Source organism: Chitinophagales bacterium, from assembly GCA_020635995.1.
Classification (GTDB): Bacteria; Bacteroidota; Bacteroidia; order Chitinophagales; family UBA8649; genus JAFMKE01.
On the sequence record JACJYS010000007.1, the window covers coordinates 115,344 to 173,014 of the forward strand.

The 57,671-nt window shown below is 32.3% G+C and carries 59 protein-coding genes, 1 tRNA gene and 1 riboswitch (2 of these 61 cut by a window edge); of the genes, 29 read left to right on the forward strand and 31 right to left on the reverse strand.

The window, feature by feature from the left end; translation table 11 throughout:
- The 6 genes from H6578_10645 to H6578_10670 form a co-directional block, all read left to right on the forward strand.
- Positions 1-496 carry the 3' portion of a dCTP deaminase gene (locus tag H6578_10645; GenBank protein ID MCB9227610.1) on the forward strand. It extends 26 nt beyond the left edge of the window, so only the last 496 of its 522 coding nucleotides appear in the window; the start codon falls outside the window, past its left edge; it ends in the stop codon at positions 494-496.
- The gene (locus H6578_10650; protein ID MCB9227611.1) at positions 496-918 is read left to right on the forward strand and encodes a hotdog fold thioesterase; all 423 of its coding nucleotides are present in this window, start codon (positions 496-498) and stop codon (positions 916-918) included. The genes H6578_10645 and H6578_10650 overlap by 1 nt, the downstream gene beginning before the upstream one ends.
- A gap of 12 nt (positions 919-930) precedes the next feature.
- The gene (locus H6578_10655; GenBank protein ID MCB9227612.1) at positions 931-3,513 is read left to right on the forward strand and encodes a T9SS type A sorting domain-containing protein; all 2,583 of its coding nucleotides are present in this window, start codon (positions 931-933) and stop codon (positions 3,511-3,513) included.
- A gap of 17 nt (positions 3,514-3,530) precedes the next feature.
- Positions 3,531-4,169, forward strand: a complete 639-nt coding sequence (locus H6578_10660) for a class I SAM-dependent methyltransferase (GenBank protein ID MCB9227613.1) — start codon at positions 3,531-3,533, stop codon at positions 4,167-4,169.
- Between the two features lie 117 nt (positions 4,170-4,286).
- Positions 4,287-4,940 (forward strand): ABC transporter ATP-binding protein, encoded by a 654-nt coding sequence (locus tag H6578_10665; protein ID MCB9227614.1) that lies wholly within the window; start codon positions 4,287-4,289, stop codon positions 4,938-4,940.
- 5 nt (positions 4,941-4,945) lie between these two features.
- Positions 4,946-5,908 carry a fatty acid desaturase gene (locus tag H6578_10670; GenBank protein ID MCB9227615.1) on the forward strand — a complete coding sequence of 321 codons (963 nt, stop codon included), beginning with the start codon at positions 4,946-4,948 and terminating at the stop codon, positions 5,906-5,908.
- A gap of 543 nt (positions 5,909-6,451) precedes the next feature.
- Here H6578_10670 and H6578_10675 read toward each other — a convergent pair.
- From H6578_10675 to pdhA, 4 genes are all read right to left on the reverse strand, one after another.
- Entirely contained in the window at positions 6,452-7,549 is a 1,098-nt protein-coding gene (locus tag H6578_10675) for a hypothetical protein (protein ID MCB9227616.1), read from the reverse strand.
- Positions 7,542-8,282: a glycosyltransferase family 2 protein gene (locus H6578_10680; GenBank protein MCB9227617.1), complete on the reverse strand. Its 741-nt coding sequence runs from the start codon at positions 8,280-8,282 to the stop codon at positions 7,542-7,544. Before H6578_10680 ends, H6578_10675 begins: the two co-directional genes overlap by 8 nt.
- 70 nt (positions 8,283-8,352) lie before the next feature.
- The gene (locus H6578_10685; GenBank protein ID MCB9227618.1) at positions 8,353-9,024 is read right to left on the reverse strand and encodes a tetratricopeptide repeat protein; all 672 of its coding nucleotides are present in this window, start codon (positions 9,022-9,024) and stop codon (positions 8,353-8,355) included.
- A gap of 20 nt (positions 9,025-9,044) precedes the next feature.
- A complete protein-coding gene (gene pdhA, locus H6578_10690; protein ID MCB9227619.1) occupies positions 9,045-10,040 on the reverse strand; it encodes a pyruvate dehydrogenase (acetyl-transferring) E1 component subunit alpha in 996 nt (331 codons plus the stop codon).
- 34 nt (positions 10,041-10,074) lie between these two features.
- On the opposite strand from pdhA, the gene H6578_10695 reads away from it, so the two are divergent.
- From H6578_10695 to H6578_10730, 8 genes are all read left to right on the forward strand, one after another.
- Positions 10,075-11,148 (forward strand): DNA replication/repair protein RecF, encoded by a 1,074-nt coding sequence (locus tag H6578_10695; GenBank protein MCB9227620.1) that lies wholly within the window; start codon positions 10,075-10,077, stop codon positions 11,146-11,148.
- Positions 11,148-11,438: a DUF721 domain-containing protein gene (locus H6578_10700; protein ID MCB9227621.1), complete on the forward strand. Its 291-nt coding sequence runs from the start codon at positions 11,148-11,150 to the stop codon at positions 11,436-11,438. The genes H6578_10695 and H6578_10700 overlap by 1 nt, the downstream gene beginning before the upstream one ends.
- Position 11,439: 1 nt before the next feature.
- A complete protein-coding gene (locus H6578_10705; protein MCB9227622.1) occupies positions 11,440-12,969 on the forward strand; it encodes a tetratricopeptide repeat protein in 1,530 nt (509 codons plus the stop codon).
- The gene (gene rfbD, locus H6578_10710; protein MCB9227623.1) at positions 12,970-13,827 is read left to right on the forward strand and encodes a dTDP-4-dehydrorhamnose reductase; all 858 of its coding nucleotides are present in this window, start codon (positions 12,970-12,972) and stop codon (positions 13,825-13,827) included.
- Positions 13,817-14,593: a 3'(2'),5'-bisphosphate nucleotidase CysQ gene (cysQ, locus tag H6578_10715; protein ID MCB9227624.1), complete on the forward strand. Its 777-nt coding sequence runs from the start codon at positions 13,817-13,819 to the stop codon at positions 14,591-14,593. Before rfbD ends, cysQ begins: the two co-directional genes overlap by 11 nt.
- A 35-nt stretch (positions 14,594-14,628) precedes the next feature.
- On the forward strand, positions 14,629-15,417 hold the full coding sequence (locus H6578_10720; GenBank protein MCB9227625.1) for an SDR family oxidoreductase: 789 nt from the start codon (positions 14,629-14,631) through the stop codon (positions 15,415-15,417).
- 68 nt (positions 15,418-15,485) lie between these two features.
- Complete coding sequence (locus tag H6578_10725; GenBank protein MCB9227626.1) at positions 15,486-16,034, forward strand: hypothetical protein; 549 nt, start codon at positions 15,486-15,488, stop codon at positions 16,032-16,034.
- Between the two features lie 224 nt (positions 16,035-16,258).
- Entirely contained in the window at positions 16,259-18,658 is a 2,400-nt protein-coding gene (locus H6578_10730) for a TonB-dependent receptor (protein MCB9227627.1), read from the forward strand.
- A gap of 295 nt (positions 18,659-18,953) precedes the next feature.
- Here H6578_10730 and clpX read toward each other — a convergent pair whose 3' ends face one another.
- From clpX to H6578_10750, 4 genes are all read right to left on the reverse strand, one after another.
- Positions 18,954-20,195, reverse strand: a complete 1,242-nt coding sequence (gene clpX / locus H6578_10735; GenBank protein ID MCB9227628.1) for an ATP-dependent Clp protease ATP-binding subunit ClpX — start codon at positions 20,193-20,195, stop codon at positions 18,954-18,956.
- Between the two features lie 2 nt (positions 20,196-20,197).
- Positions 20,198-20,872, reverse strand: coding sequence for an ATP-dependent Clp protease proteolytic subunit (locus tag H6578_10740; GenBank protein MCB9227629.1), 675 nt, complete (start codon positions 20,870-20,872; stop codon positions 20,198-20,200).
- 2 nt (positions 20,873-20,874) lie between these two features.
- Positions 20,875-22,239, reverse strand: a complete 1,365-nt coding sequence (gene tig, locus H6578_10745; GenBank protein MCB9227630.1) for a trigger factor — start codon at positions 22,237-22,239, stop codon at positions 20,875-20,877.
- A 39-nt stretch (positions 22,240-22,278) separates the two neighbouring features.
- A tRNA-Leu gene (locus H6578_10750) sits at positions 22,279-22,360 on the reverse strand.
- 188 nt (positions 22,361-22,548) lie between these two features.
- Between H6578_10750 and H6578_10755 the strand changes: the two genes are divergently transcribed.
- Positions 22,549-23,055: a tail fiber domain-containing protein gene (locus H6578_10755; protein ID MCB9227631.1), complete on the forward strand. Its 507-nt coding sequence runs from the start codon at positions 22,549-22,551 to the stop codon at positions 23,053-23,055.
- A gap of 3 nt (positions 23,056-23,058) precedes the next feature.
- Here the strand turns inward: H6578_10755 and H6578_10760 are convergent, their stop codons facing one another.
- Positions 23,059-24,483 (reverse strand): T9SS type A sorting domain-containing protein, encoded by a 1,425-nt coding sequence (locus H6578_10760; protein ID MCB9227632.1) that lies wholly within the window; start codon positions 24,481-24,483, stop codon positions 23,059-23,061.
- Between the two features lie 233 nt (positions 24,484-24,716).
- On the opposite strand from H6578_10760, the gene H6578_10765 reads away from it, so the two are divergent.
- The 6 genes from H6578_10765 (at position 24,717) to H6578_10790 (ending at position 31,331) form a co-directional block, all read left to right on the forward strand.
- Positions 24,717-26,948, forward strand: coding sequence for a bifunctional (p)ppGpp synthetase/guanosine-3',5'-bis(diphosphate) 3'-pyrophosphohydrolase (locus tag H6578_10765; protein MCB9227633.1), 2,232 nt, complete (start codon positions 24,717-24,719; stop codon positions 26,946-26,948).
- A 4-nt stretch (positions 26,949-26,952) separates the two neighbouring features.
- A complete protein-coding gene (locus tag H6578_10770; GenBank protein ID MCB9227634.1) occupies positions 26,953-27,810 on the forward strand; it encodes an alpha/beta hydrolase in 858 nt (285 codons plus the stop codon).
- Between the two features lie 90 nt (positions 27,811-27,900).
- Positions 27,901-28,377, forward strand: a complete 477-nt coding sequence (locus H6578_10775) for a transcriptional repressor (protein ID MCB9227635.1) — start codon at positions 27,901-27,903, stop codon at positions 28,375-28,377.
- Between the two features lie 2 nt (positions 28,378-28,379).
- Positions 28,380-28,721, forward strand: a complete 342-nt coding sequence (locus H6578_10780; protein MCB9227636.1) for an STAS domain-containing protein — start codon at positions 28,380-28,382, stop codon at positions 28,719-28,721.
- A gap of 3 nt (positions 28,722-28,724) precedes the next feature.
- Entirely contained in the window at positions 28,725-30,002 is a 1,278-nt protein-coding gene (locus H6578_10785) for an adenylosuccinate synthase (GenBank protein MCB9227637.1), read from the forward strand.
- Positions 30,003-30,053: 51 nt separating this feature from the next.
- Positions 30,054-31,331 (forward strand): anthranilate synthase component I family protein, encoded by a 1,278-nt coding sequence (locus H6578_10790; protein MCB9227638.1) that lies wholly within the window; start codon positions 30,054-30,056, stop codon positions 31,329-31,331.
- A gap of 62 nt (positions 31,332-31,393) precedes the next feature.
- On the opposite strand, the gene H6578_10795 is transcribed toward H6578_10790, so the two are convergent.
- Complete coding sequence (locus tag H6578_10795) at positions 31,394-31,957, reverse strand: DUF308 domain-containing protein (protein MCB9227639.1); 564 nt, start codon at positions 31,955-31,957, stop codon at positions 31,394-31,396.
- A gap of 140 nt (positions 31,958-32,097) precedes the next feature.
- Between H6578_10795 and H6578_10800 the strand changes: the two genes are divergently transcribed.
- Positions 32,098-32,481 (forward strand): SRPBCC domain-containing protein, encoded by a 384-nt coding sequence (locus H6578_10800; protein MCB9227640.1) that lies wholly within the window; start codon positions 32,098-32,100, stop codon positions 32,479-32,481.
- 28 nt (positions 32,482-32,509) lie between these two features.
- Here the strand turns inward: H6578_10800 and H6578_10805 are convergent, their stop codons facing one another.
- The 4 genes from H6578_10805 to fahA are packed head-to-tail and all read right to left on the reverse strand — an operon-like array spanning position 32,510 to position 36,170.
- Positions 32,510-33,526, reverse strand: a complete 1,017-nt coding sequence (locus H6578_10805) for a nitronate monooxygenase (protein ID MCB9227641.1) — start codon at positions 33,524-33,526, stop codon at positions 32,510-32,512.
- A gap of 22 nt (positions 33,527-33,548) precedes the next feature.
- A complete protein-coding gene (locus H6578_10810) occupies positions 33,549-34,394 on the reverse strand; it encodes a flavin reductase family protein (protein ID MCB9227642.1) in 846 nt (281 codons plus the stop codon).
- Complete coding sequence (locus tag H6578_10815; GenBank protein ID MCB9227643.1) at positions 34,381-34,920, reverse strand: metal-dependent hydrolase; 540 nt, start codon at positions 34,918-34,920, stop codon at positions 34,381-34,383. The genes H6578_10810 and H6578_10815 overlap by 14 nt, the downstream gene beginning before the upstream one ends.
- Positions 34,920-36,170 (reverse strand): fumarylacetoacetase, encoded by a 1,251-nt coding sequence (gene fahA, locus H6578_10820; protein ID MCB9227644.1) that lies wholly within the window; start codon positions 36,168-36,170, stop codon positions 34,920-34,922. Before fahA ends, H6578_10815 begins: the two co-directional genes overlap by 1 nt.
- Positions 36,171-36,253: 83 nt before the next feature.
- On the opposite strand from fahA, the gene H6578_10825 reads away from it, so the two are divergent.
- Entirely contained in the window at positions 36,254-36,640 is a 387-nt protein-coding gene (locus H6578_10825) for a YccF domain-containing protein (GenBank protein MCB9227645.1), read from the forward strand.
- A 4-nt stretch (positions 36,641-36,644) separates the two neighbouring features.
- Here H6578_10825 and H6578_10830 read toward each other — a convergent pair whose 3' ends face one another.
- Positions 36,645-37,223, reverse strand: a complete 579-nt coding sequence (locus tag H6578_10830; GenBank protein MCB9227646.1) for a pentapeptide repeat-containing protein — start codon at positions 37,221-37,223, stop codon at positions 36,645-36,647.
- A 10-nt stretch (positions 37,224-37,233) separates the two neighbouring features.
- Positions 37,234-39,855 carry an alanine--tRNA ligase gene (alaS, locus tag H6578_10835; protein MCB9227647.1) on the reverse strand — a complete coding sequence of 874 codons (2,622 nt, stop codon included), beginning with the start codon at positions 39,853-39,855 and terminating at the stop codon, positions 37,234-37,236.
- Between the two features lie 98 nt (positions 39,856-39,953).
- Here alaS and H6578_10840 point away from each other — a divergent pair, with 98 nt between their 5' ends.
- Entirely contained in the window at positions 39,954-40,925 is a 972-nt protein-coding gene (locus tag H6578_10840) for a M23 family metallopeptidase (GenBank protein ID MCB9227648.1), read from the forward strand.
- An 865-nt stretch (positions 40,926-41,790) separates the two neighbouring features.
- Here the strand turns inward: H6578_10840 and H6578_10845 are convergent.
- From H6578_10845 to H6578_10885, 9 genes are all read right to left on the reverse strand, one after another.
- On the reverse strand, positions 41,791-42,156 hold the full coding sequence (locus H6578_10845) for a glyoxalase (protein MCB9227649.1): 366 nt from the start codon (positions 42,154-42,156) through the stop codon (positions 41,791-41,793).
- A 254-nt stretch (positions 42,157-42,410) separates the two neighbouring features.
- Positions 42,411-43,646: a hypothetical protein gene (locus H6578_10850; GenBank protein ID MCB9227650.1), complete on the reverse strand. Its 1,236-nt coding sequence runs from the start codon at positions 43,644-43,646 to the stop codon at positions 42,411-42,413.
- Positions 43,647-43,913: 267 nt separating this feature from the next.
- Positions 43,914-44,918 (reverse strand): YXWGXW repeat-containing protein, encoded by a 1,005-nt coding sequence (locus H6578_10855; protein ID MCB9227651.1) that lies wholly within the window; start codon positions 44,916-44,918, stop codon positions 43,914-43,916.
- A 4-nt stretch (positions 44,919-44,922) separates the two neighbouring features.
- A complete protein-coding gene (locus tag H6578_10860; protein ID MCB9227652.1) occupies positions 44,923-45,372 on the reverse strand; it encodes a T9SS type A sorting domain-containing protein in 450 nt (149 codons plus the stop codon).
- Positions 45,373-45,504: 132 nt separating this feature from the next.
- On the reverse strand, positions 45,505-45,714 hold the full coding sequence (locus tag H6578_10865) for a hypothetical protein (GenBank protein MCB9227653.1): 210 nt from the start codon (positions 45,712-45,714) through the stop codon (positions 45,505-45,507).
- A gap of 161 nt (positions 45,715-45,875) precedes the next feature.
- Positions 45,876-46,421: a hypothetical protein gene (locus H6578_10870; protein ID MCB9227654.1), complete on the reverse strand. Its 546-nt coding sequence runs from the start codon at positions 46,419-46,421 to the stop codon at positions 45,876-45,878.
- 154 nt (positions 46,422-46,575) lie between these two features.
- Positions 46,576-47,310 (reverse strand): hypothetical protein, encoded by a 735-nt coding sequence (locus H6578_10875; protein ID MCB9227655.1) that lies wholly within the window; start codon positions 47,308-47,310, stop codon positions 46,576-46,578.
- Positions 47,303-47,701, reverse strand: a complete 399-nt coding sequence (locus H6578_10880; protein MCB9227656.1) for a hypothetical protein — start codon at positions 47,699-47,701, stop codon at positions 47,303-47,305. Before H6578_10880 ends, H6578_10875 begins: the two co-directional genes overlap by 8 nt.
- Before the next feature lie 219 nt (positions 47,702-47,920).
- Positions 47,921-49,591 carry a leucine-rich repeat domain-containing protein gene (locus tag H6578_10885; GenBank protein MCB9227657.1) on the reverse strand — a complete coding sequence of 557 codons (1,671 nt, stop codon included), beginning with the start codon at positions 49,589-49,591 and terminating at the stop codon, positions 47,921-47,923.
- 110 nt (positions 49,592-49,701) lie between these two features.
- Positions 49,702-49,797: riboswitch (TPP riboswitch) on the forward strand.
- 43 nt (positions 49,798-49,840) lie between these two features.
- Here H6578_10885 and H6578_10890 point away from each other — a divergent pair.
- The 4 genes from H6578_10890 to H6578_10905 all read left to right on the forward strand — a co-directional run bounded on the left by H6578_10890 (position 49,841) and on the right by H6578_10905 (position 54,816).
- Positions 49,841-52,213, forward strand: coding sequence for a TonB-dependent receptor (locus H6578_10890; protein ID MCB9227658.1), 2,373 nt, complete (start codon positions 49,841-49,843; stop codon positions 52,211-52,213).
- A 93-nt stretch (positions 52,214-52,306) separates the two neighbouring features.
- On the forward strand, positions 52,307-52,564 hold the full coding sequence (locus tag H6578_10895; protein ID MCB9227659.1) for an acyl carrier protein: 258 nt from the start codon (positions 52,307-52,309) through the stop codon (positions 52,562-52,564).
- Positions 52,565-52,567: 3 nt separating this feature from the next.
- Complete coding sequence (locus H6578_10900; GenBank protein MCB9227660.1) at positions 52,568-53,764, forward strand: beta-ketoacyl-[acyl-carrier-protein] synthase family protein; 1,197 nt, start codon at positions 52,568-52,570, stop codon at positions 53,762-53,764.
- Entirely contained in the window at positions 53,761-54,816 is a 1,056-nt protein-coding gene (locus H6578_10905) for a beta-ketoacyl synthase chain length factor (GenBank protein ID MCB9227661.1), read from the forward strand. The genes H6578_10900 and H6578_10905 overlap by 4 nt, the downstream gene beginning before the upstream one ends.
- A gap of 177 nt (positions 54,817-54,993) precedes the next feature.
- On the opposite strand, the gene H6578_10910 is transcribed toward H6578_10905, so the two are convergent.
- The 4 genes from H6578_10910 to H6578_10925 are packed head-to-tail and all read right to left on the reverse strand — an operon-like array spanning position 54,994 to position 56,763.
- Positions 54,994-55,572 (reverse strand): YdeI/OmpD-associated family protein, encoded by a 579-nt coding sequence (locus tag H6578_10910; GenBank protein MCB9227662.1) that lies wholly within the window; start codon positions 55,570-55,572, stop codon positions 54,994-54,996.
- Between the two features lie 2 nt (positions 55,573-55,574).
- Positions 55,575-55,964: a DoxX family protein gene (locus H6578_10915; GenBank protein MCB9227663.1), complete on the reverse strand. Its 390-nt coding sequence runs from the start codon at positions 55,962-55,964 to the stop codon at positions 55,575-55,577.
- 7 nt (positions 55,965-55,971) lie between these two features.
- Entirely contained in the window at positions 55,972-56,436 is a 465-nt protein-coding gene (locus H6578_10920; protein ID MCB9227664.1) for an SRPBCC domain-containing protein, read from the reverse strand.
- Positions 56,437-56,439: 3 nt separating this feature from the next.
- Positions 56,440-56,763, reverse strand: a complete 324-nt coding sequence (locus H6578_10925) for a winged helix-turn-helix transcriptional regulator (protein ID MCB9227665.1) — start codon at positions 56,761-56,763, stop codon at positions 56,440-56,442.
- A gap of 121 nt (positions 56,764-56,884) precedes the next feature.
- On the opposite strand from H6578_10925, the gene H6578_10930 reads away from it, so the two are divergent.
- Positions 56,885-57,022 (forward strand): hypothetical protein, encoded by a 138-nt coding sequence (locus tag H6578_10930; protein MCB9227666.1) that lies wholly within the window; start codon positions 56,885-56,887, stop codon positions 57,020-57,022.
- A gap of 3 nt (positions 57,023-57,025) precedes the next feature.
- Here the strand turns inward: H6578_10930 and H6578_10935 are convergent, their stop codons facing one another.
- Positions 57,026-57,457, reverse strand: coding sequence for a nuclear transport factor 2 family protein (locus tag H6578_10935; protein MCB9227667.1), 432 nt, complete (start codon positions 57,455-57,457; stop codon positions 57,026-57,028).
- 1 nt (position 57,458) lies between these two features.
- On the reverse strand, positions 57,459-57,671 hold the end of the coding sequence (locus H6578_10940; GenBank protein ID MCB9227668.1) for an SDR family oxidoreductase. 660 nt of this gene lie beyond the right edge of the window; the window shows 213 of its 873 coding nt (coding positions 661-873); the start codon falls outside the window, past its right edge; the stop codon is at positions 57,459-57,461.

The following is a 57,671-nucleotide window of genomic DNA, read 5'->3' on the forward strand; positions in this document are numbered from 1 at the left end:
AGAAGAGCTAAATGAAAATATTTTTATTACTCCTTTTAGTGAAAAACAGTTAAACCCCAATAGCTACAACTTGCGTTTATTTAATGAACTTTTGGTTTATGACAAAGAAGTTTTAGACATGAAAACGCCCAATACCGCTCATAAAATAATTATTCCGGAAGAAGGTTTATTGTTGGAAACCAATAAGTTATACTTAGGTAGAACCGTAGAGCATACTAAAACAAAATCTTACGTTCCTATGCTTGAAGGGCGTAGCTCCATAGGGCGTTTAGGCTTGTTTATTCACGTTACGGCAGGTTTTGGCGATGTGGGATTTGATGGATATTGGACTTTAGAAATTTTTTGTGTGCAGCCTATAAAAATATATCCAAATGTTGAAATTTGTCAAATATATTACCACAGTATAGATGGCGATTATGACGAATATTCAAGTGGAAAATATCAGCATAATAATGAAATACAACCCAGTTTATTATATAAAGATTTTGAAAAGTAATGGATAAAATTTGGAAAAAAGAATTTACCATAGCCGCACTAAATGCTACAGAAAAAAATATGGTAAAATACTTAGATATAGAGTTTACTGATTTTGGCAATAATTTTTTAGAAGCCACTATGCCTGTAAATGAAAAAACACATCAACCTTTTGGCTTGTTGCATGGTGGAGCTTCGGTAGTTTTGGCGGAGAGTTTAGGCAGTTTAGCCGGCTATCTTTGTTTAGAAGATAAAAACAAAGCCGTGGTAGGGCAAGAAATAAATGCCAATCATATAGGCAGTGTAAGAAATGGAAAAGTAACGGGTAGGGCAGAGCCAATACATTTAGGGCGAACAAGCCAAGTGTGGCAAGTTACCATTAAAGATGAAAAAAATAAGTTAATTTGTGTGTCAAGAATGACGCTTGCTGTGATTAACGTTTAAAAATTAAAGAAAATGTGCAACAACAATACACCATTTAATGAAGACGAAAAAATACCTTTTGGTATTACAAACCTAAAAGTTAGAAGTGTGTATAAAACACTTAATAAAGTAAAATCTTTTTTGTGTGCATATAAATTGGTTTTATTACTCATTTTTTTAATTGCACAGATTTATGTTTTTGCACAAAAGCCAACAGAACCGTTTTCTTGCTATGCTCAAAAAAGTATGTTTTCACATAAAAGTGCTCAGAGTTTAAACGATTTAAGAAGCGATACCATAGATATAAAACACACAAGTATTCACTTAGATTTAAGCGATTGGTCGGGAAGACAAATTAAAGGCTTTTCTATTTTGCAAGTGCAAGCCAAACAAAATAATGTAAACTATATAGCTTTAGATTTATTGAAACTTACTATAGATTCTATAAAAATTAATGGCGTTTTAACCAACAATTATACTTATAACGACACTTTGCTGAGAATTAATTTTTCTTCAGTTTTATCTAATGGGCAAAACGCTACGGTTTCGGTTTTTTATCATGGAAATCCCGTACAAAATGCAGGAGATTGGGGCGGTTTTTATTGGAACGGGACTTATGCGTATAATGTTGGCGTTAGTTTTCAAGAAGACCCACACAATTATGGTAGAGTTTGGTTTCCTTGCTACGATAATTTTGTAGAACGTAGCACTTTTGATTTTGCTATAACTACTAATAGCAATAGAAAAGCTTTTTGCAATGGACTGTTAACCAATGAAATAGATAATGGAAATAGCACAAAAACGTGGTATTGGCAAATGAACCAAGAAATACCAAGTTACTTGGCTTCCGTAGCTGTATCGGATTATGCTACTGTAGAAATGAGTTATAATGGATTGCAAGGAAATGCTATTCCTATACAAATGGCAGCAAGAGCCGCAGATACTACCAATTTAAAAAATTCATTTTTGCATTTGCCCGATGCGTTAGAATGTTACGAAAACAGTTATTTGCCTTATGCATTTGATAGAGTAGGGTATTGCCTTACCAGTTTTACTGCCGGAGCTATGGAACACGCTACAAATATTACCTATATGCGTGCTGCCGTTAATGGAACAACAACCTATGAAACTTTAATGGCTCATGAGCTTTCGCATCATTGGTGGGGCGATTTAATAACCTGCCGTACTGCCGAAGATATGTGGTTGAATGAAGGCTGGGCATCTTATTCAGAAGCTTTATTTACAGAGTATGTTTATGGAACAAATGCCTATAAAATCTACAATAGAGAAAGGCACGATGGCGTATTGAGAACAATGCACATAGACGATGGTGGTTATTATGCCGTTTCGGGTGTGCCTACCGACTTAACTTATAGCAATACCGTTTATCAAAAAGGAGCAGATATGGCTCAAACATTGAGAGGAATATTGGGCGACAACTTATTTTTTAGTTGTATTAGCTCATTTTTAGATAGCCATAAGTTTACAGATGTTTCCAGCCACGATTTTGAGCAGTATTTAAGCACTTGTTCGGGTAGAGATTTGAGTAGCTTTTTTAATACTTGGATTTTTGAGAAAGGTTTTCATCATTATAGTATTTCAGATATTAATGTAACTCAAAATGGAGCAAACTATGAAGTGCAAGGAAGCATAAAACAGAAACTGTGGGAGAACACAAGTTTTACTCAAAATTTGCCTATAGAAGTTTATTATTTTAAAAATGATGGTTCTTACCAAATGCAAACGGTTAACACTATTGGCGATTGTACCAGTTTTAGCATTACACTAAATTTTGAACCCGTTTATATTGCTTTAGATTTAGAAGAAAAAATACAAGATGCTACGGTAGATAATTATTTAATGGTAGGTCAAACAGGTACAGTAGATTTTGGTTTAGCAAGGGTTGTTTTAAATGTTTACCAATTAAATGATTCTAATTTTGTACATGCTACACACCATTTTATAAAACCAGATGCTTTTAAAACCGTACATGAAGGTTTGCATTTGTCGCCAAACAGATATTGGAGTATAGGCGGTGTGTGGGAAAATAATTTTGAGGCAGATGCTATTTTTAAATATAATGGTTCAACCAATCAAACTAATGGCTATTTAGATAATGATTTTATAACGAATTCGGAAGATAGTTTAGTTATTTTATATAAAGCAAAGCCTCAAGATGAGTGGACAATAGTTGATTCTTTCGCAATAGAAACACAGGGAAGTGCATTAAACAAAGTGGGACAAATTAGAGTATATAATTTAAAGCAAGGCGATTATGTGCTGGCTATTTACGATAAAAATGTAGCAGACGAAGCTACAGAAGTGAACACTTGTGTATATACTAATATTAGAGAGATAGAAACTACTTCATCAAGTGTGCTTAAAGTATATCCTGTGCCGGCAAACAACCATATAGTTGTAGAAAAAAATATGGATATTGAAATTAAAGAATTAGCCGTATATGATTCTACGGGAAAGCAAGTTTATAAGTTAGATAAGGATTTTGGCAAATCAATAAATATTGATATTAAAAACTGGGCAATAGGCATTTATTATATCTCTACTTACGATAAAAATAATAGTAAAATAGATACGGTATCTTTTTCAAAAAAATAGATATAAAATGATTTCTAATGAATAATCTCCGTTGGAAAATAGCACAGTTTTTTGAAAAAAAATGGTGGCAATCTTATCTAAAAAATAAAGATGCCGATACTTATTTAAAATGGAAAAAAAATTATTGGAGTACTTTTTTAAGAGAACTCCATTTAAAAAATAACATAAAAACACCAATATTAGATGTAGGCTGTGGCCCGGCAGGCGTTTTTATAGTTTTAAAAGGAGAAATAACGGCATTAGATCCTTTGGTAAAAGAATACGAAAAACTTACTGTTTTTAGTACAGAAAATTATCCCAATGTTGAGTTTGTAGCACAAGATTTTGAATCATTTGCAACTGAGAAAAAATTTCAAACTATATTTTGTTTAAATGCCATTAATCATTTTAAAAATATTGATGAGAGTTTTAAAAAACTGAAAGATTTGTTAGAAAACAATGGGCAACTCATACTTTCTGTAGATGCCCACAATTATACTTTTTTTAGAAAGTTATTTACTTTATTTCCTTTTGATATTCTGCATCCACATCAATGTAATTTAGCAGAGTACGAGCAGTTTTTAATTAAAAACGGATTTAAAGTACAATTCAAATTTTTAAAGAAAAAAGAGTTTTTCTTTAGTTATTGGGTATTGGTAATAGAGAGGGAGTGTTAAAATTGCTATGTGAAACAGAAAAAGTACTATTAACCTAAGTTCTATTAATCTTTTTGAAAGTTTAGTATAGTATCGTAAAATCCTTCGGATAATCATAAATTCTTGTAATTTTGTGCTATGCTCAACGCTAAAAACATTTATAAAAGCTACGAATCTGTTGAAGTACTCAAAGGTGTTTCCTTATTTGTAGAAAAAGGCGAAGTGGTTTCTATAGTAGGTAGTTCCGGAGCAGGCAAAAGCACATTATTGCATATTTTGGGTACTTTAGATACTGCTGATAAAGGAGAATATAGCATAAATGGACAGCAAATTTTATCATTAACAGATAAGGAATTATCCGATTTTAGAAACAAGCACATAGGTTTTATCTTTCAGTTTCATCATTTATTGCCGGAGTTTACCGCTTTAGAAAATGTTTGTATTCCTGCTTTTATTCAAAAAAAAGGAGTGAAAGAAAGTGAAGAAAGAGCTAAAGAATTGCTTAATTTTTTGGGTTTAAGTCATAGGTTTAATCATAAACCTTCTGAAATGAGCGGGGGAGAGCAGCAGCGAGTGGCTGTGGCAAGGGCATTAATGAATAATCCGGATATAATAATGGCAGATGAACCTTCAGGAAATTTAGATACGGCAACTTCTAAAGAGTTGCACGAACTATTTTTTAATTTACGAGATAAATACAATCAAACTTTTATAATAGTAACACACAATCAAGATTTAGCAAATATGGCTGACAGAAAGCTTGAAATGAAAGATGGTGTGTTTATAAATTAATCATTATGGAAAACAAAAAAGATTTTTATTGGGTAGAATATAGAGAGCCACATTTAGAAAGGCGTAGAGAAATTTTAAAAAACCACCCGGAAGTAAAACAGCTTTTTGGTAAAAACCCTTATTTGCCTTGGTCAACAATTATTATGGTAATAGTGCAAGTGGCAGTGGCATTAAATATACATTATGTAATGGATTACAAATTTGGGTGGTTATATTTTATATTAATTAGCTATTTTGTAGGAGCTACCATTGCTCATGCTTTGTTTTTAGCCATACACGAAATAACCCACGATTTGGCTTTTAAAAAAACATGGGCAAATAATATTTTGGCATTTTTTGCTAATATTCCTATTGTTTTGCCTTATGCTATGTCTTTTAAAGAGTATCATGCACTGCACCATTGGGAGCAGGGAGTAGATGGTGTAGATGCCGATATACCTTTAGTAAGTGAAGCCAATTTTTTTAGTGGTTTTATAGGCAAAGTATTGTGGTTTATCCATCAAATATTTTTTTATGCTGTACGTCCTACTTTTGTGAGACCGCTTAAAATAGACAAATGGTTTATTGCTAATTTTATTTTTCAGTTAACAGCTATGGCTATTATTTTGCCATTAGCAGGGTGGTGGGGCGTGCTTTATTTTCTTTTATCTTTGGTTTTTGCAGGAGGTTTGCATCCTACATCGGGGCATTTTATTTCTGAGCATTATGTTTTTAAAGAAGGGCAAGAAACCTACTCTTATTATGGACCGTTAAATTTACTGACTTTTAATGTAGGCTACCACAATGAACATCACGACTTTCCTACTGTGCCGGGCAATAAATTGCCTGAATTGCGAAAAATGGCTCCAGAGTTTTATGATAATTTGCATTATTATAATTCTTGGACGGGAGTAATACGTCAATTCCTGTTTGATAAAAATATTACTTTATTTTCAAGAATGAAAAGGAAGAATACGAAAGAAATATAGTGTTTTTTATGACTATCTGGAAAGATACTCATGAAGTATTCTATATTAACTTTTCTTTAGAAGAAAAGTTACAAAAGAATCGCACTAAGTTTTCTGCGACCCATTATAACCTCAACTCCTAAAAATTAAAAACTCATCACTCCGTTCTTCAAACAGTTTAATTTTTTACGGAGTTTTCGGTTAATGGGTTCCCACTTGCAAACTTAAGGTGCACTTTTTATCTGACCTTAATCAAAAATACGTTAAGAAATGATGTAAAACAGACATCCACAATGAATAAAATTATAAAACAGTAAACAGACAAATTAGTATGCTCCCACGAGTGAAAATACTTTAGGAAAACTAAAATTGAGCATACATTAATTTGTCCTCGTCTGTTTTATAGCATTTTAGTATTTTTGATTACAGTCTTGATTTTTTGTTACTTTTGTATCAAGACAAAAGTAAAAGACCACAAGCTGTAATTCAAATTACTTAAACGTCCCAAGGTGCTACCTTGAAGCATAGATTATTAGTATAATAACGGATAATCATAGTATTTTTTTAAGGCAAAACGGGAATGCTACCACATCTTTGATATAAAACCATACCGTAGTAATATCCTGCACCAAAGCCTAATATTACCCCTTTATCAAAAGGGCTTCTGTGTTTGTAAGAATTAAACAATTTTTCTAATACTAATAAGCAACTTGCAGAGCTTACATTTCCATATTCGTTAAAACTTTTAAGAGAGGGTAAAAGTTGTTCGGCAGTAAGGGATAAACATTCTTCATCGGCAAACTTTTTTAAAAGCTCTGCACCACCTTGATGTATAGACCATTCCTTTATATCATTTGTGGTTAAAAAGTTTTTTTCTAAAAATGGTTTTACCAAATCATGAGAAATAAACTGAGGCATAAAATCTTTTAAATCGGAATCAATTAAAAATGTGCCTTCTTCCATGTGTATTTTATTGCCCGGCTTATATTTTGTTTTAATGTCTAATATTTTAAGTTTTGTATTGGGGAATTTATACTTGTAATTTTCGGGAACGATAAGCATAGCCACTCCGCCATCATTAAAAAGCAAACACGTAATTATAGATTTTCTAAAATTGGGATTGTTTTTATCTATTAATCTGCTATCGTAAGTGCATTGGTCGTAGCTAAAGATAATAGCCGGTTTTCCATATTCTTTGCAGTAATCTACGGCTTCTTCTATTAAAAAAACTGGCGAAGCACAGCCATAATAAGGCAATTCACTACAAACTTCTACATTACTTAAATTTGTTTCTCTAACTATTTGAGTAGCTAAATTAGGTAGCACATCTCTATGCGAAGAAATATTATAGCTCAGTCCAAAATATCCAATTTCTTCTTCGCTTATATGGTATTTATTGCACAGTTTATTAACTAATTTCTTGCCCCAAATTACGGGAGCATCATCTTCATTTTTAACGGCTATTTCGGGGTAAACATCATAATCTAAAACACTTGTTCTGTTTTCTATATTAATTCTTTTGCTAAGCATTTTTACCATTCTATTGGTACCTGCATCATAATAATTGGTAGGGAACATAATGTCTGCCACATATTCAGGATTGTATTTTTCGGGTATTATTTTTTCTACCCCTACAATGTATGCGTTATTACTTTTAAGCATAAAATATTTTAGATTTTAATAATCCCATTTTGTTTAATCTAAATAGTAAGGAATATTTTAAACAGCCAATGCCATATATGGCACTTCGTTTAAGATTTATAGAGCTTGCTTCTTCAAAATATTTTGTAGGGCAGGTTACTTCGCCTATGGCTATATCTTTATATATCAGTTGCGATAACATTTCATTATCAAAAATGAAATCATCAGAATTTGAATTATAGTTAATAGCATTTAAAGCTTCTTTGCTAAAGGCTCTGTATCCTGTGTGGTATTCACTTAATTTTTGCCCTGTAAATAGGTTTTGTGTAAAAGTCAATATTCTATTAGCTACATATTTGTACCAAGGCATGCCACCTTTTAATGCTCCGTTTCCTAATATTCTGCTTCCTAAGGCTACAGGAAATAAATCTTCGGCTATAAGATTAACTAAGCTGGGTATTAATTTTGGCGTATATTGATAGTCGGGGTGGAGCATAATTACTATATCTCCATTTAATTCTAATGCTTTATTGTAGCATGTTTTTTGGTTGCCACCGTAGCCTTTATTCTTATCGTGAATGAGTATGTTTTTAATGCCTATTTTTTTAGCCACTTCTACCGTATTGTCTTTGCTGGCATCATCTGTTAGTATTACTTCATCTACCCATTCCGGTATCTCGGCAACTGTTTTTTCAAGCGTAAGAGCAGCATTATAGGCTGGCATTACTACAATTATCCTTTTATTTTTATACATCAATGCTAAAATAAGAAAAGCCTTTCTGCTACAGAAAGGCTTTTCTTAATAATTATAAACACACAAAATGTTAGCTTGTGGCTTGTAACTTACCTATGTATTTAGTTGCTTCAGTAGCTTCAGTTGAATTTGGGAAATTATTTTTTAGTGTTTCAAAAAAATGAAGGGCTTCTTTGCTTTTGCCCGCATAGTCATGAGCCATTCCTGCTTTTAATAGTAAAAATGGACTGCTGGCTTTGTTTTCGTTTAAATCTACTGCTTTTTTATAGTTCTTAAGTGCCGCATCTTGTTTGCCATTTTCCATTTGAGTATCGGCAAGAGTAGCTAAGGCTAAACCGCCCGTAATGGCATCATGGTTAGGGTTAAATTTATTCAAATACTTTTCTGCATTGGCAAAATCGCTTAATTGGTAGTAGCATAATCCTGCATAAAATTTAGCTAAGTTTCCTGCTTTTGTACTTCCATAGTCGTCTGCTACGGTTAAAAATCCATTCATTGGGTCATTTAAAGCTTTGCTTATGGAGTCGTTTTCAAACCAAAATTGAGCTTTGTAAATGGCATTTTGAGCAGCTAATTCTCTTTTTGGTTTGTAGTAATTAGTGTAAGCTAATCCTAAAAGTACAATAGCTAATACAGCAATAACAGCTATATTAAATATTTTTCCATTTTTTTCGTACCAATTTTGTAACTTATCTAAAGTTGAAAGTTCTACTGTATGGTGTTCTTTTCTTTTTGTTGACATTTTAAATTCTATCTAATTTTTTAATCTTTTAAAAAAGGATAATCTTTTTCTACATAAATATCTTCATACACGGCATTATCATCCGGATAGTCAGAATTTTCCGCAAAGGTAACACAATCATCTATTTCTTGCTTCACTTTGTCATTAATTTCTTCAATTTCTGCTTCTGTAGCCCAATTATTTTCTTGTATTATATGCAAAACATGAGTTATGGGGTCTTTTTCTTTGTATGATTTTACTTCTTCTTTGGTTCTATATTTTTGTGGATCACTCATAGAATGTCCTTTATATCTGTATGTTTTTATTTCTAAAAACACCGGACCATGACCTTCTCTGCATAAATCGGCAGCATCTTTAACGGCATTATATACTTTTTCCGGTTCCATGCCGTCCACCTGCAAGCTTGGGATGTCAAAAGCTTCGCCTATTTTGTATAAATCTTGAGCTGCGGCAGCTCTTAAAGTGGAAGTGCCCATTGCATAACCGTTGTTTTCTACAATGTATATTACAGGCAAGTTCCATAGTTTTGCCATGTTAAAACTTTCGTGCAGTACGCCTTGCCATGCAGCACCATCGCCAAATAGGGTTACACACACATTATCTGTGCCTTTATATTGCTCTGCAAAAGCTATGCCTGTACCCAAACCTATTTGTGCTCCTACAATTCCGTGTCCTCCAAAAAAATATTTTTCTTTACTAAAAAAGTGCATAGAGCCACCTTTTCCTTTGCTACAGCCGGTTACTTTTCCCATTAGTTCAGCCATACATTCTCTACTTGTCATGCCTTTAGCTAAAGCTAATCCATGGTCTCGGTATGCGGTTATTATAGGGTCTTCTTGTCTTATAGCACTGGCTATTCCTGCCGCCACGGCTTCTTGCCCTATGTATAAATGTAAAAATCCTCTTATTTTCTGTTGCCCGTAAAGCATTCCTGCACGCTCTTCAAATTTTCGCATTTTCAACATTATTTCATACCAGTGCAAGTATGTTTCTTTAGATATGTTTACCTTTGACATCGTTTTTATTTTGGTTTGATATACTGCAAAAATAATGTTTATTCGCAAACTTCAGCTTACAAATTTTAAGAATCATGCAAAACTTTCTTTTTCTTTTAATAAGAATATAGTTGCTTTTGTAGGTCTTAATGGTATAGGGAAAACCAATATTTTAGATGCTTTGTACTTCTTGTGTGTAGGCAAAAGCTATTTTAGCACCTTAGATAAAAACTGTATAAAAGAAGATGAATCTTTTTTTAGAATAGAACAAAAAATAACTTTAAATAACAATGAAGAAAATGATGTAGTGGTTGTTTTGGAGCAAAATAAGCGGAAAAAAATTGTTTTAAACGATAATCCAATAGATAAATTGACCGAATTGGTAGGTAAATTTCCGGTAGTAATAGTGACTCCTAACGATAATATGATAATTTTGGGCGGTTCAGCAGAAAGAAGAAAATTTTTAGACTATACTTTGTCTATGACGGATAGAGATTATTTAGAAAATATTGTTCAGTATAATCATTATTTAAAACAAAGAAATGCTCTTTTAAAAATAGATGAAGGGCAGCATATAAATGAAAGTTTGTTAGAAATATACAACCAGCATTTAATTAGTCTTGGAGCTTATATTTATGAAAAACGTAGTCATTTTATTGACGATTTACAAGCTTTTTTTACAGAAAGTTTTAAATATTTAACCGCTAAAAACGAAAATTATAAATTGACGTATAGTAGCCATTTGCAAAAAGAAACCCTTGATAATTTATTAAGTAAATCATTAAAAAGTGATATTTATTTGCAACGTACTACTAAAGGAATACACAAAGATGATTTGCAGTTTAAAATAGAAGATAAAGATTTGAAAGAATATGGTTCGCAGGGGCAACAAAAAACATTTATTTTGGCTTTAAAATTGGCACAATATAATTTTATTAAAAGCAAGTTAAATAAAACGCCTATCTTTATCATTGATGATATTTTTGATAAATTGGATATAGAAAGAAGTCAGAATTTAATTAAATATTTAATAGCTCAAGATAGTCAAGTGTTTATAAGCAATACATCTAAAGTAGGTTTAAATATTATGGAGAATGATGAAAAACTTCAAATTATAGAGGTAGTATAATGAATAAAGATAATTTAAAGAGTTTAAAAGAAGTACTTGATGAGTTTGCTCAGCAAAAAAACATAAAAAAACCTTTGCTTGAAGCCAAAGTAGTAAATATGTGGAAACCGCTAATGGGGGATTTAGTAGATAGATATACCGAAACTATATATGTAAACAACAAAACTTTATTTGTAAAAGTAAAAGTTTCGTCTTTAAAAAATGAGTTAGTTTATTTGCAAGAAGACATTATAAACAAAATTAATAAAGAAATAGGTGAAGATTTTATTAAAAAGTTGGTTATTTTGTAAAATGAAAAAAGAATTACTTTTCTCTTTATTGTTTTTAATGCCTTTATTGTTATTCTCTCAAAATAATAAATACATTGTAGTACAGTCTGAAGCTGTAGAAAATGTACAAGAGTTAGCTAAAATATATGAAGTAGAGCCCGATTCTATAAGAAACTGGAATGATCTTTATGGAGATATTATTCCTGCCGGAACTAAAATAGGAATTTTTAATTACAACAATATTTCTAATGAAAAAATACGGTTAAATCAAATAGATTTAATTGTAGAAAGCTTGAATAAAGAACTAAATAAAATTGAAGAGGATTATCAAGTAGCGTTTAATAAATTAGAAAAACAGAAAATGGAAGTTGACGCTAATAGTCCTTATGCTATGCAGGAGTATTTAGACATTAGTAAAGCTAAATTTGATTTGAAGAACAAAAGGAATGAAGTTTCAGAAAAAATAATTCAAGGAATTGAAAAACTTAAGAAGGAAAAAGAGCAGTTATTACTTAAAATAGAAGAAAACAAGTTATTGACAGATGTAGATAATGAAACTGAAATAGAAGTAGCTACAAGTGAACAAGAAAACGATATAAAAAAAGAAACTTCAAAAAAAGAAAAGAAAAATAAGAAAGAAACTGTAGAAAAACAAGAGGAAAAGGGAATAGACAATAATACGGGCTATGATTTAGAGTATTTAGATTTTAGTAATGAAGTAGCACCCGACACATCATCAAATAAATACAAAAAAGAACAAGCTAAACTTTCAAAAAAACTAAAACTGGAAGAAAGTAATGAAGAATTTGATAAAACAGTGATGATAGAAGAAGTAGCGGTAAGCTACAAAAAGAAAAAAACTAAATATAAAATAGGTGATGAAGTAGATGAAATAAGACAAGATAAAGCTAAGTTTTTTCTATCAAGAGCCATGTTAGAAATAGATAAAGGCAATTTAAAGAAAGCCAACTCATACATAGGTAAAAGTATAGATTTAAACCCCAGCTACACAGAAGCATATATGCTTAATGGAGATTTATGGGCAAGTTTAGGCTATTATGATAAAGCACTAAAGGAGTACGAAAGAGCCAGTATAACCAACGGTAGAATACCGCAAGTGTACTACAATATGGGCAACTGCTATATTTTCTTAAAGAAAAAAGAAAAAGCTATAGAAATGATGTCTTTAGCTATAGATGTAGATTCAACTTATGTGTTGGCATATTCAGGTAGGTCGGCACTTTATATAGATAAAAAAGAATACCAAAATGCTTTAAACGATTATGAAAGTTTGCTGGCAATAAATAAATATTTTTATCCGGCATTGAAAGGCAAAGGGATAGCTAATTTTGAGTTGGGCAATTATGAAGAAGCCATTATTGATTTTAACAAATTAATAGAATACGAAGATAAAGACCCAAGTATATATTACCACAGAGGAATGGCAAAAGTACACAAAGGAGATGTTTATGCTGCGTGTATGGATTTTTTAAAATCATCGGAAAGAGGATATAGCGAAGCCGATAAAGCCATAAAAAAATATTGCGATTAAATGAAAGTAATAGGTATTTTAGGAGCAGGAGGGCAGCTGGGCAATGAGTTGCAAATAGCATTTAATGCAGATGCTGAAAACTACAAATTAGTTTGTCCTACTTTAGAAGAATTAGATATAACAGACACTCAAAGTCTTGCCCATTTTTTTGCCAATAACAAAATGGACGTACTTATAAATTGTGCTGCTTATACCGCTGTAGATTTGGCTGAAATGGAGAAAGAATTAAATAATTATATCAACAATATCGCTGTAAAAAATATAGCCGATTTGTGTAAAAAAAACCAAGTGTTTTTCATTCATATTTCTACAGATTTTGTTTTTGATGGCACTAAATGTTTACCTTATAAAGAAACCGAATCAACGAATCCACTGCAAGAATATGGGAAAGCTAAATTGGCAGGAGAGCAATGGGTAAAAGAAGGAATAGTGGTAAGAACATCTTGGTTGTACTCCGGTTTTGGACATAATTTTGTGAAAACAATGTTGAAATTAGGTAAAACAAAAGAAAGTATAAACGTAGTTGATAATCAAATAGGTACACCAACTTATGCTGCCGATTTAGCCCAATTTTTATTTACTATTATCAACGAAGATTTATATAAAAACAATGCTGGAATTTATCATTATAGCAATGAAGGAGTAGCTTCTTGGTACGATTTTGCACAAAGTATAATGGAAATAAGTGAAAGCGATTGTAAGGTTTTTCCTATTCCCGATACAGAATATAAAACACCGGCTAAAAGACCGAACTACAGCGTAATGGATAAAACAAAAGTTAAAGAAACTTTTAACATAGAAATACCTTATTGGAGAACAAGTTTACAAGACTGTATAAAATTATTAAATGAAGAATAAAGTAGAAATAAAGACTATTATAAATATAGCCAAAGAAGCTGGCGATGCTATTATGGAAATTTATAATCATGATTTTGAAGTTTATACAAAACAAGATGAATCGCCATTAACAGAGGCAGATAAAGCGTCAAATGAAATAATTATAAAAGGATTATTAAATCACTATAAAGATATTCCCTTTATTTCTGAGGAGATGAAATTAACTCCATACAAAGAGAGGAAAAATTGGGAATATTGCTGGTTGATAGACCCTTTAGACGGCACAAAAGAGTTTGTAAAAAAAAATGGGGAGTTTACGGTAAATATAGCTTTGCTACATTATGGCAAGCCGGTTTTAGGAGTGGTGCATGTGCCGGCTATAAACAAAACTTATTATGCTTGCGAAAATCAAGGTGCATTTTATATAGAAGATAATCAGGCTCCGGTGCAAATTAAAAACTTAAAATCGTATAAAGAATTAGAAACGGTTAGGGTAGTAGCCAGCCGTTCGCATTTAAGTCAAGAAGTTTTAGATTTTGTAGAAGATTTAAAAAAGCAAGGCAAAGAAGTAGATTTTCTTTCTTCTGGAAGCTCGTTAAAATTTTGTTTAGTGGCAGAAGGCAAAGCAGATGTTTATCCACGCTTAGCACCTACTATGGAGTGGGATACTGCGGCTGCTCATGCGGTATGTTTAGAGGCAGGCAAAGATGTATTGGTATATGACACAAAAGAACCTTTGACATACAATAGAGAAAATTTATTGAATCCTTGGTTTATTGTTGAATAAAGAAATACTATTAAACCAATAACTGAAAAACAAAGATGAATATAAACTTAACAAATAAGAATGCCTATGTGGGAGGTGGAAGCAAGGGAATAGGGCTGGCAAGTGCTGTAGAATTGGCTAATTTAGGAGCAAATGTTACTTTGGTTTCAAGAGGAGAGCAAGGTTTGCAAGAAGCAGTTAAACATTTAGATATTTCAAAAGGACAAAAGCACCACATTTTAGCTGTAGATTATAGCAATTTAGATAATTTAGAACAGAAACTAAAAGAGGCAATTAGCAAAGTAGGTGTATTTCATATAATTGTTAATAATACAGGCGGTCCTGCTGGTGGATTAATACAAAATGCTAAGTTAGAGGAATTTAAAAATGCATTTAACAACCATTTATTGGCAAACCATTTAATAGTACAAACTTTTTCACCTAAAATGAAAGAAGCTAATTATGGTAGAATTATTAATATAATTTCTACTTCAGTAAAAATTCCTTTAGCTAATTTGGGTGTAAGCAATACTATAAGAGGAGCTGTGGCAAGCTGGTCAAAAACTATGGCAAATGAGCTGGGAGAATATGGCATAACAGTAAATAATGTACTACCCGGGGCAACAGCTACAGAAAGATTAGAAAGTATAATACAAACTAAAGCAGATAAAACAGGTGCTGAAATAGAAGCTGTTGAAAGTAGTATGAAATCAATAATTCCTATGAAAAGATTTGCTGAGCCTAATGAAGTGGGAGCTGTAGTTGCTTTTTTGGCATCTCCGGCTGCATCTTATGTAAATGGTGTAAGCATACCTGTAGATGGCGGGCGTACGGGAAGTATTTGAAGTTTAGTTATTAAGTAAATTGTATTATTTGGATAATTTTATAACTTTGTAAACCTCAAGTTGCTATAGTGAAAAACAGATTTCTTGCTTTTCTTATGCTTTTTAGCATTTATGCACCTATGGTGTTTTCAATAGTGGGTATTTATACATACAAAATAAATACTAAGAATTTTATAAAATATGTTCTTGATAATGAAATTTCAGACACTAAAGACTTTAATTTTCAGATTTTAGTATTTACACAAGAAGAATTGGGTAAAGATGTTCATTGGGAAAACGAAAAGGAATTTTCGTATAAAAATGAAATGTACGATGTTGTAAAAGTTGAAACTATTGAAAATCTTTACTATTACACTTGTTACAGAGATTACAAAGAAACACATCTTAAGCATGGATTACTTGCTTTTTTTAAGAAATTAAGTTCAAAAAAGAGAAGTTCCAGAGGAATACAAAAGGTGAATTTCAACAAATTATATACATTTAATAAAAAAAATGGTTTATCGGCTGATTTTTATAGTGAGCTAAACAGAAAAATTAATTCCTATTATTTTTTCAGACCTTTCCTTTTAAACAACCCACCTCCAAGTCCGCCTCCGGAGCACACATTTTTTTCTTAACAATTAGTAGCCTCTACACATATTTATCTATTTGTATTAAATGAATAGGTATAAACTTGTGCTACTACAATTATTCAATTTTACAGGGAGGTTTTCAATCTAAATTAAGGAAAAGCAGGTCATGCTCTTTAAACAGTTGTGCTTTATTCCGAAAGTTTAATTTGTAAATGTTTTACAAAAAAAGCAGATGAAAAATCCACCTTAAATTAATTAAAATAAATTTTATGAAAAAAATCATTATAAATATAATATTATTATTTGTGTTGAGTATTGCATCTGCTCAATCAAACCAAATTAAAATAACCTTATTAGATGCAATAAAACAAACGCCCCTACAAGGTGCGGATGTAACATTAGAAAACGGAACAGGAAAAGTAGCGGACGCAAATGGTGTGGTAGCATTAAACTGTAATGGCTTGGTTAATGTAAAAATTAGTTTTGTAGGCTACCAAACCTTGTCAAAAACACTTTCTTGTTCAGAAAAAGCACTTACAATTTCACTTTCGCCCTCGGTAGAAAGTATTGATGAAATTGAAATTACGGCTCGTTCCAATCCCGAAAAATCGCAATTAATTCAACCGGAATCAATAGTGAAAATGGGTACAAATGAAATACAACGCGGGCAAGGTTTATTTTTAACAGATGCTATTAATACCAATGTGCCGGGTGTATCTATGATGAACAGAACCGTTTCTGCCGGACAACAAATAAATATTAGAGGCTATGGAAACGGCATGGGATTTAGGGGCGTTAGTAGCAATTTTGATATGCAGGGTATTAAAGCCTATTTAAACGGCATTCCCTTAACCGATGCGGAAGGTGTAACCATACTGGACGATATAGATTTCAATTCATTAGGTAATGTAGAAGTGCTGAAAGGTCCTTCGGGTACTTTATACGGTTTAGCCATAGCAGGTGTGTTAAATATGGAAACACAAAAAGCGGCTAAAGAAGGTACTACCATAAGCCAAGATGTAATGGGTGGAAGCTATGGTTTGTTTCGTACCACTACTAAAGTGGCATACAGCAAAAACAAAGCAAATATTTTTGTTAATTATGGACATCAAAACTATAATGGTTTTATGGAACATACCAAATCTAAGAAAGATTTTGTAAATGCTTTAGGTACATTTACTGTAAATGATAGAGAAAAATTTACGGCTTATATGGGATATACTAATAGCAACGATCAAAGAAATGGCGAACTTACTATTGCTCAATACGATAGTTTAGATTATTCCGGAAATCCTGCTTATATTAAAAATGATGCACATTCTGCTGTAAAGACTTTTAGAGCGGGTTTAAGCAATACTTACAAGTTTAAAAAGTATGTTTCTAATACTACTTCATTGTTTGGTTCGGCTCAAGCTATGGATAATAGTTCGGCAGGAGGTTGGACAGATAAAACGCCTTTGAATTTTGGAATGCGTACAACTTTTGATGTAGATGCAAAAATAAACGATAAAATAACACTTACGGGGGTTACAGGGTTAGAATTGCAAAAATTGAATGCACAAACTATTGGCTATAAAATGGGAGCCGATAGTACAAATTTAAATGGTTATAATATTATAACTTCACTAAAAAGCAATCAGATTACAAACAGTTTTACTTATTCTTATTTTACAGAATGGACAGCTCATTTACCCTACGGATTTAGTGTAAAAGCAGGAGTAGGAATAAGCAATATGCAAATAAAACTAAGCGACCGTTTATGGGGGTTGAGTAATAATACAAGTGGAAGCACCACACCTAAATTATATGAAGCAAATTATAGAAATTTAGCTGCGTTTAATGCGGCTATTAATAAAGAATTTGGTAAAAAAGCATCGGTATATGTAGCTTATTCCGATGGATATAAAGCACCTGTGGGTTCTAATATTATTATTGCAACAACTGGTACTGTTAATACAGGTTTAAAACCCGAAAAGGGACAGCAAATTGAAGTGGGAACTAAAGGTAATTTTTTGAATGGAAGATTGTTTTATACCGCTGCGGGTTTTCATACCGTATTTAAAGATAAGTTTACTACACAAACAGTACAAAACCCAAGCAATACAGCTACTTTATATTCATACATTGTTAATGGCGGCAAATTAAATAACAATGGATTGGAGCTATTGGTTAAATACGAAATACTAAAAACACAAGATAAGTTTTTTACTTCCGTAAGACCATTTGCCAATTTAACGTATTCGCATTTCAGATATAAAGATTATGCCTTTAAAACTATAGGGAAAGATGCAAATAATATGGATTCTACCATGGTGCAAGATTATACAGGAAACAAAGTGGCAGGTGTTTCGCCTGTGGTATTTAATGCCGGGATAGATGCTTATACCAAAGTGGGATTATACGGAAATATTACCTACAACTATAGAAGTAAAATGCCTTTCACTTCAGATGGATTAAATGAAGCGGATGCCTACCATTTGCTCAATGCGAAATTAGGTTTTAGAAAAACAATAAAACAGTTTACGTTTGATGCGTATGTGGGTGCCAATAATATAACAGGTACACAATATTATGCTATGGTTTTTGTAAACCAATTACCCGATGCGTATATACCTGCACCAAGAAAAATAAATTTCTTTGGTGGGGCACATCTTAGTTATAATTTTTAAACAAAAAAGAGCTGTTGATTGACCAATCAGTAGCTCTTTATATATAAGACCAATTGTTAACACAAAATAGTCTAATCTGTTTTGTGCTTTACAATACTATATACCGATAGAGGGATATCCGTAATAGACCAATGATTGCTCTAAACGGCTATCAAAACGGTATAAATTCTAAAAAATAATTCCACACTTCATAATACTTCCACCTAAAGAGGAGGAGGAAAGTTTACCTACCGGAGGCAGGGAATAATTTTATAAATATATGTGAAATTATTTTTAGATGCAATTTAATAAAGGATTACGCTACCTTTATCAACTTATTCAACTTAGATTTGTTAAGTTTTTCTTTTGCGTAAGATAGGTTTACTGTAAATTCTACGGCTTCTTCGCTTGGAAGTTCAAACATGGCGTCTGTCATAATAGCTTCGCAAATAGAACGCAAGCCTCTGGCTCCTAATTTAAACTCATAGGCTTTGTGAGCTATAAATTGTAAAGTATCTTTTGGGAAAGTTAAATCTATTCCTTCTAATTCAAATAATTTTTTATACTGTTTTACCAAAGCATTTTTTGGCTCGGTTAGTATATTATATAAAGCTACTTCATCTAAAGGATCTAAATGAGAAAGCACCGGAATACGCCCAATTAGCTCTGGTATTAAACCAAAAGATTTTAAATCTTGCGGTGCAATGTATTGCAGTAAGTTTTCTTTATCTATAGCACCACTTTTATGTTCAGCCGAGCGGAAACCTAATACAGAAGTATTTAATCTGCCTGCTATGCTTTTTTCTATACCATCAAAAGCACCACCACAAATGAATAAAATATTGTTGGTATTTATCTTTACCATTTTTTGCTCGGGGTGTTTTCTGCCTCCTTCCGGTGGAACTAAAGCTTCTGTACCTTCTAATAGTTTTAGCATGGCTTGCTGCACGCCTTCGCCACTTACATCTCTTGTTATAGAAGGGTTGTCAGATTTTCGGGCTATTTTGTCTATCTCATCTATATAAATAATGCCTCTTTCTGCTGCTTTTACATCATAATCGCAGGCTTGCAATAAACGCGATAAAATACTTTCTACATCCTCGCCTACATATCCTGCTTCGGTAAAAACAGTAGCATCTACTATGGTAAATGGTACATGTAAAAAACGGGCTATTGACTTAGCTAAAAGTGTTTTCCCTGTACCTGTTCGTCCAACTAACATAATGTTAGATTTTTCAATCTCTACATCATCACTTTTATTTTGGTTTAAACGCTTGTAATGATTGTAAACAGCTACGGCTATAACTTTTTTTGCTTCATCTTGACCTATTACATATTGGTCTAAAAATTCAGCTATTTTCTTTGGTTTTAAATCTTTTGATAGATTAAAATTGTACGAAACCGGGTTTGTTTTACTTAAACTTTCGTTTAAAATTAAGTCTGCCTGTTTTATGCACGAATCACAAATATTGGCATTTAATCCGGATACCAATAATAGAGTATCTTTCTTTTGTTTACCACAAAATGAACAACTATTTGTATTGACGTGCTTTGACATAATTATTTTCTAATTAAAACTTCATCTATTAAACCATATTCTTTAGCTTCTTCGGCACGCATCCAATAATCTCTGTCTGAGTCTTTCTCTATTTTTTCATACGGTTGTCCGCTGTGTTCGCTTAAAATATCGTAAAGTTCTTTCTTAATTTTTCTTATTTCATTTATGGTTATTTGTACATCACTTGCTTTTCCTCCTGCACCACCTAAAGGTTGATGTATCATAACTCGGCTGTGTTTTAGTGCTGTTCTTTTGCCTTTGGTACCGGCAGTTAAAAGCACCGCTCCCATAGAAGCTGCCATGCCTGTGCATATAGTGGCTACATCGGGATTTATATACTGCATAGTATCGTAAATGCCTAAACCGGCATACACACCGCCACCGGGGCTGTTAATGTATATTTGCACATCACTTTTGCTGTCTAACGATTCTAAAAATAACAACTGTGCTGTTATAATATTAGCTACATCATCATTAATAGGCACGCCTAAAAAGATTATTCTGTCCATCATTAAACGAGAAAAAACGTCCATTGCCACGGCATTCATCTTACGCTCTTCTATAATGTTAGGCGTTATCATATAGTTGTGTACAGATGTATAATCATCATAAAATGAACTGCTTACACCACGATGCTTAACCGTATAATCTCTTAGTTCTTTTTCAAAATTTTTCATACTTATTTGTTTCCTTGTTGTTGAAACTCCTCTAAGGTAACTTTTTTATCCTTAGTTTTTATTTGTTTCTTAAAGTAATCAAACAATTTTTCTTCAAGTAAAGTTTCTCTTGTTTGCGAAGCATGGTCTTTTCTTGACATCATATTATCCACAAAGTTTTTCATTTCAGCATCCGGAAGGTCTGTTAAACCGTATTGCATCATTTGTTGGCGTATTTGGTCGGCAGTTCTTTGGCGAACTTCTTCCATGCTAACATCTACATTATTTTCTTTGCTAACTTTTTTAACTATTAAACTCCATTTTAAGTTTTTAGCAAAACCCGGATATTCTTCTTCTAATTGTTCATCAGAAATTGGTTTTTCGTTTGTTAATTTTATCCAACGCTTTAAAAAAGTATCGGGAAAATCCATTTTTGTTTTTTCTATCAACTCTTCTGCCAATTTATTGTAAAGTTTGCTGTCGCTTTGGCTGTCAAAATATTTAGCTATATCTTCTTCTATATGTTTTCTAAGATCTTCTTCTGTTTTTATTTCAGTATTCTTGCCATAAACATTTTGTAAAAACTCTTCATTAATTTCGGCAGGAATAACTCGTTTAACTTGCTGTAGCGTAGCTTTAACTTTTGGTAAATTTTCGGGTGTTAATTCTAAGCCTAAAAGTTGCTTAGCCGTTTGGTCTTTTGGCTTGTCAAAAGCGGTAGCTAAATCGTCAATTTCTATGCTTTCATCTTTCTTTAGCTTTTTTACTGCTTTTTGAATTTTAGCATCTTTTATCATATCTAAAGCAATAGGAGCGGAGTGTTTAATTCCTTCTTCTTTTACATTACCTTCTTCATCAAGTTCTTCAAAAAGAACAGTAAGCATATCGTCATCTTCCATTTTGCCTACTACAGGCTCTACTTTTCCGTAGCGTTTTTGCAAGCGTTCTACTTCTTCATCTAATAGTTTTTTATCTATTTTTATTACTTCTCTTTCAAGCGTAGGTGTTTTTTCTAAATAATCTAATTTAAAGTCTGGAGCTAAACCTATTTCGTATTCAAAGTCAAAGTCTTTTGTTGTATCTATGGTAATATCAAACTGTTGCCCGTCTTTAGGTAGTGGATTTCCTAATATATCCAATTTGTTATCTACTATATAATCGTTAACAGCGTGGTGCAAAACATCATTTACGGTATCGGCTAAAACTTGGTTGCCATACATTTTGCGAACCATTCCCATAGGTACATTTCCTTTTCTAAAACCTTTAATATCTACTTTTTTACGGTAGCTTTTAAGGGCTTCATCTATTTTGGGTAAGTAATCGGATTGTTTAACTTCTAATTTGATAATAGCATTTAAGCTGTCTAAGTTTTCTTGCGTGATTTTCACTATAAATATTCGTTTATGAAAGTTAAAATATAAAAAGAGTGCGGGTAAAGGGAGTCGAACCCCCACGCCTCTCGGCATCAGATCCTAAATCTGACGTGTCTACCAATTCCACCATACCCGCATTTTATAAGAACACCGCTTTTTTAAGCGACTGCAAAGGTAAACATTTTTTTTGAAGTGCAAAGTGTTTTTTTCATTCAGTCAACAAGTTAATCTGAAAGCTTGAAAATGAAAATAACCTACTATTTGTGTTTTTGATAATTTTCATTATATTTAACTTATAATTTATAACCTTTAAAACTATTTACTATGAAAATCAAAAAAATATTTATTTGGATACCCGTGTTATTCGGTATTCTCATTGTCAATTCTTGCAAAGATGGTGATGACAATAATGTTAAAACCGAAATATGTAATAATGGGTTAGACGATGATGGAGATGGACAAATTGATTGCGATGACAGTGATTGTGCAAATTATAGTGGCTGTTTAGCAGTTTCAGACTTTAGATTAAAGAATAATATTGCTACTTTAAATTATGGTTTAGATGAAATATTGCAGTTAGATGCAAAAATATACACCTATAAAACGGACAATAATATAAAACGAATGGGGTTTATAGCACAAGACGTGCAAAAAATTATGCCAGAATTGGTAAGTAAAAACAAAACAGATGATTATCTCAATTTTAAATATATGGATTTAATAGCCGTATTGGTAAATGCTGTTCAAGAACAACAAGAAATAATAGAAGCCAATCAACAGCAAATAGAAGTACTTACAGCACAAATTGAGAATCAGAAAGTAGTAAATTAGAATTTATTCAATCAGCACTTTATCAGAACCACAAATGCCTTGCTCTGTACACACTCTTAAAATATAAATGCCTTTACTGAAAGATTGAGTGTTAATGGTGGTGCTTTCATTTATTGTAGAGCTATACACTTCTTGTCCAAAAGCATTAATTAGGCTTATGTTTAGTGTTTTGTTTTCTTTGTTTTTTATACTTAATTGGTTTTGGGTAGGGTTGGGGTAGAAAGAAATGGCCATATTTTCAAGTGCTACATTTTTTATACTTGTATAAAAATCATCATTATAAATTGTGCCTACAGTATCTATACCTTTGTAGTAGCCTATTAGTTCTTTTGTGAAACCCGATTCAAAAAAAGCCCCTTTATTTAACACCATTCCTATGTTTAGTCCATATTCTATTCGTCTTTCAAAATCTTGTAGAACACATTGGTTTTGGTTTATAGGGATTAAAAAACCATTATATGGGTGAAAATTACCTAAAGATGGAGGAATATCTATTATTTTCTTTAATGTTCCCGATTCATCTAAATCATAAAAAGATGCTATCAAAATAGAATTTGGATAATAGTTGAAATCAATGTTAAACCAACTTCCTGTAGGTTTATTTAATAAAGAATCATTTTCTATATAATAAAATATAGTATCTTCATATTCATTGTAGATAGTCTCAGTGTGATGATAACCTTGATAAAAAGTTTCATGCTCAGTTTTTAATTTTATATTAACAATGTATCTATATCCATTAATTAATATGGTTTTATCTATAATGTGTATTCTCTTGAAATAATTATAGTTACTAATGTAGTCAGCATCTCCTTGTGATTCATAGTATTGAAAAATATCTCCAATGTTAAAGTCAAACACGTTCCAAAATGTTATGTTTTGGATTCCATATAAATTATCAATACCAACTTGAATGTATGTTTTGTTTTTGTATAAATAGGGATATTTGATTATTCCATAGGACTTTGATAGTAAAAGGGTATCATAATTACTCAAAACTATTATTTTTATTGAGTCTTGTTGTGTACCTATCAATTGCAGATCTTTATCATAAACTGTGGCAGTAATATTAGAGGTATATGACCAACTTTCTCCGATATCCTTATGTGGTTTAATAGTAATAGTATCATAGCCATAAAATATAAAAGAAGTATCAAACTGATTAAACATGAAATATCCAAAGAAATCAGGTCTTTTTAATAAAAAAGTGTCGGACTGACTAATATTAGCACAGTAATAACATGAATCCACAATAGTTTCAAAAAAAGTAGTATCGCCATTTTGAGTAGCAGCTATAGATCTTGTTATATAATCACTACTGTCAGATATGTAGTTATAAACTTTAGCAGTATCTATAGGCAACCAATTTTGTGCAAAGACAAAATTTATGTTTGAAAACACAATCAGAAACTTAAAAATCCATTTCATTGTTTAAATATAGGAAAAATAAATTTATAAATTATTAAAGTAAGTATATAGTTTTCAATTTATTTTTATAGCTTAGCACTAATTAATACCAATTGTTAATCCAAAATAGCCTAAACTATTTTGGGTTTTACAATGGTAAATGCCGATAGATAAATATATTTAGTACAGTGAGGCGAAGCCGAGATTGGACTATTATATATTCCTAATCGGTATAAGTTCATTATTAATACTTTATGCCGGAAACCAGAGACATAACATTAACCGAAGCAGAGAAAAAAGAAATTCTTAAAGAGTACAGATTGCTGATTAAGAACGCTTCTCCACACCTAAAAAAAGGCGATAAAGAACGCGTAAGGCGTGCTTTTGAAATGGCTATAGAAGCTCATGCCGGTATGCGTAGAAAATCTGGCGAGCCTTACATTTATCACCCCATAGCCGTAGCTCGCATTGTTAGTGAAGAAATAGGATTGGCAGCCACTTCTATTATTTGTGCTTTGCTACACGATACTGTAGAAGATACCGAACTGACTCTTGAAGATATAGAACAAGCTTTTGATAAAGACACTGCCAAAATTGTTGATGGGTTAACCAAAATATCCGGTGTTTTTGATGTAAATACCTCTGGGCAAGCAGAAAATTTTAGAAAATTACTCCTTACCCTTACCGATGATATAAGAGTAGTAATGGTAAAGCTGGCAGACAGGCTACATAATATGCGTACATTGGGTAGCATGCCTAAAGAAAAGCAACTTAAAATAGCTTCAGAAACGGAATATTTGTATGCTCCCATAGCACACCGTATGGGTTTGTATGCAGTAAAAACCGAGCTAGAAGATTTGGCAATGAAATACAGAGTGCCCGATGTGTATAAAATGATAGCCACCAAGCTAAATGAAACCAAGCGGTCAAGAGCAAGGTATATCAATAATTTTATTGGGCCACTTAAAGATTTATTAGATAAAACAGGGCTTAAATTAGAAATTTACGGTCGCCCAAAGTCTATACATTCTATATGGCGAAAAATGGAAAAGCAAAAAGTGAATTTTGAGCAAGTTTACGATTTGTTTGCTATTAGAATAATAATAGATAGTGATGAAAAACATGAAAAAAGCGATTGTTGGAATGTATATTCCATTATAACAGATTTGTACCGACCTAATCCCAATAGATTGCGAGATTGGATTTCTAACCCAAAATCAAATGGGTATGAAGCTTTGCATACCACCGTTATAGGACCCAATGGAAAGTGGGTAGAAGTGCAAATACGTTCTAAGCGTATGCACGAAATAGCCGAAAAAGGAGTGGCGGCACACTGGAAATATAAAGAAGGAGGCGTACAAGTAGATGACGGTATAGACCAATGGCTGGCAAGCATACAAAGTTTGCTAAACGACAAAGAGCAAAATGCACTTGAAATGGTTAACAATGTAAAAATGAATCTTTTCAGTGCCGAAATATTTGTTTTTACTCCTAAAGGCGATTTAAAACGATTAAAAAGAGGTTCTACCGCTTTAGATTTTGCTTACGATGTCCATTCTGCCATAGGCAATGCTTGTATAGGAGCTAAAGTAAACCAACGCTTAGTGCCATTAAGTTACGAGCTTAAAACAGGCGACCAAATAGAAATATTAACTTCTAAAAAGCAAAAGCCAAGTGAGGATTGGTTGAGTTTTGTGGCTACAGGAAAAGCAAAAAATGCCATACGCAAAGCAGTTAATGAAGAAATTAGAAGAGTAGCCGAAGACGGCAAGCAAATACTGGAAAGAAAGCTTAAACAACTTAAAATAAATAATACAGAAGATAATTATTGGACTTTAACTAATTATTTTAAATACAATTCGCCTATAGATTTTTTTGTAGCCGTATCCAGAAACAAAATACGTATAGGCGATTTTAAAAATTTAGAAGTAGCACATGGCGTAGTAAAATTGCCTAAACCCAAAATTGAGCCTAAAAAAGAAAAATTTGAGGAAGCTGTTACCCGAACACTTTCTAAAAATGCGGAGCTAACCATAATGGGACAAAGTTCTGACGATTTGGAATATTCTTTTGCTAAATGTTGTAGTCCTATACCTGGCGATGAAGTTTTTGGATTTATAACCATAAATGACGGTATAAAAATTCACCGTACCAATTGCCCAAATGCTGTGCAGCTAATGAGTAAGTATAGCTACAGAATAGTAAAAACAAAATGGAATACAGAAAGGGAAGTAGCTTACCTTACGGGCTTAAAACTGCATGGAATAGACAGCATGGGTATTATAAGTCAAGTTTCTAAAATTATTACTAACAATATGCATATCAATATGAAATCTATTTCTTTTGAAAGCAAAGATGGAATTTATGAAGGAACAATAATGCTATATGTTACAGATAGCGAACAACTTGATAATGTTATAGCTCAAATGAAAGCCATAGAAGGATTAGTATCTGTTTCTCGGTTTGAGATAGAAGAGGATATGTAGGATTATGAAAATTGAAAATATTAAAATAACATGCCATGATGGTTTTGTATTGGCAGCCACACTATATATACCGCAAAAATTAAAAGCAGCTGTTATAATAGGAACAGCTACGGGAATAAAACGTGGGTTTTATCATTCCTTTGCAAGTTACTTAGCAGAAAATGGATACGGAGTTATTTCGTACGATAATAGATGTATTGGAGATTCAATACAAAATAATATTAATAATGGAAATGCTTCTTTAATTACTTGGGGAAGTTTAGATATGCCGGCAGTAATGGAAAAACTTAAAATGTCTTTTCCCAATACAAAGTATCACATATTGGGGCATAGTGCCGGAGGGCAACTTATAGGATTAATGCCAAACTATAAGGATATAGCTTCTGTATTTAATATTGCCTGTTCATCAGGAAGTGTAAGAAATATGAAAATGCCATATCGTTTAAAAGCTATTTTCTTTATGCGTGTTTTTATTCCGTTAAATGTTCTGTTTTTTAATAAATCAAATTCACAATGGCTGGGTATGGGAGAGCCACTTCCTAAACACGTTGCAAAACAATGGGCTAAATGGTGCAATGGAGTAGGCTATATAGCTACCGATTTTGGCAAAGCCGTTAAAACACATTATTACAATGAAATAAATATTCCTGCACAATGGATATATGCTACAGATGATGATATAGCCAATGAAAATAATGTAAAAGATATGATACGCGTTTTCCCTAACATGAAAGCAGAAATAATTGCCTTAAACCCTAAAGATTATAATTTAAGCGAAATAGGACACATGAAATTTTTTAGTACAAAAAGTAAGCAACTTTGGTCTTTAGCTATAGAGTGGTTTGAAAAAAATACAAAATAGGTATCTCTTTAATATTGAGAAGAAATGCATTTATCCACAAGCTATTAACTATACTAAGTGTTTCAATAAAAAATAGTTAAATTTGCCAGCGTGTTAGCCAATACAGAAGTAATAGAACAAGTAAAAGATATTTTTGCCACTTATTTGGAGAAAAATGGATTGCGTAAAACATCTGAGCGTTTTGCCATACTGGAAGAAATATACTCAAGAGAAGACCATTTTGAAGCTGAAACTTTATACATTGATTTAAAAAACAATAATTTTAATGTAAGCAGAGCTACGGTTTATAATACTTTAGATTTATTAAACTCTTGCGATTTAATAAAAAAACATCAGTTTGGAAAAAATTTAGCTCAATACGAAAAATCTTATGGCTACAAACAGCACGACCATATTATATGCGTAAAATGCAGCAAAGTAGTAGAGTTTTGCGACCCACGTGTACAGCAAATAAAAAACTTAATGGGCGGACTGTTAGATTTTGAAATAACACACCATTCTCTAAATTTGTTTGGATATTGCAGTTCTTGCCAAAAAAATAAAAACACTAAAAATAATAGCAATTAACAATGGAAATAAGCAGAATAATTGAAGATAAAATCAGTTATATTTCACTAAGTGGAAATTTACTTGGAGAAAAAGATTCTAACCCTATAATTGAATCTATATCAAAAAGCATAGAAAATGACAGCAACCTTTTTGTGGTTGATGTTAAAGAGCTTCAATATGTAAATAGTACAGGAATATCTGCTTTAATTAGCATATTAACCAAAAGTAGAAATGCAGGCGGAGAAATGATATTAATCAATTTACCAAGTCAGCTAAAAAAAATATTAGAACTTACAAAATTAGACAAAGTATTTCCTTTAGCCGAAGATAAAGAAACAGCAGTAAAACTTTTAAACAGATAAAATATGGGAAATGTAGATGTATTAGTAGGTTTACAATGGGGCGATGAAGGAAAAGGAAAAATAGTAGATTATTTAGCACCCAAATACGATATAATAGCTCGTTTTCAAGGTGGACCAAATGCAGGACACACCTTAGTGGTTAATAACGAAAAAATAGTTTTACACACCATTCCATCGGGCATTTTGCACGAAAATACTTACAATTTAATAGGCAATGGAGTAGTAATTAATCCTATAACGCTTTGCCAAGAAATAGCCAAAGTAAAAACGTGGGGCGTAGATTTAAAAAAGTACTTAATTATTTCTGAAAAAGCACATTTAATATTACCTACACACAAAGTGTTAGACGCTGCCAGCGAAGCCGCCAAAGGAAAAGAAAAAATAGGTTCAACACTTAGAGGAATAGGGCCTACTTATATGGATAAAACAGGCAGAAATGGCTTGCGTATAGGCGATATATTGACAGCCGATTTTAAAGCAAAATATCAAAAATTAAAGGAAAAACACCTACAAATGCTTAAAATGTACGATTTTGAGTTTGATATTACAGCCGAAGAAAAAGAATGGTTTGCCAGTATTGAAGAATTAAAAGCCTACAAAATTGTTTCGGGTGAATATTATGTAAATAATGCTTTAAGTGCAGGTAAAAATATTTTAGCAGAAGGAGCACAAGGAAGCATGTTAGATATAGATTTTGGTACTTATCCTTTTGTTACCTCTTCAAATACTATTTCTTCCGGTGCTTGCAATGGCTTAGGTGTAGCTCCCAATAAAATAAAAGAAGTAATAGGTATATCAAAAGCATATTGCACCAGAGTGGGAAGTGGGCCTTTTCCATCGGAACTCAACGATGCAGTAGGCGAAAGAATAAGACAAGCAGGCTTTGAATTTGGTGCCACCACCGGCAGACCAAGACGCTGTGGGTGGATAGATTTAGTGGCACTTCGTTATGCTTGTATCTTAAATGGCGTTACTCAAATAGCACTTACTAAAGCAGATGTTTTAAATGATTTTGACACTATAAAAGCTTGCACAAGTTATACCATAAATGGAAAACCCACCAATGAATTGCCTTTTGAATTAACAGATGACATTCAATGCAATTATACGGACTACCCAGGTTGGAAAGATAATTTAGATGCTTTAAATTATGAAAATGTACCTAATGCTTTAAAATCTTATGTTTTAGAACTTGAAAAGTATTTAGATACGCCTGTTTCTATGGTTTCTACAGGGCCAGAGAGAGAGAAACTACTGATAAAAGACGTAGTTAATGTTTAATTATTAGTGTTTAATGTAAAACATTAGCCATAAAATATTTTACATTTTGTTATGCAAGAAAGTACCAAACTAAAATTAGCAGATGCTACTTTATTTAAAAAGCAATGTATAGTTTGGGCATCGCAGTTTTCTACTTTTTTATGTTTAGATAATAACTATTCTAAAGATAAATATCATCAAGAGGAGTTTGTTATTGCTGTAGATGCAGTTAATAAAATAGAGCTACAAAATACCAATAATGCTTTTGAAAAATTAAAAACATATCATGCTGAAAATGAGCAAACTATATACGGTTATTTAAGTTATGATTTGAAGAATGATGTAGAGAATTTATCCTCAAAAAATAAGGACAATTTAAACTTTCCGGAGCTATATTTCTTTTCGCCAAGATATGAAATTAAGATAAAAGATAACACTTGTATTATCAATAGAAATTATATTGAATCTATCTACATAAAAGATGCAATTGAAGCGGTAGATGTTAGTACGGAAATTTCTTTAAATAAAATAGAATGGAAAAAAAGAGTAAGTAAAACTACTTATATAGAAACCGTTGAAAAAATAAGAAAAGATATAGAAGAAGGTACAGTTTATGAGCTGAATTATTGCTATGAAAATTATACTGAGAATATAAATGTAAATCCGCTTTCAATTTTTTTGCGTATTAATGAGCAAGTAAAAGCTCCGTTTTCGTCATTAATAAAGTTAAATGATAAGTATGTATTGTCTTTTTCGCCAGAGCGGTTTATGCAAATGCAAGAAGGTAAAATGATAAGCCAGCCTATAAAAGGTACACGAAAAAAGGGTAGTGGAGCAAAGGAGAATAAGGCATTAAAGCAAGATTTGCTACAAGATGAAAAAGAGCGTGCAGAAAATGTAATGATAGTAGATTTGGTGCGTAATGATTTTGCCCGAAGTGCCATAACGGGGACTATAAAAGTAGATGAGCTATTTGGTATTTATGAGTTTGAAAACATTATACAGATGATTTCTACCGTAAGTGCACAGAAAAGAGAAAATATAAATGCCATTGATGCTTTAAAGCTTTGTTTTCCTATGGGAAGTATGACGGGAGCACCCAAAATTAAAGCCATGCAACTAATAGAACAGTACGAAAACACGAAACGGGGTGTTTATTCTGGAGCAATAGGCTACATAAAACCCAATGGCGATTTTGATTTTAATGTAGTTATCCGAACGCTTTTGTATAATGCAACCCGACAATATTTATCGTATCAAGTAGGCGGAGCTATTACTTATGATAGTAAGGCAGAAAAAGAATGGGAAGAAACTATCGCTAAGTTTCAGTCGGTTTTGGGGTATTTGTAAAATGAAAAAAGGCATGAAAAATCAATTTCACACCTTTTTTATTTTGAAACTTACTTTAATATTTAATCTCTTTTTAGCTTTTTAAGTTTAAGAGAAATATAGATGTTAAATACACCCGAAGCTATAAATGCAAGACCTGTCCAAACAACAATAGTAATGCCTGCAAAAATTGGATTCCAAAGTAGCATTATAGAGAAAAGTAATCCTAAAATGCCTAATGCCATTAATGTACCCCATTCCATTACACGGTAGTTTTTTAAGTCTAATGAAAAACCTATAGCACCAAATGAACGGAACATAATTAAAAAACCAACATAAAGCGGTAAAGTAATCATTGACACTAAAGGATTGTTAATCAGCATAATACCAACTACTAAACTTAGTATTCCAAATACCAAGTTCCAGCCCCAATGGTCGTATTCATTTCTATTGCTTAAAGCAAAAGCTATTTCTAAAATTCCCGAAATAATAAAGGAAATAGTAAAAACTATAGATAGAGCTTCATACGATTCAAGCGGAGAAGCTAAAGTCCAAATACCTGTGGCAATAAATACAAGCCCAAGTATTAATAATAAGTACCAGTGTTTAATTGAATTTTGAATTCTTTTTAGAAAGTTATTTTCCATGATTTTAATTTTTTGTGGGTTAATTAATTTGTTTTATGATACAAAGTTACTGCTATTAGTGTTCTCTATGTCAACTCAAAAAGTTTAAACCATACTCTTAAACGGTAAAAGTTAATATCTTTACCCAACATTTTAAGTGAATGAAGGATTATAAAAATTATTTTATTGTAAAAGAGCAACCCGAAATAGTATATAGAGCTTTGGTTAATCCCCAAATTATAAAGCTATGGACGGGTTTTGAAGCTATAATGACAGAAACCGTAGGAGAGGAGTTTAATTTGTATGACGATAGTGTGGTAGGTCAAAACATTGCATTTGAACCCAACAAATTAATAGAGCAAGAGTGGTATTTTGGCGAGCAAGAAGAACCTTCTATTGTTACTATGAAACTCCATGAACATAAAAAAGGTACATCTTTAGAGTTTAGGCAAACCAATATCCCAGAAGAATTTTATGAAAATATAGTAGATGGTATTGAAAACATCTATATGGCAGATTTACAAGATTTTTACGAAGGAGAGTAAAATCCAACAGGTCATACTATTGGGCATGTTATTTTCTTCTAACCACACTATTTGCCATAGCTGCCGTCTTTTTTTCTTCGTTAGTGTTTACTTCATTGTACTCTTTAACTAAAGATGTTACAATATCTTTAACGGGGCGTATGCTTTTTACATATTCTATAGAAGGCCCGGCACACCAAACTGAATTGTAAGTAGAACTAAAAGCAGCTTTTTCTATGGCTTTCATTCCTTTATAAAAAGTAAGCATTTTAACATACTTTTTTAGTTTTTTGTTTTTGCTTAGTAGTTTTTCAAACCAGTTTTGGGTTGTTCCTACTTTTTGTACATAGGGCGTATTGATAACTGTTAAATGAGAACCCGATATTTTAGTTGTAAGTACAATGTCATCTGCACCATAATCTACACAAGCTTGTTTATACTCCTGCGAAACGGGAGCTTCCGGAGTGGCTATAAAAATACTGCCCATGCTTACGCCCACAGCACCATCTTCATTAATACGTTTCCAAATACCGACACCATCGCCCACACCTCCGGCAGAAATTACAGGAATAGAGCAGTTTTTCTTTAATAAAGGAATTAATTCGCTGCTCAACATAGGCCCACAATGCCCTCCGGCTTCTTTATTAACAGCTATTAAAGCATCTGCACCTAAATCTTCTACCTTTTTGGCATATTTTACATCTACTACATCGCAAAATACTTTAATGCCGGCAGGTTTGCATTTAGCTATCACTTCTTCCGGAGAACCTAAGGAAGTTATAATGAAATCTACTTTTAAATCTATGCACGCATCTAACTGTTTTTTGTAGTGAATGTTAGATTGATTTACTATTAAGTTAATACCAATGGAACCATCTGCCGCATTTCTAATTTTTTCAATGCCTTCACGCATTTGCTCAATAGTACGCCAGTTAAGTGCCGGAATACACGGAGCAATACCAGCTTTAATGGCTTCTATACTCATTTCTTCATTGCTTACCAAAAACATGGGAGCAAGAATAATAGGGTACTTAATATTAAGTAGTTCTGTAAGTGGTGTTTTTATTGTGTTATTCATAAAATAAATTTTATAATAAAATACTTAAGGCTTCTCTAACTTTATTTTCTTTAATTAGCTGTTTCGCTATTGAAAATTTAGCTGTTTCGTCAGTTAAAAATAATTCTTTATTCTTTAAAATTTCTTCTTTTGTAGGCAGTTCCGTTTCCATTGCCATTTGTGCTATTTCGTTTCCTGTAAGGAAAGTACTTTCCACTATGTGTTTAGGCAAACCGTCAAAACCTAAATTTATTTTTTCAAATGGATTGTTGATTTCAAAAACTGCATCTCCACTGGCACGCACATAATAGTTTTTACCCATTCTGCCTACTAAATCTAATTTTTGTGGATCTATCATGCCGTCTTCTCCTAAAATATTTTCAGCAATATGCATGTGCACTACTTCGCAAATAAATAAATTAGCGGCTCCTCCTTCTTTTCCTGTATATATTATTTCTTTCACTTTACACTCAAACTGAATAGGACTTTCTTTTACTCTTTTGGCTTTTACAATTACAGAGTCTATTGGCGTAACACCCGCTTTTGTAAACTCATTTATATTAGTAGGGTAGTCTGTACTACAAATATTCATTTGATGCACTAAACTATACGGCACTATATTGATAACCACCTCTTTAGTATGCTCTATATTGTGTAGCGTATCTTTTGTGGTGTTATCTCTACCTCTTCTATTGCTTGAAAAAATTACCGTAGGCGGATTAGCTCCAAAAACATTAAAAAAACTGTAGGGTGCTAAATTAGGCTTTCCATTTTCATCTACGGTACTTGCCCAGCATATTGGTCGTGGCCCTATGCCACCCGTTAAAAATTGATGTCTTTTAGGTATAGCTAAATCGTAAGGATTAAATGACAGCATTGTTTTTCTTTTTTAAAATGAAATATAAAATTAAGGTAATTATAAAAGGAATTCCTATCCAAATAAGTTCACTTTGAATAACTTTTAATCCCCATTGGCTAAGAAAGTTTTTAATACCAATGGGCGAAACTTTTATTACTCTCCAAGGCAAAAAATATCGGGTATTATCAAAAGGAGCAAAAAAGGCTACACCCTTACCGCCTGTAGTCATGGCATCTAAAATGGTATGCGATAATGTGGATATGAATAAGAATACAAAGAAGATAATTCTTTCTATTTTGTTTTTGCTCAAAAATAAAGCAGTAATAAGAGCTAAAACCAAACTAAAAAGCAAGGAATGACTTATACCTCTGTGTCCCCATACACTTTCATAAGGTATGCCAAATTTAAAAGTTATTACATCTGCATCGGGAAGAATGCTGTAAACTACACCTAATAAAACTATTTTTAAAGGTAGTTTATATTTAATGTCTATTAAATTTCTAAAACTTAAAGCTGCTAAAGCATGACCAAAAGCCGATGCCATTAGTTAGCCGGCAATATTTTAACTACACTTTCTCCAAAACCTACTCTTACACCATTTTTTTCGCTATAAGCACGCATTATACAAACATCTCCGTCTTGCATAAACTTGCGTTCTGTGCCGTCTTTTAGTTTAATGGGTTTAGTGCCTTTCCATGTTAACTCTAACATAGAACCATATTCATTTTTTTCGGGTCCACTTATAGTGCCTGAGGCATACATATCGCCTACATTTATATTGCAACCGTTTACGGTTTGATGAGCCAATTGTTGGTTCATATTCCAATACATATATTTGTAGTTAGAAGTACAAATTAAGTTTTCATCGCCATTTTCTGTTTTAATTATTACTTCTAAATTAATGTCAAAATTGGCATCTTTTTCATATTGCAAATAGGGTAGTACCTTAGGTTCTTGGGTGTAGCCTTTAGTTCTAAATGGTTCTAAGGCGTCCATAGTTACTACCCACGGAGAAATAACAGAACCAAAGTTTTTGCCTAAAAATGGCCCTAATGGCACGTATTCCCATCCTTGAATATCTCTGGCACTTAAATCGTTAAAAATAACCATTCCCCATATTGCATTTTCGGCTTCATTTACGGGAATAGACTCGCCTAACTTAGTTTTCTTGCAAGTAATAAATGCCATTTCTAATTCAAAATCAAACAATTTTGAAGGACCATAAACAGGAGCGTCTGCGTCTGCCGGCTTCATTTGCCCTTTTGGTCGGTGTATTTCGGCAGGCGAAACTACTATAGAACTTGACCTGCCATGATAGCCAACAGGTATATGTTTCCAGTTGGGCAGTAAAGCATTATTTGGGTCTCTAAATAAGCAACCTACATTAGTGGCATGGTCTAAACTGCTGTAAAAATCGGTATAATCTCCCACCGCTACAGGCATGTGCATCGTAGCTTGGCTCATGCTTACCATAATACTTCCTCTGTGTGTAGAATCTTTTAATTCATCATTGTTTTCATCTAATAATACGGCAATTCTATCTCTAATTTTTCGGGCAAAAGGTCTGCCTTCTGCCATAAAATCATTTAAAGTACTGTTATTTACTAATGATTCTTCAATTTGTATAAAGTTATTGTTATTTAACTCTACTAAATCTACTATTTTATCTCCTATGGCTACACCAACTCTTGGTGTTTTTTTGCTTGTAGAAAATATACCAAAAGGCAAATTTTGTAATGTAAAATCAGTATTTTCTGAATTTTCTACCCAAGATTTTTTTAAACTTTCCGACATAGCTTATCTAACTTTTATGTTTATAGTGCAAACTTATAAATAATCGGATTAAACCACTAACTTTATCATTAAATTTAATCAACATGAATGCATTAGGCAATATTATTTGGATGATTTTTGGCGGTTTTTTTACGGCTATTGAATACATAATGGCAGGTTGTGCTTTGTGTATTACTATTATTGGTATCCCGTTTGGCTTGCAGTGTTTTAAGTTGGCTTTTTATGTATTGCTACCTTTTGGACACAAAACCGTGAAAAGGGAAAGTAGAACATCTCCAGAAGGATGTGTATATACTTTTTTGAATATTATTTGGTTTTTTGTAGGGGCAATACCTTTGGTTTTATCCCATTTGTTTTGGGGTATTTTGTTGGGTATTACCATTATAGGTATTCCGTTTGCTAAACAACATTTTAAGTTAATGAGTTTGGCTCTTACTCCCTTTGGGAGAGATATTGTAGAGGTAAATTAATAACCTAAGGCTGTTCTATAACTATATCATATTTTCTAAGTAGTCCGGCAAGGTTGTTAATAGAAAATTTTGCTTTTCTAATTTGATTTTTATCGGCATCTATATCAAAATTATAAGCTGTGCTTAAATTAGCTTTTTTAAGAATTGTAGCATCAAAAACGGCTAATTCTAAGTTGCAGTTTTCAAAAGTTGCTTCGGTTAAATCTGCTTTTGTAAAATCAACTTCTATAAGTGAGCAATTAATAAATTTGGTTTTACTTATTTTAGTGTCATAAAAAGACGAGTGGTTGAGTTGGCAATTTTCAAAAGAAAATTCAAGTCCAAATTTATTGCAACTATCAAATAATAATCCCAACATTTTGCAATTTTTAAATTGAATATTCCTGAAAGCAGTATTATTGATTTTGCACATAGATAAATTGCACTCAATAAAATGACAATCTATAAATTTATAGTTGGATAAGTTGTAAGATGAAAAATCGCAATTATTGAAAGTACAGCCGTCATATTCTTTTGCTTCTAATTCATTTGTAGTAAAATCAATATTGCTAAATGTTTTATCTTGTATGTATTTTTCTGTCATTGAGCAATAATTATAAAGTAAAGCTTTTTGCTTTAGCGATAGCACTGTCTATTCCTTCTACTTTTTTACCTCCCGCAGTAGCGTAAAAAGGCTGCCCACCGCCACCGCCTTGTATTTCTTTTGCTATTTCTCTAATTATTGTTCCGGCATTTAAGTTGCGTTCTTTTACTATGTTATCGCTTATCATAACCGTAAGCAAAGGTTTGTCATTAATAATACTACCTAATACTAAAAATAGATTTTCAACTTCATTTTTCAACTGAAATGCTAAGTTTTTAATGCTATCGGCATTGGGTGCATCTATTTTTTCGGCAATAATATTTAAGCCGTTTTCTGTACTTACTTTTTTCAAAAGCTCTTCTTTAATATTGCCTTGTTGTTGTAGTTGTAGTGCTTCTAACTGTTTTTTTAGTTGCTCGTTTTCTTCTTGAAGTTTTACTACGGCATCTACAGTTTTTGGCGGATTATTAAGCAAAGTTTTTATTTGGTTAAGTGCATCTTCTTGCTCTTTGTAGTAGGCTATTACTTTATTGCCCGTCAAAGCTTCTATTCTTCTAATACCAGCAGCTATAGAATTTTCATTTATTATTTTAAAATACTTTATATTACCTGTGTTTTCTACATGCGTGCCACCACATAATTCTATAGAATTACCAAATTTTACTACTCTAACTTTATCTCCATATTTTTCGCCAAACAAAGCCATAGCACCCATTTCTTTCGCTTTTTCTATTGGCGTATCGGCATAGCTTTGTAGTGGGATAGATTTTTCTATTTCTTGGTTAACCAGTTCTTCTATTTTGTTTAATTCTTCATCCGTTACTTTTTGAAAATGCGAGAAATCAAAACGCAAATATTCATCATTTACCAGTGAACCTCTTTGCTCTACATGAGTGCCTAAAGTATCTCTTAAAGCTTTGTGCAATAAATGCGTAGCACTATGGTTCATAGCTGTTTTATTCCTTTTTTCTTTATTTACAGAGGCATTAAAAGTGGCATTTATATTTTTGGGCAATTCATTTACTATATGTATAAACAGTTGATTTTCTTTTTGAGTATCAATTACGTATGTTTTTTCTCCATTGTTTTCTATATAGCCCGTATCGCCCACTTGTCCACCACTTTCGGCATAAAAAGGCGTTTTATCAAAAACTAAATGATACTGTGTTTTGCCTTTTTTCTCTACTTTTCGGTATTTAGTTATTTTTACAGGACATTCTAAAGTGGTGTATCCTTCAAAATTAGTAAGGTCGCTTTCTGCTAAAACAGTCCAATCGCTTTGCTCGCTTTGCTCGGCATTTCTTGAACGATTTTTTTGCTCTTGCATAGCTTTTTCAAAACCTTTAATATCAACAGACAATCCTTTTTCTTTAGCCACTAATTCGGTTAAATCTAAAGGGAAACCGTAGGTGTCGTATAGTTCAAAAGCTTTAGTGCCGTCTATAATTGTTTTACCTTTTTTATGTAGCTCTTTTTCTATATCGTCTATTAATTTTAGCCCTGTAGATAATGTTTTAAAAAAACTGTTTTCTTCTTCGGTAATAACTTTTTCTATAAATTTTTCTTGCAGTTTTATTTCGGGAAAAACATCTTTAAACTGTGCTACTAAAACGGGCAATAATTGAGCTAAAAAAGCTTTGTTAAAACCTAAATAAGTGTAGCCGTAGCGTACAGCTCTACGCAATATTCTGCGTATTACATACCCTGCTCCGTTGCTGGCAGGCAGTTGTCCATCGGCTATAGTAAAAGAAATGGCTCTTATATGGTCTGCTATTACTCTAAAAGCTATGTCTGTCTGCTCATTTTTGCCATAAGTTTTACCTGAAATTTCTTCAAGTTTTTCTATTAACGGCATGAAAATATCCGTATCATAATTGCTGGTTTTGTTTTGTAAAACACGCACTAATCTTTCAAAGCCCATGCCGGTATCTACATGCTGTTTTGATAGTTTTACTAAGCTGCCATCGGCTTTTCTTTCAAACTCTATAAATACGTTGTTCCATATTTCTATCACTTGAGGGTCATCGGCATTTACTAAAGTAGCTCCATCCACTTTTTTTCTTTCTTCATCATTTCTGCCGTCATAATGAATTTCGGTACATGGCCCACAAGGACCCACATCGCCCATTTCCCAAAAATTATCTTTTTTATTGCCTTTAAGTATATGTTTTTCGTTTACTAAAGTTTTCCAAATATCAAAAGCTTCTTTATCAAAACTTAAATTATCGCCTTTATCGCCTTCAAAAACGGTTACGTACAATCTGGTTTTATCTATTCCATAAACATTGGTCAGCAACTCCCAACTCCAATTTATAGCTTCTTTTTTAAAATAATCGCCAAAGCTCCAATTGCCCAACATTTCAAACATAGTATGATGATAGGTATCTACACCTACTTCTTCTAAATCGTTGTGTTTTCCACTTACTCTTAAGCATTTTTGTGTGTCCGCTACACGAGAATTTACTATTTTTTTATTGCCCAAAAAATAATCTTTAAACTGGTTCATACCCGCATTATTAAACATTAAAGTAGGGTCGTCTTTTACCACAATAGGGGCAGATGGCACTATTTTATGTCCTTTCTTTTCAAAAAAATCCAAAAAGTTTTTTCTTATCTCTTTAGCCGATTTCATTTTTAATTAACTTTAATTATATACTTAAGTGCGTATTTTTTAGTATCTTCACTTCCTGTAAAGAAAAATAAAGCACAAAATTACATTTTTAATAGCACGTGAAAAAAGAAAAGTACTATTATAATTTAAAAACACTACAGTACGAAAAAGTTAAAACTACTTTTTCTGTAAAGTTATTCAGAGGCGTAGTTATTTTGGTTTCTGTATTGGTTACAGCTTTTTTATTGAGCTTGCTGGGCGGTGCATTATTCTCTTCTCCAAGGGAAAAAATGTTAGAGCAAGAAAATAGAGTTCAAAAAGATCAATTGCAATATTTAAGCGGTTCAGTAGATGAGCTTTCAAAGGTTTTAGAGTCCTTGCAAGAAAGAGATAGAAATACTTACAGAGTAATTTTTGAGTCGGAGCCTATTTCTCAATCATTGTGGAACTCAGGAGTGGGAGGCTCAGAAAGATATAAAGAGCTTAAAAGGTTTACTACGGGCGATTTAATGATAGATGTAAACAAGAAATTAGATGCTTTAAAAAGAAAAATGTATTGGCAATCTGAATCTTATGATGATTTAGCTAAATTAGTTACTAAGAAAGAAGATATGTTGCAATCTTTGCCGGCTATACAGCCTGTAGCTAATTATGATTTAAAAAGAATGGCATCGGGATATGGGTGGCGTATAGACCCTGTTTATGGTGTAAATAAGTTTCATGCAGGCATGGATTTTTCTGCACCCGTGGGAACAGAAATTTATGCTACGGCAAAGGGAAAAGTTGTGGATGTAGGGTATAATTCAGGAGGTTATGGCAATAGAATTATTATAGAACATGGCTATGGCTACCAAACTTTATATGCTCACATGAGTGCTTTTAATGTAAAAATGGGAGAAACAGTGCAGCGAGGACAAATTATTGGTTATGTGGGCAATACAGGAAAATCTGTAGGACCACATTTACACTATGAAGTACATAAAAATGGCGAAAAATTAAATCCCGTTTTATTCTACTATAAAGATTTAGACGATGAGCAATATCAAGAAATGATACAAATGTCTGAAAATGGCGGAGGCTCTTTGGATTAATGGTTAATTGTTAGTGTTTAATGATTAATTAAGTACAGAATATTAATGACTATCCGTTATTATGCCAATAATTTATGCTTTAAGATAGCATCTGGGGACGTTTAAGTAATTTGAATTACAGTTTTTAGTCTTTTACTTTTGTCTTGATACAAAAGTAACAAAAAATCAAGACTGTAATCAAAAATACTAAAATGCTATAAAACAGACGAGGACAAATTAATGTATACTCAATTTTAGTTTTCTCATAGTGGTTCTACTTGTAGGAGCATACTAATTTGTCTGTTTGTTGTTTTATAATTTCATTCATTGTGGATGTCTGTTTTACATCATTTCTTAACGTATTTTTGATTAAGGTCAGGTAAAGGTGCACCTTAAGTTTGCAAGTGGGGTACCCATTAACCGAAAACCCGTAAAAAATTAAACTGTTTGAAGAACGGAGTGATGAGTTTTTGATTTTTAGGAGTTGAGGTTATAATGGGTTGCTGAAAACTTAGTGCGATTCCCTGACTGCCGTCAGGCAAGTTTTGTAACTTTTCTACTAAAGAAAAGTTAATGTAAAATACTTTAGGTGTCTTTACGGATAATCATAGAATATTTTAATATAAAACAGTCAGAAATTTTCTTTTAATACCATACATTTGTAGAGGAATCTATGCCTATACACAAACAAAACATAGAAAAAAAAGTGAAAACAATACAGATAACAACGCAAACTAATACAACAAGAAGTATTACACACTAAAAATAAATAAATCTCAATATCAATAAACCCATAGAAAGCCGGTTCCGTTCAACCTGCGTTCTCATTGTTCGTCCTTCGGACGCAACGAAAACTTAGTTGTTGTAAGCAGTTTTTTTAATTATATTATATTTTAAAAATTCCGATATGCCATAATATTCCACTAGGGTCGTGAAGGAAAAACTCGTTTCCCCATTCATTATGAGCTATTTCGGATAATCGTACATTTTCATACTTCTCAGTCAAATTTAAACTCTGTATACTATTTAGAGTGCTTTCTAAATTATCAACTTCGAGAAAAATCATTGAATTTTCAACCCAATCCTTTACGTAATAATCTTGTAAATAGAACCCAAATCTGCCTAAATAGAAGTAGGACATTTTTTCAGATGTAACTAATTCTTTAAAACCTAAATCCAAATAAAAATTTCTAGAAATATTATAGTTTTTAGAGCCAATAAAAGTCCTTATTGAATTGCCTATTAAATTCATTTTGTATTGTTTATAAATTGCTTACAACGGGAGTTTGTGCATTAACCCACAAAACTCGGGCTTTTCAAATGTAAATATAAAATATATTTTTGAAAATTAAGCCGTTTTTTAAGCAAAATGTGAGGAGTGGATTTTGTTGTGTGGTGGCTTAATATTAATAGAAGAGAACATTAATGTAGTTCCGTTCAACCTGCGTTTTCATTGTTCGTCCTTCGGACGCAACGAAAACTTAGTTGTTGTAGGCAGGTATTCTGCTATTCTTGTTCAAAGTATTCAATACAATCGTCTTGTCCGTTTAAAATTTTATTTGGGTTTTCTGTGATTTTCACGTCTGGCATTACACCCAAACCAATATTGCTCAAATCCTTTCGTAGATTATATTGTGTTTTGGGTATAGTAAAAGAGATTTTTGTATTGGGTAATATTACAACTTCGTTTGGTCCTCCTGAATTTACATAAGCACTCCCGCCTGTCATCTCGCCTACTATTTTTCCTCTTTTAGTTTCTTTTACAGTATTGGCAAAAATGGCTGAACAAGAAAAACTTCCGCCATTGGTAAATACATAAACTTTGCCTGCAAAAGCATCTTTATTCGGTTTAAAAAACTTTGACCAACCTGCATTAAACTTCTTATTTCGTCCGTTTTTGACTTTGTAATAACTATTAACGCACTGAAAAGAAGAATCCATAAAATATTGTAACAGGTAAATTCCGTTACTCAATTCTCCGCCTTGATTGTCTCTTAAATCAATTGCTAAATTTTTTATATGATTTTCTTCAATGGTTCTAAAAATGGTTTTAATCTCCTTCTTAAAGTTTTGATTGTAATCGTTTTTAAGTATTTTTTTGTCAAAAGATTTAATTGTGATTACAGCAGAATATCCATTTTCTAAAATTTTAAAATCTATTCCTTTTTCTACTGTCTTATCTCTTTTAGATTTTATTTCACTTCTAGGTAGTCCTGTAATTTCAACAGTATTCAGTTTGTTATTTTCATCTATAAACTCAATAACATAATGGTTTTTAAACCCAAAATAGTAACTGTAATATGCAGGGAAAAATTGGTACGTTAAATTCTTGGGATACTGTAAATTATTACCATCTCTGCAAGTATGTTGAACGATTAAATCAAGAATATCGGAAACTTGCATTCCATTGATTTTTGTCAAGGTAGAACCAATTGAAATATTTTGTTCATTACTAAAATTCCTGACAACAACTAGGCTGTCGTTTGTCAAAAAAACATCTAAAGGAAAAAGGGGTGCAGAATTGAAAAAATCTTCTAAATGCTTGGCACTTGGATAAATGTAAGAATGACCATCTTTTAGAACACTTGAAAAAGAAGTGATTATTTTAAATGCTTCTGCTTGATTTATAGTATTGGGAAGATTTTCGTATTTGTTTTCAAACCAATTGTCAACTGTTGTTTTAGAACTGTAGGTATATAAATTGGGGTGATTTTGCTCTAACTGATTTTTTAGGTACTTCAAGTCAGAAATTACTTCACTTTTTGTATAAAGACTGTCCTGTCCGAATAGTTTTAGATTAACCAAAACAATTAGTATCAAAAAAAGATAGCGTTTTATATTCATTCGCGTCTGTTTTACTTGCCTACAACGTCTTGAATAAACGCTAGTAGCGGCTTCATTTCTTTTAATTTGCAAGGTACTACACTTTTTATTAAAAACTCAAAGCAGACAAGCTGGTACTTACCCGCTATTGCGTTTATTTTTTGTTGTGCGTTCGGCTTTAATAGGTTAATCAATATTTGATATTATTATATCTGAACTGGTAGGAAAACTTGTTGTGTTTTGAAGATGCCAACTACCATTTTCAAAAACATAAATCTTGTTATCATCCATTAAAACAAATTTACCGTTAGAACTTATTACATTACCAGAACTTGGGAAACTTGTTGTGTTTTGAAGATACCAGATGCCATTTTCAAAAGCGTAAATCTTATTATCATCAATTAAAACAAATTTACCATTAGATCCTTTTACATCACTTGAACTTGGAAAACTTGTTGTATTTTGAAGATGCCAGGTGCCATTTTCAAAAGCATAAATCTTATTATCATCAATTAAAACAAAATTTCCATTAGAACCTATTACATCACTTGAACTTGGAAAACTTGTTGTATTTTGAAGATACCAAGTACCATTTTCAAAAGCATAAATTTTATTATCATCAATTAAAACAAAATTCCCATTAGAACCTATTACATCGCTTGAACTTGGGAAACTTGTTGTGTTTTGAAGATACCAAGTGCCATTTTCAAAAACATAAATCTTGTTGTCATCAATTAGAGCAAATCTACTATCTTTAAACTGACTAGTTCCAAGAGTATTATTTGAAGAGTTTGCCGTCTCTTCCGCAAACAAAGCATAAGGCACACTCATCAATTGATTCACACCCACATTAGTGTAAGATGTTCCACCTGTTGGGTCAACTTCTACTTTTAAAAATTTAGAATTTGTTCCCCAATCAATGCCTGAAAATGTTCCAGATATTGGAGTTCCTTGTCCAATGTTTAAATTAAACAAGCCTTGTGCATTGGTTGTTTTAGTATGTGTTTCAGAATAAACAACTGTTCCCGTTGCTGAGTTGTCTAACACACTAACTTTAACACCAACTGTGCCATTAGCTACAGGTGTTCCTCCAGAATTAAATGCTACTGCTTGATAGCTTACACCTTGTGGCACTTGTGCAAAACATACAATTGTCAAAAGTGTGAATAGAAAAGTAAATATGTTTTTCATGGTTTTATTTTTTAATGATTTTAAATGATTGAATTTTTTGATTGTTGGTTTGAATTAGATACGTTCCTGTTTGCAAGGATGATAAATCTACTTGATTATTTATTACATTTTTATTTTCTACTAATCTTCCACTAAGGTCGTAAATAGAAATTGCATTAAACTTTTCGTTTTCTGTTTCAATAAAAACAGAATTTGATGTAGGATTAGGATAGGCAGTTACATTTTCTAAAATGGTCAATTCGTTTAATCCAGTTACAAAAAATTCAATTCTTGAAACTGCTCCAATAGTCCCAGAACTTGCTTCATTTGGGTCAGAAACTGGCAAAACAAAAATTTCTCCAACGGTATAAATTAGGTTGTTAGATGAAACTGCTCCATTATTAATGGAATAAAGGTCTTGGCAATAAGCATAACTTAGTCCAAGACTTAAAGTGAGTAAAATGGTTTTTTTCATAATGTTATTTTAAATGTTTTCAAAATTTCTCTTTGTTTAGCTGACGCACAACGGGAGTTTGTGCATTAACCCACAAAACTCGGGCTTTTCAAATGTAAATATAAAATATATTTTTGAAAATTGAGGTGTTTTTTAGCGGAAATGTGAGGAGTGGATTTTGTTGTGTGAGGCTTTGGGAATGTTTCCTTCTGTATTAAGCGTATGGTTGGTAAAGCCGAGTGCTTTAACATCAAGCGTATCTACAAAGGCATCTACTACTCGGGCAAAGCTATCGGGTGCTACCATTTGGTCTAAGCAGGTAACCTCCAACTGAAATCTGTCTTGTTTTTGTCGGTATTGCATACCTTAAAGATAATATACTTATAACCCAAGCTATATTTTTCTTGTAAACTTGTCCACAATACGGTGTGTAGGTTATTGCACAGTCTGACGTTTGGTATATGAAGCGTAGCATCCCAAAGGGTGCTATGATTTCGTATACAGTGTTATGTGTTTTTTTTATTTTATAAGTGAGCATAAACCATATCAATTTTACATCCAATTCTATTCTCAAATTCATCAAGAAACTCTTTTTTGAATTCAACCCAATTCCAAAAAACAAAGCCTAAGTCACTAAATCCCCAAACTGGATCGAATCTGTAACTATGTATTTCATTCGAGTGCTCACATTTTGGACAAGTGAGATTATTGCTCTCTTTTGAAGCCCATTCGTTAAAGAAATCCCAATCTTCTTCTGCAATATTTTTATTACAATCTGGGCATAACAATTCGTCAATACCATTTTCCATAGCAGTAAATATTTGTCTTTCAAATTCTACTTCCAATCCATTGGCAGAAAGATCAAATGGCAAATAATCTGGTTCAGTTACAATTTTTTTTGCTCCATCTGAAATTGCATATCCAAAGTCATCAAGTCCAAGAACACAATTTGATTTACTTGGTTTTATCGCATCAATTTCTATTAGCCAATCAATTGTCTTATTAGCTATTTCTTCTTTGTTCTTGAATTCCGATATTCTCGGAACTAAACTTATGCTAACTGTTCCCATTTTTATTAATTACACATAACGTTTTGCAGCTTGGCGAAGTGGTGGATTTAGAAGCACAAATGTTCCAATTTGCACAAATGTTTATTAGAAATCCGAATATTTAATTTACCACTGAACCCGCCATTTTGCCAAACTGCTGTTAGCGGTTCGTGCTTTATTTTTCTAATGTTTCGAGCAACTCAATTATTTTGTCTGCTTTTTCTAAATAAGATTGTTTTTCATGTCTGCTTAATTCATAACCTTCATGTAAAATCTTATTTCGAACTGCTAAAAGTTCTCTCATTTCAATATACAATCTATCACTTTTTAGTTCCATTGAGAGAAATTTCAAAATGTCATTTATAGATTTTGATTCGTTAGAAGAATAACCTTTCTGTCTCATTAAATTGCTTCCGAGTTTTTCAATTATTTGCCAACGCTTAATAATGTCAAAATCACTCTCATAATTTCTAAATTCAGGCTCTCGTTCTAATTGTTTTTCTTCATACCTTCTTGAGAGGAGTTGCGTATATGCAAACCCAATGAAAATTACAACAATACCCGAAAACGCAATCACTAATCCAAGGTTTTTTTCATGAGCGAAGTCTTGATTTTGATACATATAAACAACTATTCCAACAAGTGAATACAAAGCACCCGTTAATGAAAACATGGTCATCAGTCGTTTGCGTTTATAGTCCGCTTTTTCTTTTTCTATTTTAGCTTTAAATAAACTGTCTTTGGCTTCTAAAATATCACGTAGAGATATTTCTTTGTCAGCAGTTTGACCTTTTTGCGCAATGGAAGTTGCCTTTTTTATTAATAACTCATGCAGTTCCTGCATTGTGTCATTTAAAGCTTCTTGTGCTGACGGTGTCAGTTTATCATTATATAAATCGTTCTTAGCCATTTTGTTCCGAATTGAAAGTTAAATAAACAGTAGTAGCGACTGCAACAAATAATGTTACAATGAACCAAATTACATGACTTGTTTCTTTGAATTTCTCAACGTCTAAAAGACTACCAGCAACCAAAGAAGAAATAAATGCTATAATTTGAATTAATTTAACCCACCACTTTTTCTTTGTTTTAATAGGAAAACGTTTTGAGTATGTCGCGGCTTCACTAATTATAGCTGCCGTAATTTCAGTATTTGTTCCATCATTTCTACTTGCCTCAATTCTTGAGGCTTCATCAATAATGTCTTCTGTCCATTGTTTACAATGTCGAGTTAGTTCAGACCTTCCGTTAGGATTTAAGTCAGATACTTTTTCGTCTGGTATGTCAAATTCAATTCTCATGAATATTGTTTTCGTTTATATGTCGGTGTCATCTCATAGCATGACCGCTAACAATTGTATATCAACAAGAAACTTGTTGATATATTTCTTATGTACGGAGTGCAAGATATATTATTTATTTCTTATTTCCAAGTTTATTGGCTAAAAAAAACTTAATAAATTAGGTATGTTTTCTATTATGGTTTTTTTAGTCATATACCAATGGTTTATTCAAAATAGCTATTCCTTTTTAGTAATAATTGTAGTATTTGGTAGTGCTTTTTGTAGTTCAATTACGGCATTTTCAGTAAAATAACAATCGCTTATGTTTAAGTCCTTTAAATTTTTTAATTTCCCTAAGATAGAAGCGGTGGCATCACTTTGTAAATTGTAATTAAAAGATAAATCTAACTGTTCTAATTTATTTAGCTTAGAAAATGAAGTAGGTAACGATTTTATTTCATTGGCTTTTAAGTGAAGTTCTTTTAAAACTGTAAGCTGACCTATTTCAGTAGGTAAAGTAGCCAATAAATTATCCTCTATTTGCAAAACACTTAGCTTCTTGCAGTTGGATATACTTTCAGGCAGTATTTCTACCACATTATCGTTAATAGATAGTTCTTCAAGTTGCGTAAGTTGCCCTATACTTTGAGGAAGCGTTTTAATTTTAAGCTTATAATTCACAAAGAAATCGCCATCAAGATTTAAGTATTTCAATGATTTTAAATTGCTTATATCTTCAGGTATATTTACCACATGATTAATAGCCAAATTTAAGTACTGTAGCTTAGTCATGTTTAAAACTTCTTTAGGAAATTTTTCCAACTTATTCCAGCTTAAATCTAAATAAGTAAGATTACTTAATTTATTAAAACTACCGGGTAAAGTAGTTATTTTATTTCCTCTTAAATAAAGGCTGTCTAAATTGCTTAGTTTACTAAAACTACTGGGAAGCGTAGTTAGAGCATTGGTGTACATATATTGTTGCTCATTATCAACTATTAGCACTTTTAGTTGTTGTAAATTTCCTATTTCTTCGGGTAGAGCCGTTAGTTGGTTGCCTCTTAAATTTAGACGTGTTAATCCACTAATTTTTCCTATTCCTAAAGGTAATGTAGTCCATTTGTTAAAACTTAAATCTAAGTTTTTTAAGCCTTTTACATTAGCTAAAGCTGCACCTATATTTTCAATATTTAAGTAAGGATTAGAGTTAATTCCAAAATTTTCAATACTTAAATTACTGCCAATATTTTCCAATAAATTGCCGTTTAGTTCTAAAGTTTGCAGTTTTAAATCAGAACCCATAGTTCTTATATTGCAATAGTTGGCTTTTAGTATTTTAAGCTGAGGCATTTGTTTAATTAACGGAAACAAAAATTCTTCATTAAGTATAGCATCGTTAGAAACATCTAAAGTGTGCAGTTTTTGCAATGCTTTTAGTGTTTCCGGTAGCCGTACTATTTTATTGCCTTTTAAATTAAGTATTTCAAGTCCTTTTAGTTTACTAATATTTTCGGGCAGGCTAAATAAATCGCAATTAATAAAAGCCACTGATTTTAAATTGGGCAATGCTTCTAATTGTGTAATAATATTTTCAGCATCCAACTGTTTGCACATATTAAACTCTATGTTTTCAATAGCATTTAGCTGGTTTATATGCTTAGGTAGCGTTTTTAAACTACTGTTTTTAATGCTCAAAGTTTTGTCTTGGTTTTTGTTGCTAATTTTTTCGTTTAAAGTTTCAAACAAGTCGTAGAGTTTTATAGAATCTTGTTCAAGTTTATATTTTTTTAAACCTACGGCATAAAGTGAGTCAAAAAGTCTATCTACATTGTCGTAATTTTCTATTTCTTTTTGGGCAAAAGTGCTACTAAAAACTAATAGCGTTACTATTGATAATAAATATTTCATTAAGTTAATTTGTTTAACATCAACAAAAATAAACTATTTTTTATTGAGGAATATTTTTTAAGCAGAATGTTTTTAACATTTCTTTGTTTCAAAATTAATTTTACCTTTGTGTCGCTTTCTAGGGGTTTCTGTTTTTTACAGAATGAGAATTACCCTTTGAACCTGATAAAGTTTATACTTGCGTAGGGAAGAAAGGAAAATGGGTGTTTGCCCTTTTGAAAGCATTTTTAATAATTAAAATTTTATGTTATGAAAAAATGCTTTACACTTAGTTTTTTTACCTTTATTTTATTAGTTAACGCAGTAGCTCAAGTGCAGTTGAGTGGAAAAATTGTTGATGTTAATACCAAAAAAGCACTATCAAATAGTACTATTTACATTGATACTGAAAAAACGCCTACTTTTTCTTTAAATGACGGTTCTTTTAAGTTGGAATTAGAAAGTGGAGAACACACCATTACCATAAATAAAAAGGATTATGACCCACTTACTCAAAAAATAAGCATAAATAATGATGCTGTTATTTTGTTTGAAATGTATCCCGAAGGTACAAGCCCCGAAGATGAAAGTATATACAAATCATTGTTTACAGATGAAGTAATAGTAAAAGCGGTAAGAGCTAAAAAAGATGAACCAATTGTAAATACAAAAATTGACAAAGAAGAAATAGCTAAAGAAAATTTTGGTAAAGATTTGCCTTATCTTCTTGAAAAACAACCAAGTGTAGTAGTTGCCAGCGATGCCGGAAATGGCGTAGGCTACACAACAATGAGAATAAGAGGTACCGATATGTCGCGTATCAATTTTACGGTAAATGGTATTCCGTATAATGATGGCGAATCGCAAGGCGTTTTTTTAGTAGATATGCCTGATATTGCTTCTTCATTAAATGATATTCAAATACAAAGAGGTGTGGGCACCAGTACCAATGGTGCTTCGGCTTTTGGTGCATCGGTAAACTTAAATACGAATACTAAAAATGAAAAAGCTTATGCCGAAGTTAATAATGCAGTGGGTTCTTTTGGAACAGTAAAAAATACATTGAAATTAGGAACAGGATTAATCAACAAACATTTTACTTTTGACGGTAGAGCTTCTCATTTAATGAGTAATGGATATATAGATAGAGCCAGCACAAAACTGTGGAGTTATTATTTAAGCGGTGCTTATTATGGCAAAAGTACCATTATCCGTTTTAACCATTTTAGCGGGAAAGAACGCACTTATCAAGCTTGGAATGGTGTAGATAGTGCTACTTTGGCAACCAATAGAACTTTTAATATTAGTGGTACAGATTGGGGCTACAAAACTGAGCCTTACAAAGATGAAGTAGATGATTATAAGCAAGACCACTATCAGTTGTTTTTCTCGCAGCAGTTTAAAACCAATTGGACAGCTAATATTGCCTTATTTTATACCAAAGGCAAAGGATATTTTGAGCAGTATAAAGTACAATCAAGTTTGGCTGACTATAATTTAGCCGATGTAATAATAGGAAACGATACTATAAGTGAAACAGATTTAGTACGAAGAAGATGGCTGGATAATTATTTTTGGGGAACTACATTTTCTTTAAATTATACCAAAATTAAAAAATTGGATTTCACTTTTGGCGGTGCGTGGAATCAGTACGATGGCGACCATTATGGCGAAATAATATGGGCTCAATATGCCGGCAATGGCGATATTTATCACAAATATTATGATAACAATGGACTAAAAACCGACTTTAATATATATGCTAAAGCAAGTTATTTTATTACTAAAAAACTATTGGCTTTTGCAGATTTACAGTATAGAAATGTTGCTTATAATGTTTCCGGAATAGACAATGACCAAAGGTATTTATTTGAAGATGTAGATTATCATTTTTTTAATCCTAAATTTGGATTGAGCTATTTTATAAATTCTAAGCATACGGTTTTTGCATCTTTTGCTATGGCAAGCAGAGAACCTACAAGAAACGATTTTATAGATAACATACAGCAACCCAAGGCAGAAACGCTTTACGACCTTGAAGCAGGATACAAATACAAAAGTAAAAACCTATATTTTAATGCCAATTATTATTATATGCACTATAAAAACCAACTGGTGCTTACGGGAGAATTAAATGACGTGGGTAATACGGTGCGTGCCAATGTAGATAAAAGTTTTAGAACAGGAATAGAATTAGTGGGTGGAGTAAATATAATGAAATATGCCAGCTTAGATGCTAATGTAACCTGGAGTGTAAATGAAATAAAATCTTTTACAGACGAAAATGCTGTAGTGCACGATAAAACAAAAATTTCTTATTCGCCACAATGGATAGGAGGTGTTAATTTAGAAATATTTCCTGCAAAAGATTTTACCATAGGCTTTTACAATAAAATGGTAGGTAAGCAATTTTTAGATAATACTACTAACAATCGTTTGAGTTTAAAAAGATACTATCGTTCAGATTTTGGACTGCAATACACCGTACATACTAAACCCGTAAAAGACATTAGTTTTTTATTTAGGCTAAATAATTTTACCAACAGAAAAATAGTAAGCAATGGATATGTTTATTATGGTACGCCATACTATTTTCCGCAAGCTACCATAAACTTTATGTTTGGTTTAAATTTGAAGTTTTAGGTTTTTCTGCAAAAGAGTTGTCAATAATAATTAAATCTAATCTAAAAAGAAATGACTAATTATTACCTTTGTCCCTCACTAAAAACTTAAATTTTGGAAGCATTAAAGCAAGAACTTAAAAAACGAATAATTGAAACCCTAAATTTAGAAGATATTTCTATAGATGAAATAAAAGATGATACGCCTCTTTTTGGAGAAGGCTTGGGTTTAGACTCTATTGATGCCTTAGAACTTATCGTTCTTTTAGATAGACATTACGGTATTAAAATTACAGATTCAAAAGAAGGAAGAAAAATATTTGAATCGGTACAAACTATGGCAGAATACGTTCAAAAGCATAGAACAAAATAAACTATGCTACAAAAAGTTGCTGTTACAGGTATGGGTATTGTTTCTGCCATAGGTAATAACGTTGCAGAAAATTATACTAATTTAATAGCAGGAAATCATGGTCTTACAGATATTGCTAACTTAAACACTATACACAAAGGAAGTATTAAAGTAGGCGAAATAAAAAATACCGATGAAGAATTAAAAAAAGAGCTGAATATAGCCTTTGAAAAGCCTATAAGTAGAACTTCTTTATTGGGAATTAAAGCTTTAAAAGAGGCATTAACCCAAGCTAATATTAAAGATATAAACCAAATAGAAACGGCTTTTATATCTTCATCAAGTGTAGGAGGCATGGATAAAACAGAGCATTTTTATCAAACATATTTTACCGATAAAGAAGCTCAAAACTATATAACTACGCACGATATAGGCGATACCAGCCACAAAATAGCCGATTATTTTGGTTTAAAAGGAATGGTTACGGCTATAAGTACAGCTTGCTCTTCTTCTGCTAATGCTATTATGCTGGGCGTGAGGTTAATACAAACAAATCAAGCTAAAAGAGTAATAGTGGGCGGCACAGATGCCCTTACAAAATTTACTATTAATGGTTTTAACACTTTAATGATATTGACCGACAGCTACAACACGCCATTTGATGAAAATAGAAAAGGCTTAAACTTAGGCGAAGCTGCCGCATATTTAATTTTAGAAAGTGAAGATACCATACAAAAAACAAGCAATAAACCATTGGCATACGTTAGTGGATATGGAAATGCAAATGATGCTTATCATCAAACAGCATCTTCAGAAGAGGGCGAAGGAGCATATTTAGCCATGAAAAAGGCGTTTGAAATTTCAGGGTTAAAACCACAAGAAATAGACTATATAAATACACACGGTACGGCTACAGAAAATAATGATTTATCGGAAGGGAAAGCATTAGAGCGTATATATAATGGCATTTCTGTTCCTCATTTTAGTTCTACCAAACCTTTTACGGGGCATACTTTGGCAGCGGCAGCAGCTATTGAAGCTGTTTTTAGTATTTTGGCACTTCAAAATGGTGTAGTATATCCTAATCTAAATTTTACTATACCTATGAAAGAATTAAGTATAATTCCTCAAACAGTACAGCTAAAGAAAAATATAAATCATGTACTATCCAATTCTTTTGGTTTTGGAGGAAATTGTTCAAGTTTAATTTTTTCTAAATGAAAAAGTGTTATGTAAACGGCATAGGAAGCGTAAGTGCTAAAAATACTTTTTTAAGAGGTTTTAATTTTTTTGAGATAAACAATACAGATAATGTACTGTATGCCATAGAACCCGATTATAAAGATTTTATTTCTAAAGTAGAAATAAGAAGAATGGAAAAAGGCTTAAAAATGAGTATAGCAGCAGTTTCTAAAGCTCTTGAAGAAGCTCATTTATTATTGCCACAAGCTATAATAGTAGGTACGGGTATGAGTTGCCTGCGTTCTTCAGAAAAATTTTTGAAAGCTATGCTTGAAAATAATGAGCAGTACTTAACGCCCATAAATTTTATTCAATCTACACACAATACGGTGGCAGGGCAGTTAGCCTTAAAACACCAGAGCAAAGGTTATAATTTTAACTACGTTAATGGCTCAGTTTCCTTTGAGTCGGCTTTATTAGATGCACATAATCAAATTCAGTTTGGTATAGAAAATGACATTTTAATAGGTGGGGTAGATGAAACTAACGAACATACACTTTCTTTATACAAACATATTGGCTTTATAAAAAAAGAAGAAAGTGCCTATAATATTTTAAATGCTAAAACCAAAGGTATGATAATGAGTGAAGGTGCTCATTTTTATGTACTTCAAAATGAAAAAAGTAAAGCAACTTATGCTCAAGTTATTGATATTGAATTGATTAACAATTTTACGGAGAATGAAGTAGCAAATATGGCTCAGCAGTTTTTAGCTAAAAATAACATGGAATTGGGAAATATAGATGCAGTGGTATTAGGCAATAATGGAGATATAGAATTTGACGGTTATTATAATCCGTTAGAAAGTTTATTTGCTAAACAAACAAATCTATATTACAAGCATCTTTCTGGGGAATATAATACCGCTTCAGCTTTTGGATTTGGTTTGGCTTGTAGTGTTTTAAAAAATCAAAGTATTCCAAAATTTACCACTAAAGAAAATCCTACAAAAAAAGAAATTAATACTGTGCTATTATACAATCAATACAGAGGAAAAGATCATAGTTTTGTATTATTGGAGAGGGCTTGATAAAGTAGGAATTAAGAAAAGTGTTGACAATTGGTATAAGTAACAAACTGTTTTACGAAATCCCCAATAGAACATTTTTTTATCAACTATCCCACAACAACCGGTTCCGTTCAACCTGCGTTCTCATTGTTCGTCCTCCGGACGCAACGAAAACTTAGTTGTTGGCGGTAGTATTTTTTATCTTTCGTTGTGTCCTTTTCCGTCAAAGATTTTCGGTTTCGCCTTTTCAATTCTTGAACTTCTTGTTTTGGATTGTTTGGCTTCTGAAAAATAGAGCAAATATCCTCTTTGTCGTCCTGGTGTCAGATTGTAAAATGCAGTTTTAAAATCCGAGTCATTCTCAAATTCTTGTTCAAGTTCTTCAGGCATTTCATATTCCGAAGTCTTTTTCATTTTAACTTCCAAACCTGCTTTTTCTACCTCTGTTGCCTCAAAAATATAGGTTTTGATAATTGCTTTTGTGGCAATAATTTGCTCTTTGTTTGTAAATCGCATTTGTCGAGCCGATTGTACGTTTTCGGTCTGTTGCACCAAAATATTTTCGGTGTCAATTAACAATGCTCCCTTGTGAAAAAGTAAAGCACAATATTCTTTAAATCCGTGGATAAGAACTATGTTCTTACCTTGAAAAGTATAGCAAGGGTGCATCCATTTAAAATCTTCGTCAAGTCCACATTCCAAGCAAATTTCTCGGAGCAAAATGGTTTCTTTTTTCCAATTCTTGATTTTTTCTATGTATCTGTCAACCTTTTCCATTTTTAATTTTGTTTTTGTAATTCAATGATTTTTCGGTCGTTCGGTCTGAAATACCAAGACACAATTGAGACCAAAAGCAAAATAATTGAAGGCATTGCTTCTGTTATGGGTTGTCCAACTGCTAAATGTGAAATTGTTGCTCCTGACATTGCAAAGAAAAACCCTGCATAAGCCCATTCTTTTAGCAAAGGATTTTTAGGAATTAAAATGGCAATTACACCCAAAATTTTCCAAGTTCCAAGAATTGACAACAAGTAGAGTGGGTAGCCAAGCTGGGTTACTATTTCGTTGTATCCGCCAATTTGAAGCATTTGCTGTATTCCGCCTGCCAACGTTCCGAATGATAGGAAGATTGTTGAAACCCAATAGGTTATTTTTTTCGTCTTTGTCATTTTGAAGTTATTTTGATTTTGTCAATATTTCTTCCAATCGGTTATGTGCCCAATTGACACCTTGCTTGAATGGAAGTTTTAGGTTTTGGTCTCTGTGGTTCACGGATTGATAGATTACATTCTGTTTTAATCTACTTGTGTTTTCGGACAATTTCTCGAATTCGTAAATTTCGAGTTGAACGCCAAAAGGCATATTTTCCATTTCAAAAGTTCGTATGATTTTTTGGTTTGTTATAAAGTCGTGTATCGTACCATTAAATCCGATTTTGTTGCCTTTTGGGTCGGAATTTGAAAATTGGAAACTACCGTGTTTTTGGAAGTCGAACTTTAGCACTTTCGTTCCCATCCATTGTTCAATTATTTCTGGTTCTGTGTAGGCTTTGAACAAGAGTTCAACAGGCAAGTCAAACGTTCGTGTTATGAGTATTTCCTGTTTGCCATCTTCGGCAATCACGTTTGTTTTTTGTTCCATATTTTATTTTTTTGATTGATAGCTCTTCATTACCGATTCCAATTTGTTGAATCTGTCGTCCCATAGTTTTCTGAAAGGCTCGATAAATTCCGCTATTTCTTTCATTCCGTTTGGGTTTAGGTGATAGTAGATTTCCCGTCCTTTTTGTTCTTGTTCTAAAATTTCACATTCGGTGAGGATTTGAATGTGCTTTGAAATCGTTTGCCTTGAATAATCAAAATTTTCGGCAATCGCAGTTGGTGTCAAAGCTTGAAGTGCAACTAAAGAAATAATCGTTCTTCGAGTTGGGTCGGCAATTGCTTGAAAAACATCTCGTCTTAATTTCATTACGCAGTTATTTGACTGCAAATATAAGCGCAACTATTTAACTGCACAATTTTTTTTCTTTAAATTTTTGGAATTAAGTTCGGTTTTGGGTTCCGTTATATTACCGCCAACGTGTTTGTATATGAAAAGTAGCAGATTTGAATGTGCCATTTTTCAGTTTAAAAACAAAGATAGCAGAAAAGAACCAAACATTAAGTTTAGCACTAAACTGCTATTTTTTATATACGGTGTTGGCAATAGTTATTATTCCACTTCCTAAATTTTATTTCAAATCGAGATTTCCTGTCGAATATTTTAAATTATACTTGAATTTGTCAATTTTCCAAAATTCTCTATTTTTAACCAAATGCAAATTGTAACTTCCAACAAATTCTCGTGTCTTTCCTTTGCTTGCAGATTCCTTAAAATGTGTAGCAGTTGCGTAAACAAAAACTTCTGCCGAATTATTACTGATTTTAACTAAATGATTTCCTGCTAAATGATTTATCGCATCTATATTTGCAAATCCTTGTTTCCATTCATTACAAATGTCAATAGAACTCTTCTTGGAAATTTCTCCACCAAGTGAAGACATATCAAAGTCAACAAGTTCAGAAAAAACTTCTTTTTGAAGTTTTTTCCACTCTTGATTGTCTGTATAGATAAATAGTTTATGAACTATTTCAATGATTTGCTCTCTTACAGTAAATTCCATTTTACTTGTTTATTTTCAACATACCTTCATTTCCAAAAGCAGAATAAATTCCGAAAGTTACGTTGTCTAACATTTCATTGTAATTTGTAATGTGTTGTCCCATTCCCATATAATCAACTACTGTACGCAATGGTTTTTCTCCATAAGGAATTGCAATAAGGTTTGTAATGGCATCTGCAACTTTCTGTGGTCTTTGCTCTGTATTTGCCTCTAA

Bases quoted from the DNA above. Each gene is read 5' to 3' on its own strand.
- H6578_10670 (MCB9227615.1), top strand. From the start codon at position 4,946: ATGGAAAACAAAAAAGATTTTTATTGGGTAGAATATAGAGAGCCACAT.
- H6578_10685 (MCB9227618.1), bottom strand. From the start codon at position 9,024: ATGTCAACAAAAAGAAAAGAACACCATACAGTAGAACTTTCAACTTTA.
- H6578_10870 (MCB9227654.1), bottom strand. From the start codon at position 46,421: ATGGGAACAGTTAGCATAAGTTTAGTTCCGAGAATATCGGAATTCAAG.
- H6578_10695 (MCB9227620.1), top strand. From the start codon at position 10,075: ATGTTTATTCGCAAACTTCAGCTTACAAATTTTAAGAATCATGCAAAA.
- alaS (MCB9227647.1), bottom strand. From the start codon at position 39,855: ATGAAATCGGCTAAAGAGATAAGAAAAAACTTTTTGGATTTTTTTGAA.
- H6578_10845 (MCB9227649.1), bottom strand. From the start codon at position 42,156: ATGAATTTAATAGGCAATTCAATAAGGACTTTTATTGGCTCTAAAAAC.
- H6578_10655 (MCB9227612.1), top strand. From the start codon at position 931: ATGTGCAACAACAATACACCATTTAATGAAGACGAAAAAATACCTTTT.
- fahA (MCB9227644.1), bottom strand. From the start codon at position 36,170: ATGTCGGAAAGTTTAAAAAAATCTTGGGTAGAAAATTCAGAAAATACT.
- H6578_10855 (MCB9227651.1), bottom strand. From the start codon at position 44,918: ATGAAAAACATATTTACTTTTCTATTCACACTTTTGACAATTGTATGT.
- H6578_10790 (MCB9227638.1), top strand. From the start codon at position 30,054: ATGCAAGAAAGTACCAAACTAAAATTAGCAGATGCTACTTTATTTAAA.
- H6578_10905 (MCB9227661.1), top strand. From the start codon at position 53,761: ATGAAAAAGTGTTATGTAAACGGCATAGGAAGCGTAAGTGCTAAAAAT.
- H6578_10935 (MCB9227667.1), bottom strand. From the start codon at position 57,457: ATGGAATTTACTGTAAGAGAGCAAATCATTGAAATAGTTCATAAACTA.
- H6578_10810 (MCB9227642.1), bottom strand. From the start codon at position 34,394: ATGCTGTCATTTAATCCTTACGATTTAGCTATACCTAAAAGACATCAA.
- cysQ (MCB9227624.1), top strand. From the start codon at position 13,817: ATGAAGAATAAAGTAGAAATAAAGACTATTATAAATATAGCCAAAGAA.
- H6578_10765 (MCB9227633.1), top strand. From the start codon at position 24,717: ATGCCGGAAACCAGAGACATAACATTAACCGAAGCAGAGAAAAAAGAA.
- clpX (MCB9227628.1), bottom strand. From the start codon at position 20,195: ATGTCAAAGCACGTCAATACAAATAGTTGTTCATTTTGTGGTAAACAA.
- H6578_10800 (MCB9227640.1), top strand. From the start codon at position 32,098: ATGAAGGATTATAAAAATTATTTTATTGTAAAAGAGCAACCCGAAATA.
- H6578_10915 (MCB9227663.1), bottom strand. From the start codon at position 55,964: ATGACAAAGACGAAAAAAATAACCTATTGGGTTTCAACAATCTTCCTA.
- H6578_10720 (MCB9227625.1), top strand. From the start codon at position 14,629: ATGAATATAAACTTAACAAATAAGAATGCCTATGTGGGAGGTGGAAGC.
- H6578_10885 (MCB9227657.1), bottom strand. From the start codon at position 49,591: ATGAAATATTTATTATCAATAGTAACGCTATTAGTTTTTAGTAGCACT.
- H6578_10705 (MCB9227622.1), top strand. From the start codon at position 11,440: ATGAAAAAAGAATTACTTTTCTCTTTATTGTTTTTAATGCCTTTATTG.
- H6578_10925 (MCB9227665.1), bottom strand. From the start codon at position 56,763: ATGAAATTAAGACGAGATGTTTTTCAAGCAATTGCCGACCCAACTCGA.
- H6578_10930 (MCB9227666.1), top strand. From the start codon at position 56,885: ATGAAAAGTAGCAGATTTGAATGTGCCATTTTTCAGTTTAAAAACAAA.
- H6578_10815 (MCB9227643.1), bottom strand. From the start codon at position 34,920: ATGGCATCGGCTTTTGGTCATGCTTTAGCAGCTTTAAGTTTTAGAAAT.
- H6578_10910 (MCB9227662.1), bottom strand. From the start codon at position 55,572: ATGGAAAAGGTTGACAGATACATAGAAAAAATCAAGAATTGGAAAAAA.
- H6578_10890 (MCB9227658.1), top strand. From the start codon at position 49,841: ATGAAAAAATGCTTTACACTTAGTTTTTTTACCTTTATTTTATTAGTT.
- H6578_10860 (MCB9227652.1), bottom strand. From the start codon at position 45,372: ATGAAAAAAACCATTTTACTCACTTTAAGTCTTGGACTAAGTTATGCT.
- H6578_10660 (MCB9227613.1), top strand. From the start codon at position 3,531: ATGAATAATCTCCGTTGGAAAATAGCACAGTTTTTTGAAAAAAAATGG.
- H6578_10770 (MCB9227634.1), top strand. From the start codon at position 26,953: ATGAAAATTGAAAATATTAAAATAACATGCCATGATGGTTTTGTATTG.
- H6578_10740 (MCB9227629.1), bottom strand. From the start codon at position 20,872: ATGAAAAATTTTGAAAAAGAACTAAGAGATTATACGGTTAAGCATCGT.
- H6578_10755 (MCB9227631.1), top strand. From the start codon at position 22,549: ATGAAAATCAAAAAAATATTTATTTGGATACCCGTGTTATTCGGTATT.
- H6578_10865 (MCB9227653.1), bottom strand. From the start codon at position 45,714: ATGCAATACCGACAAAAACAAGACAGATTTCAGTTGGAGGTTACCTGC.
- H6578_10675 (MCB9227616.1), bottom strand. From the start codon at position 7,549: ATGCTTAAAAGTAATAACGCATACATTGTAGGGGTAGAAAAAATAATA.
- H6578_10830 (MCB9227646.1), bottom strand. From the start codon at position 37,223: ATGACAGAAAAATACATACAAGATAAAACATTTAGCAATATTGATTTT.
- H6578_10825 (MCB9227645.1), top strand. From the start codon at position 36,254: ATGAATGCATTAGGCAATATTATTTGGATGATTTTTGGCGGTTTTTTT.
- H6578_10760 (MCB9227632.1), bottom strand. From the start codon at position 24,483: ATGAAATGGATTTTTAAGTTTCTGATTGTGTTTTCAAACATAAATTTT.
- H6578_10795 (MCB9227639.1), bottom strand. From the start codon at position 31,957: ATGGAAAATAACTTTCTAAAAAGAATTCAAAATTCAATTAAACACTGG.
- H6578_10880 (MCB9227656.1), bottom strand. From the start codon at position 47,701: ATGAGAATTGAATTTGACATACCAGACGAAAAAGTATCTGACTTAAAT.
- H6578_10700 (MCB9227621.1), top strand. From the start codon at position 11,148: ATGAATAAAGATAATTTAAAGAGTTTAAAAGAAGTACTTGATGAGTTT.
- H6578_10900 (MCB9227660.1), top strand. From the start codon at position 52,568: ATGCTACAAAAAGTTGCTGTTACAGGTATGGGTATTGTTTCTGCCATA.
- H6578_10665 (MCB9227614.1), top strand. From the start codon at position 4,287: ATGCTCAACGCTAAAAACATTTATAAAAGCTACGAATCTGTTGAAGTA.
- H6578_10680 (MCB9227617.1), bottom strand. From the start codon at position 8,282: ATGTATAAAAATAAAAGGATAATTGTAGTAATGCCAGCCTATAATGCT.
- H6578_10785 (MCB9227637.1), top strand. From the start codon at position 28,725: ATGGGAAATGTAGATGTATTAGTAGGTTTACAATGGGGCGATGAAGGA.
- H6578_10730 (MCB9227627.1), top strand. From the start codon at position 16,259: ATGAAAAAAATCATTATAAATATAATATTATTATTTGTGTTGAGTATT.
- H6578_10780 (MCB9227636.1), top strand. From the start codon at position 28,380: ATGGAAATAAGCAGAATAATTGAAGATAAAATCAGTTATATTTCACTA.
- pdhA (MCB9227619.1), bottom strand. From the start codon at position 10,040: ATGTCAAAGGTAAACATATCTAAAGAAACATACTTGCACTGGTATGAA.
- H6578_10650 (MCB9227611.1), top strand. From the start codon at position 496: ATGGATAAAATTTGGAAAAAAGAATTTACCATAGCCGCACTAAATGCT.
- H6578_10875 (MCB9227655.1), bottom strand. From the start codon at position 47,310: ATGGCTAAGAACGATTTATATAATGATAAACTGACACCGTCAGCACAA.
- rfbD (MCB9227623.1), top strand. From the start codon at position 12,970: ATGAAAGTAATAGGTATTTTAGGAGCAGGAGGGCAGCTGGGCAATGAG.
- H6578_10920 (MCB9227664.1), bottom strand. From the start codon at position 56,436: ATGGAACAAAAAACAAACGTGATTGCCGAAGATGGCAAACAGGAAATA.